The organism is Pseudomonas sp. o96-267, assembly GCF_003935465.1.
In the GTDB taxonomy this organism is placed as follows: Bacteria; Pseudomonadota; Gammaproteobacteria; order Pseudomonadales; family Pseudomonadaceae; genus Aquipseudomonas; species Aquipseudomonas sediminis.
This window is the reverse complement of sequence record NZ_RHQP01000002.1, coordinates 157,751-215,421: the sequence shown is the minus strand read 5'-3', so window position 1 is coordinate 215,421 and position 57,671 is coordinate 157,751. Positions and strand designations below refer to the sequence as shown.

The following is a 57,671-nucleotide window of genomic DNA, read 5'->3' as shown; positions in this document are numbered from 1 at the left end:
GATCTTCAAGACATCGATGGGGAACTGCTTGAGGTAGTTCAGCGACGAGTAGCCGGTGCCGAAGTCATCCACCGCAATGCACAGTCCCAAACGCTTGAGGTTGCCGAGCGTTTGCATGGCGCTGGCGACGTCACGCATCAGTATGCTTTCGGTCAGCTCCAGCTCCAGACAGGCCGGGGCCACGCCGGTTCTGTCCAGAATGGTGGCGATCCGTGCGCTCAGATCACCTTCGGCGAACTGACGGGCCGACAGGTTGACCGAGATCTTGGGGATACGTATCTGCTCTTCTTGCCATGCCTTGAACTGGCGGCAGGCTTCCTCCAGTACCCATTCGCCGACCTGGACTACCAGGCCGAGCTCTTCCAGCACCGGAATGAACTCGGTGGGTGATACCAGGCCGCGGCTCGGGTGGTTCCAGCGCAGCAGTGCTTCGGCCCCGGTCAGGCGACTGCCGTCGCCCGAGAACTGCGGCTGATAATGCAGGACGAACTGGCCCTGCTCCTGGGCATGGCGCAGATCGCTTTCCAGCTCCAGACGCTCCAGGGCGCTGGCGTTCATGTCGGCCTGGTAGAACTGGAAGTTGTTCTTGCCGCGCTCCTTGGCGTGATACATCGCGGTGTCGGCGTTCTTCATCAGTTGGCTCAGTTCGCTACCGTCCTGCGGGGCGAGGGCGATGCCGATACTGGCGGTGACGAAGAACTCGCGGCCTTCGAGCACGAAGGGGCGGGCCAGGCTGGAGAGAATCTGCTCGGCGACATGGATGGCGCGATTCAGTGCGCCCCCACGGGTGGCGCGCGGTTGCAACAACAGGGTGAATTCGTCGCCGCCCATGCGCGCCACGGTGTCGTCGCCATCGACGCAGGCCGACAGGCGCACGGCCACATCCTTGAGCATACGGTCGCCGGCAGCGTGGCCGAGCGAGTCGTTGATCGGCTTGAAGCGGTCGAGGTCGAGGAACATCAACACCACCCATTCATCATGCCGATCCGCATGTTGCAGGGCACTGTGCAGGCGATCCTGGAACAGGGTGCGGTTGGGCAGGTGGGTCAGGGCGTCGTAGTAGGCCAGGCGGTGGATGCGCTGTTCGCTGGCCTTGCGTTCGCTGATGTCGCTGAAGAAGCACACATAGCTGACCAGGTCACCTTCTTCGTCATGTACCGCGGTGATGCCGACCCAGGCAGGGAAGTTCTCGCCACCCTTGCGCTTGAGCCACACCTCGCCCTCCCAGCTGCCACGCTGGTTGAGTTGGCCGAGGATGTACTGCAGGTGTGCCGCCTGCTGGCGATCGGCGGTGAGCATGCCTGGAAGCTGGTCGAGCACTTGCCCGGCGGAATAACCACTGACGCGGCTGAAGGCCTTGTTGACTTGTACGATGTAACCGGCCGGGTCGGTCACCAGAATCGCTGCGGTGGAGTGTTCGAATACCGTGGCAGCCATGCGCAGGTCTTTTTCCGCGCGACGTTGCTGGCTGACGTCGCGGCCAACGCCGAGGATGCCCTCGAAGCGACCGTTCTCGTCCCACATCAATACCAGGCGCAGTTCCACCGGGATCTTGTGGCCATCGGCGCGCAGGCAGTCGAAGACGAACAGCTGGTCTGGCAGTTCATCGCGCAAGCGGTTGAGTCGATCCTGCTCGCCGAGTGAGTCGCGAATCCGCTCGAGCAGCAGGTAGAGGCTGGCGAGCTGCTGCGGGTTGGCCGCGAGGCCTTGCAGGCCGTTGGTTGTCACCCATTCGGCGTCGTAACCGAGCATGGCTTCGACCGACGGACTGACGTAGTTCAAGTTCAGGCTGTCGTCGGTGGAGACGATCACGTCGCTGATGCTTTCCGCCAGCAGACGGTAGCGTTGCTCGCTGTCACGCAGCGATTGGTTGCGCTCGATCTGCTCGGTAATGTCCTTGGCCACGCCGATCAGGCGGCTGACGCGCCCGCGATCATCGCGCGCCAGGGCCTGTTCGCGGATGCTGAACCAGCGCCACTGGCCGTCGCGGTGACGCCAGCGCAGCACTGATTCGAGCAGCAAACCGTTGCCGACCACTTTCTGTAGGTTGCGGATGCGCCAGTAGTATTCGCTGTCGTCCGGGTGCAGTACCTGCTCCCAGAAGTCCCTGCTCATCGCCTTGAGCTCGCTGATGCTATAGCCCAGCTGCAGTCCGAGGCTGTGGTTGCTGAACAGCACCTGCTTGTTCTGCATGTCATGCACGTAGAGCAAGTCGGGAACCGAGCGAACCACTTCGGACCAGAAACGCTCACGCTCAATCAGCGACAGCTCAATGCGCTTGCGGCTTGTGATGTCGCTGATGCTCAGGGTGACTGCCTGATAGTCCTGGAGCATTTCCGGCAGGCGCAGCACCAGCCAGACGTGACGCTGCAAGCCTTGTGCGGTGACCAGCTGGGTTTCCAGTTCCATCAGGTTGGGGCCTTCGAGTACGGCCACGGCCAGGCGGTAACACAGGTCGTCCGGCTGTACCGGGCCGTTGTCAATCAGCTGTTGCCAGGCCTGCTCGGTTGACTTCACCCCGAGCAGGTTGAGCGCCACCTGGTTGGCCTCGGTAATGCGCAACTGCTCGATCAGCAGTTGCTGATGCTCGGCATCGGCTTGCAACCAGCGTTGCAAACCCGCCGCATCGCGCAACTTGTGCTGCAGCAACAGGCTGCGCAGGCCGGAGAGATCGAGCACGCACAGAGCCACGCCGGTGCCATCGAAGATGTCCTGGTAGCGCCTGCGGGTTTCCTGCAGCACGCGCATGGCCTGCTGTTCATCGGTCACATCGCGCAGCACCCAGACGTAACCGGCATGGCGCCCGACCTCGCTGATATCGCTACGGGTCACGGCGAACAGGCGCTCGCGCCCCTCGCTTTCGACTCTGATCAGCTCCGCTCCCAGATCACTGCTCAGTTGTGGGCTGTTGAGCAGCAGGGGGTCGAGATCGGGCAGCAGATCAAGCAAATGGAGTTCCCTGGCCACGCCGCTAGGAACCCCGAACAACGCTTCGGCCTGCGGGTTCAGGTAGCGTACTTTGCCGTCGGCTTGAGTCACCAGAATGCGCTCTTCGACGGCGCCCAGGGCACTGGCGGCCTGGCGCAGCGAACGGCGTGTTTCGGTATTCAGGCGCTGCAGACTGCGTTGCTCGCGTTGCAGTCCGTACAGAACCAGTAGGGTAAGCAGGCTGCACAGTGCGAACAGCAAGAACTTGCCGGCCAGGGTCGGCATCAGCTCGTTGCCGGCGCGCTCTGCATCGAACAGGGCGCGAAGTTGCCAGTCACTGCCGGGCAGGGTGATCAGCTCCAGGCTCTGCGCCTGTTCTGCCGCGGTAACCGGGGCGATGATGCTGCCTGCCTGTTGCAGGTCGTCGGCGCGCGCTATCACGCGGTGGCTGAGCAGATCTTCAAGTAACCAGTTGTACTCGCTCTGGTGCTGCTCGCGCAGCCAGCCGCGCAGTGCACTGGTACGCATGCGCAATACTCGGTGACTGTCGTCAGGCTGACGCAGCAGCAAGTAGAGAGCGCCGCCGTCCAGTGCGCTAAACGCGAAGTGATAGGGCTCCGTACCGCTGCGTTGCTGCTGGTTGCGAATGAAACTGAGGTCGCGCGACTCACTGGCGCTGTCGGCCAGCAACTGCCCGTTGGCATCGAGCCAGGCCACGCTGTCGAGGGTCGGGAAAATGCTGCGCAATGAGGCGACCAGCGCGCTGCCGTCGCCAGCGCGTGCTGGGTTGCCTTGCAATATCGCCTGGCCCGCCTGCGCCTTGAGGCGCATGTTCAGGCTCAGGTGCTTGGCCAGTTGGATGCTGTAACCCTGGCTCAGCTGCTTCTGGCTATCAAGCAACTGGCGATATTCCTGGGTCAGTTGCCACGCCAGCAATCCCAGGATCGCCAGCACCAACACGACCAGTGCGCGCCTCAGCGCCATGCGACGCTTCGGTGCGCGCGACTCGCCCGGGGAGAAGGAAGGCAGGGATGAGGGAGTCGACACGTTCTGAGAACCTGCAGCCAGTGCTGGGCTATTTTAAGCGTTGGGACGCGCGAGCATGCCTGCGCTCGCGCGAGCCGGCTAGCATGCCTGCAAACGTGGCCAAGTGCCAGCTATGCCGACGAGCGTAGGTTTGCCCTGTCACGCACATTCCGGTAGTTTTGCGCCGCGCGCGTGAACTGTCCGCGCGGTACTTGGCGTTCGCCTCCGCAGGGGCTAAGGTCTCTGCACATTGCGTACACGTAGGTGGTGTGAAAACTGATGGCTAGCGCACGTTAACGACCCTGGCTTTTCGGTAGGAGCGGCTTCAGCCGCGAATTTCGCGGATAAATCCGCTCCTACAGGGTGTACAACAGCTAACGCGAACATAGCCCCTCAACGCATTCATCATGTTTTCACGCGACCTGCATGGCGCGCCGTTTCCAGTTCCCAATTCTCATCAGTCAGGTTCTCCATGGCTCAGTACGTCTACAGCATGCATCGGGTCAGCAAGGTCGTCCCGCCGAAGCGTGAAATTCTCAAGGACATCTCCCTGTCATTCTTCCCAGGTGCCAAGATCGGCGTGCTGGGCCTCAACGGTGCCGGTAAGTCCACGCTGCTGCGCATCATGGCCGGTGTCGATACCGAGATCGACGGTGAAGCCCGTCCGATGCCGGGTATCAAGGTCGGCTACCTGCCGCAGGAACCGCAGCTCGACCCGAGCAAGACGGTGCGCGACATCGTCGAAGAGGCCGTAGGCGAGATCAAGCAGGCCCAGGCCCGTCTCGACGAGGTCTACGCCGCCTATGCCGAGCCGGACGCCGACTTCGACGCCCTGGCTGCCGAGCAGGCCAAACTCGAAGCCATCCTGCAGGCGTCCGATGGCCACAACCTGGAGCGCCAGCTGGAAGTCGCCGCCGACGCTCTGCGTCTGCCGGCCTGGGACGCCAAGATCGAGCACCTGTCCGGTGGTGAGAAGCGCCGCGTGGCGCTGTGCCGCCTGCTGCTGTCGGCCCCCGACATGCTGTTGCTGGACGAGCCGACCAACCACCTGGACGCCGACTCGGTGGCCTGGCTGGAGCGCTTCCTGCACGACTTCCCCGGCACCGTGGTGGCCATCACCCACGACCGTTACTTCCTCGACAATGTCGCCGGCTGGATTCTCGAGCTCGACCGCGGCCACGGTATTCCCTACGAGGGCAATTACTCCGGCTGGCTGGAGTCCAAGGCCAACCGTCTGGCCCAGGAAGCCAAGGCCGAGGCGTCGCACGCCAAGGCGATGAAGGCCGAACTGGAATGGGTACGCCAGGGTGCCAAGGCGCGTCAGTCCAAGTCCAAGGCGCGCCTGCAGCGTTTCGAGGAAATGCAGTCGCAGGAATTCCAGAAACGCAGCGAGACCAACGAGATCTACATCCCGGCTGGTCCGCGACTGGGCGACAAGGTCATCGACTTCGTCAATGTCTCGAAGTCCTTCGGCGACCGTGTGCTGATCGATGGCCTGTCCTTCAGCATCCCCAAAGGCGCCATCGTCGGCGTGATCGGCGGTAACGGTGCGGGTAAGTCGACCCTGCTGCGCATGATCACCGGCAAGGAGCAACCGGACGCCGGCAGCATCGAAATCGGTGAAACCGTGCAGATCGCCAGCGTCGAGCAGAGCCGCGAGGCGCTTGAAGGCAACAAGACCGTGTGGGAGCAGATTTCCGACGGTTTCGACATGATCAAGGTCGGCAACTATGAAGTGCCGTCGCGCGGTTATGTCGGTCGCTTCAACTTCAAGGGCGCCGACCAGCAGAAGTTCGTCAAGGACCTCTCCGGTGGTGAGCGCGGTCGTCTGCACATGGCGCTGACCCTGAAGCAGGGCGGCAACGTGCTGCTGCTCGACGAACCGTCCAACGACCTCGACGTGGAAACCCTGCGTGCGCTGGAAGAGGCGCTGCTGGACTTCCCGGGCGCCGCGGTAGTGATTTCCCACGATCGCTGGTTCCTTGACCGTATTGCCACGCACATCCTCTCCTACGAGGACGACGGCAAGGTCAACTTCTTCGAAGGCAACTACACCGAGTTCGAAGCCGATCGCAAGAAACGTCTGGGCGATGCCGCCGCGCAGCCGCACCGTGTGCGTTACAAGAAGCTGGCGCAGTAAGTTCGCCAGATGAAAAAAACGGAGCCTTCGGGCTCCGTTTTTCGTTGTGCTGGCGCGCGGCTGGTTCAGAGCCTGGCCAGCAGGCTCTCCAGCGCTTTGGCCTGGTCCTCGGCCAGATCGATGATGTGAAAGCCCGCCCAGCAATGCTGGCCGTCGGCGCCGGGGCGGCTCCACAGGCAATCGGCGCCCAGATGTACTTCCTGTACCGCATCGCCACCTGTGGTGCACACCAGGCGGCATTCCAGCACCGCATCGGCGGTGTGGGGGGTGTCGCTGAACAGCATGAAGCCATCGGCAGACAGGTCGACGATGCGGCCCAGGCGCTGCCCGCTGTTCAGGTCGAAGACCTCCAGCTGCATCTCGGTGCCATGGCGGCTGTGTTGACGACGCTCTTCCATGGAAATTCCTCAGCGGGGTTCGGCCGTGCGCCCAGTGAAGCGCTGCAGCACACGGTAGATGGCAGTCAGCGCGCGATCGACCAGTGGCGTCGCGCGTTCGGGGGTCACGATACGGGCCAGGCCCTTTTCCATCTCACTGGCCAGCAGGGTTAGCGGCTTGATCGCCACGCGCTGGCCACTGTGGTCGACGAACATGTAGTTGTGCGTGGTCGGGCTGAACCAGGAAAGCTTGAGTACGCGGCTCTTGCTGCCCTCGACGAACTCGAACCAGGTGCCGAACTCGACGTTGGCCAGCTCCTTGGCCAGGGCTTGTGCGCGCGCCGAGAGCTTGCTGCGCGAAGGTGCCTGGCGAGCCAGGTCGGCATCCTCGCCGAGCATGGCGCCCAACGGACTTTCTGGCAGGGTGGGTTTGAGCTGGGCGGCCAACTGCGGTTGTTTGGCTTGCACCGCATGCTGGCAGGCCACCAGGTCCTGCAGCAGGCGACGGATGCCGTCTTCGTGATAGCCGCCGAGCAATTCCAGGCCCTTGCGCAGATCGCTCAGCATCGGCACACGCTGCTCCTGCAATTGCAGCGCCTCGGTCTCGTTCAGCGGGGTGCCGCTCCAGGCCAGCTGCTCGGCCACTTCGCAGGAGCGCTTCCACTCCATGCTCTGCTCGCCATGGCGCAGCAGGACGAAAACCAGCACATCGGCCCAGGTCAGCTCGAGGAAATTGCGGATGATTGTCGGTAGGTTGCGCTGCCCGACGCATCGCTGAACCACCTCAAGTGCCTGCTCGCGAGCTCCCAGTAGGCGATCACGGCCCTTGGCTGCCTCGACTGCGCGGCGTTCGCGCAGCTCGACCTTGTGGCGCAGGGTTTCGACGTATTCGTTGAATTCCTCGATCAGGCTGTCGAACAGCCCCAGGTCACCGCTGAAACCGTGAATCACCCGTTCGACCACCCACTGCATCTTGGCCAGCAGGCCGCGTTCGTCGCCTTCGTTGCCATACAGCACGCCGGCTTGGGCCATGGTGTTGAGCAGGCGCCGCGCTGGATGGTGGTGCTGGGTGAACAGCGCCTTGTCCTGCAGCGCGATTTTCAGATAGGGCGTATGCAGGTGCGACAGCGCTGTCTTGCAGGCGTCCGGCAGGTTCTCGTCATCGAGGATGAAGTCGAACAGCATGCCAACCAGGTCGATCACGTCGGCTTCCTGATCGGACACCTTGCTATCGCCGGGCAGGCTGCTGTGCGATTCCAGCTGCTGCTGCAGGTTGGCCTTGAGGCCTTCAACGGCCTGTGGTTGATGCAGGCGCTGGGCCAGTTCGTGGGCTGACTGCTGTTGCATGCGGTTGAGCGCAGCGAGCAACTCGCTGGCGCTGTAGGTGCGGCTGGCCTCGCGCGGAGAGAAGCTGATGATACTCCGTGTGCCCCCCAGTAGTGGGGCGTCAGGGTGGCTCTGGCGGTGCTCGCCAAGCAGGCTGGACAAGCCGCTGAACAACGCGCCCGGCTCACTGGGCGGCGGTGCGCTGAGGTCCAGGTCGAGCAGTGCCGGCTCTACGGGCGCAGGGTTTTTACCCGGTCTGCCCGGTGTTTGCTGTTGGGGCGTCGGGGCTTCTTTCGTTGGGGTGTCGGGGCGGCTGACGCTTTGAGTGATCTGTGCGCTGTACTTGAGGTTGGGCAGCACGCCGGCATCGATCAGGCGCTGGTTGAGCGCGCCATAGAGTGAATCGAGGCTTTGCATCACATGGCGATCGAAGAGCATGTAGAGGATGGTCTTGATCTGCAGCGGGAAGGGGCAGGGCGCCAGCGCATCGCGAAACGCCTGGGCAATGGCCTGTGGGCCGAAGGGGTTGCTGTCCTCGCCGAGCTTCTGACCGTTGTTGAGCAGCGCCAGGCGCTGCTCCAGGGCAAATAGTGGCTGGGTACAGCGTGCCTTGACCCGGCTGACCATATTGGTGACCTGCAGGGTTTCTTCGTAATCCTCGTTCTGCACCAGGGCCAATTGCTCGGGGTCGAGTGTGGCCGGTGCCTGGTCCTGCAACTTGCCGTCGAGAAAATCGGAAAAATTGTTGGCGATGGTCTGGTGGTAGCTGCGCTCGATCTGCGGGCGCTGGCGGCGTATCTCGCGCATGTTGTCGAAGAACAGCGTCTGCACCTTGTTGTTCTCGGCCTTTTCGGCGCATTCGAACAGGGTGTCATCGACTTGGCCGAATACACCACTCAGATGCTCCGCCAGGCGATTCATCACCAGCTTGCGGCAGGCTTGTACCAGATCGCTGAAGCGCGGCTGTATACCGCGGCTGGCGAGGCTGACCACCTTGGGATGAATGGGGGGCTTGTCCTGGTTGCTCATGGACTGTCCTGGCTGGCGTCTTCGGCTGGCGCGTCCTGCGTCGTGCCACAGTTCGATGAAACATATAGTAGTCCATGGCTTGCCTGCAAAGCATTGTCGTAAAAGCAGTTTGCAGGGGTTGACAGGGAAATTTTGCTACGTAAAATGGCGCGCCTCTGAAGCGGTAAAGCGAAAGCCAAAGCGCAGAAGAGCTGGAAGACCGAAGTTCCGCGATAGCTCAGTCGGTAGAGCAAATGACTGTTAATCATTGGGTCCCTGGTTCGAGTCCAGGTCGCGGAGCCAACTTCCTATCGGGGTATAGCGCAGTCCGGTAGCGCGCTTGCTTTGGGAGCAAGATGTCGGGAGTTCGAATCCCCCTACCCCGACCATTTTTGGGTCGTTAGCTCAGTTGGTAGAGCAGTTGGCTTTTAACCAATTGGTCGTAGGTTCGAATCCTACACGACCCACCATACAACGACGAAGCCCGCCAAGTGCGGGCTTCGTCGTTTCTGCGTTTCAGATTTCCACCTGAGTACCCAGTTCGATCACGCGGTTGAGCGGCAGGTTGAAAAAGCGCAGGCTGCTGTTGGCGTTCTTCAGCATGAAGGAGAAGATCATCTCGCGCCAACGGGCCATGCCAATGCGGCTGGTCGAAACCACCGATTCCCGGCTGATGAAGTAGGTGGTGTGCATCGGTTCGAAACTCAGCCCGGGAACCTGGCATTGGCTGAGCGCCAATGGCACGTCAGGACGTTCGCTGAAGCCGAAGTGCAGCAGAACGCGGTAGAAGCCTTCGCCATGCTCCTGAATTTGTACGCGCTTGCTGGCGGCAACGCGCGGGCTGTCCTCGCTGATCACCGTCAGCAACACCACATGCTCATGCAGCACCTGGTTGTGCAGCAGGTTGTGCAACAGCGCATGCGGCACGCTGTCTGTGCGTGCGGTCAGAAACACCGCAGTGCCTTTGACGCGATGTGGGGGTTGGCGGGCGATGCTTTCGTTGAACACCTCGAGTGGCAGGGCATTCTCGCCCAGGCGCTCGAAGACGATCTCCTTGCCGCGCTTCCAGGTGGTCATCAATACGAACAGGACGATCCCGGCGACCAGCGGGAAAGCGCCGCCGGCCAGGACTTTGGGCAGGTTGGCGATGAAGAACAGGCTGTCGACCAGCAGGAATCCACCGAGTATCGGCAGGGAAAGCCACTTGGGCAGGTTCCACAACAGCAGCATCACGGCAGCGGCCAGCAGCGTGGTGATCAGCATGGTGCCGGTCACCGCCACGCCATAGGCCGAGGCGAGGGCACTGGATGAGCCGAAACCGAGCACCAGCAGCACGACGCCGATCATCAGCATCCAGTTCACGGTGCCAATGTAGATCTGCCCCTGTTCGGTATCCGAGGTGTGTTGGATGAACATGCGCGGGATATAGCCCAGCTGGATGGCCTGGTGGGTCAGCGAGAACGCGCCGGAGATCACCGCCTGGGAGGCGATCACCGTGGCCAGGGTGGACAGTGCCACCATCGGTAGCAGCGCCCAGCTCGGTGTCAGCAGGAAGAACGGATTGTGTGCGGCGGCCGGGTTGGCGAGGATCAGCGCGCCCTGCCCCAGATAGTTGAGCAACAGACCCGGCAGTACCAGGAAAAACCAGGCGCGGGCGATGGGCTTTCGACCGAAGTGGCCCATGTCGGCATACAGCGCCTCGGCGCCGGTCAGTGCCAGCACCACGGCGCCAAGGATGGCCAGGCCGATGCCGGGGTGGACGATGAAGAAGTGAATGCACCAGTAAGGGTTCAGCGCCTTGAGCACTTCCGGGTACTGGCTGATGCCATGGACGCCCAGCACTGCAAGCACGCTGAACCAGAGCAGCATGACTGGCCCGAAAAGAATGCCAAGGCGCGCTGTACCGTGTTTCTGGATCAGGAACAGGCTGACCAGGATCACCAGCGCCAATGGCACGACCCAGCGCTCGATGCCGTCGAAGGCGACCTGCAGACCTTCGACCGCCGACAGCACCGAGATTGCCGGGGTGATCATGCTGTCGCCGAAGAACAGCGCGGCCCCGAATAAGCCAATCAACAGCAATACCTTGCGCAGGCGTGGGTAGTTGCGTGCAGCGCGTTGAGCCAGCGAGGTCAGGGCCATGACACCGCCTTCGCCGTCGTTGTCCGCGCGCAGAATGAACAGTACGTACTTGACCGATACTACCCAGATCAATGACCAGATGATCAGCGAGAGAATGCCCAGTACGCCCTCGTGATTGGGTGCTACGCCGTAATTGAACACTTCCTTCAGGGTGTACAGCGGGCTGGTGCCGATGTCGCCGTAGACCACGCCGGTAGCGGCGATCAGCAGTGCAATGGCCGAGGGTTTGGCGGCAGGCGTATTGCTTGGGTGCATCTGCGATGCTCCGTTGCAGGCGGATTCTGGAATGGGGATGTCAGGTAGTTGCCGAACCTGTGGCGCGGCTGAAGGCGGGGCGTTGCCGGGTCATTGCGTATTCATGCGCGATGCCTCGAATGGGCAGATGTTGGCGAGCAGGACGCTCGCCAACGACTGGGGCGTCCGTGCCCCAGTATAGACAGCTTCAGTGCAGCTTGAGGCGTGGCTCGGTACTGCGTCCGATGCGGTCGCTGAGCATCAGCAGCAGGGTACGTGGGACGCCATACAGAGCCATCTGGTGCATGCGGTAGAGCGACACGTAGAACACTCGCGCCAGCCAGCCTTCGAGCATGACGCTGCCGGTCAGGTTGCCCATCAGGTTGCCGACTGCAGAGAAACTCGACAGCGAGATCAGCGAGCCGTAGTCGCGATAGCGGTATTCCGGCAGTGGCTGGGCGCTGATCTTCAAACGTAGCGACTTGGCTAACAACGATGCCTGCTGGTGTGCGGCCTGGGCGCGGGGCGGCACGTTGCGGCCCTCCGTGCCCGGCTGCGGGCAGGCTGCGCAGTCGCCAAAGGCGAACACGTCGTCATCGAGCGTCGTTTGCAGAGTCGGACGCACCTGCAACTGATTGATACGGTTGCTCTCCAGGCCGTCGAGCTCCTTGAGAAAACCGGGGGCGCGAATGCCGGCCGCCCAGACTTTCAGGCTGGCCGGGATGAAGTTGCCGTCGGCGGTTTTCAGGCCATCGGCAGTCACTTCACTGACGGCGGCGCCGGTCAGTACGGTGACGCCGAGCTTCTCCAGGGTCTGGTGCACCGGGCGGGCGATGCGCTCGGGCAGGGCTGGCAGTACACGCGGCCCGGCTTCGATCAGGGTGATGCGCATGTCTTCGGGGCGAATGCGATTGAGGCCATAGGCAGCCAGCTGTTTGGCGGCATGGTGCAGTTCTGCAGCCAGCTCGACACCAGTGGCACCGGCACCCACGATGGCGATATCGATCTTCGAGCCGTCTTCGCTCTCGCTGGCATGCGCGCGCAGGTAGTGGCTGAGCATGCGCCGGTGGAAGCGTTCGGCCTGCGCGCGGGTGTCGAGGAAGATGCAGTGTTCGGCAGCACCGGCGGTGCCGAAATCGTTGGTGGTGCTGCCGACGGCGATCACCAGGCTGTCATAGCTGATGCGGCGCTCAGGCATCAGCACCTGGCCGTCATCATCCAGCGTGGGTGCTAGAGTGATGCTCTTGCTTGCACGATCGAGGCCGGACATGCGCCCGAGCTGGAACTCGAAATGGTTCCACTTGGCCTGGGCCACATAGTTCAGTTCGTCTTCCGAGGAATTCAGCGAGCCGGCGGCCACTTCGTGCAGCAGGGGCTTCCAGATGTGGGTGAGGTTGGCGTCGACCAGAATGATCCGGGCAGCGCCACTTTTGCCCAGTTTTCTACCAAGGCGGGTGGCCAGCTCCAAACCGCCGGCGCCGCCGCCGACAATCACGATGCGATGGGACATGGATATTGCTCACAAGGCTTTGAAAAATGCGGTGTGAGTGCGAAAGGGCGAGCGCAAGGCAGCTCATAGCACCAGTCGACTCAGAAGGCGGCTCAGCAGGCCCAGACCAATGGTCACGACCAGGACCACCGCCAGCAGCCGCCAAACGCGAAACGGTTGACGTTCGACCTGATGCTGCGGTGCGCTCAGGTATTGGTCGACTTTCTGCTGGTCTTCGGGGCTCAGGCGACTGGTCATGGGTGGGCCTCTGCTTGAATGCAACTATTCTAGGCGTGCCCGCCAGCCTTGGCGAGCGTCGTTGTCCTGCGGGTCAGATATCGTTTCGAGGGTTTCCACGTTTACCGCGTCTTCCAGGCGGATGATGCCGCCCTCGATCACGCGAGCGGTGATACCGCCATGGCCACGCATGGCCTGGAAGGTGCCGCGCCCTAGACGCTCTTCCAGGCGGGCGCAGGGTTGGCACCAGCCGGTGGTCTCCAGCAGTGCCTGGCCGATGCGAAAACGCCGACCCTTCAGGCTGAACAGATTGATGCCGGCAACCGCGATATTGCGGCGCAGCTCGCTGGGTAGCATGGGCGTATCGCGGCCGAGCAGGGCGGCAACCACGGCCAGGTGCTCCCATTGGATCAGCGTGACCTGGCGTGCATTGCGTGGCCCGGGTCGGCTGTGATCACCCGTCAGGCCGGCGTCGCGTCGGGCTTCCACGGCCTCAACTTCGAGCATCGCCTCGCGCGCCTTGGGGCGAACCCCTATCCAGCGTACCTGGCCGACCTGCGGCACCTCGGCGAGCAATTCCTGCAAGGGGCTCATAGGCCGATTCCGATGTCGAACAGCAGACTGCGCCCGAGGTTGTGCCGCAGAAAATCCGGCGCGTCCGGGTGAGCGAACAGCACGCGGGCGAAGCGCGGGCCAACCAGCGACAGCGAGCGCCAGCCCTGGCGCAGATATTCGGTGGGCGGCGGGAAGTGGCTGTTGCAGTCGAGCACAGCGCGCTTGAGGCTGACGAAGGCGACCAGATCGAGTTCGCCGAGGTCGATGCCACGCTCGCGATAGTTATGCGCCTTCTTGCGCAAGGTCGGCGCCAGCCTCGTCTGCATCTCGCTGGCTGGAATACGTTTGGGGCGCGCTTCGCGCCTGACCAGTTGGCTGAGGGAAAAGGCGCTGCGGCGACGCTCCAGCTCGGCGCGCCATTCGTCATTGAGGCGCCGACCTTCATCGAGCACGAAGAACACTTCGAAATTGGCATCGCGAAACAGGACGTCCGGTGGCTCCTGGCCACTGGGTGTAAAGTCGTCGCTGTGATGGCGTACATTCAAGGCCTGCAGCAGGCGCTGACAAACCCAGCGCTCACGCTCCCATTTCTTCGCGTTGGAGAGGAAGGCATTGGCCTGTTCGGCCTGGTGCGTGAGTAAGCGCAGGTAATCGGAATCGTCCATGACCAAAGCTTAGCCGTAGCGCTTACCCGCATGCCAGTGCTGCAACTCCAGTCGTTCCAGTGAGCGTGGAAATCCAGCAGGGTTTCGTTGGCTGTTGTCGATCAATGGCAGGGCAGCTGCTCTGCCGGCAAAATCAAATCTGAGTACCGGTGTAGACTGCCGGGCATGGCGATGAATGAAGGAGAGGGTGTGCGCGCATGATCGCTTCCAACCTGCTGGCGTTCTCCACCTTGTTGGTCGGCTGGCTGGTCTACGGGCTGACGCTGCTCTGGGCGGTGGCGCGGGCGCCCTGGGTCGAGCTGTTCAGTGATCTGCGCCGCCAGCATCTGCTGTTCGGCACCATGCTCGCGCTGTTCCTGCTGTGGCTGGTGCGTCGCGATTTCGACTCCGGGCTTTCCTATCACTTCATCGGTATGACTGCCGTGACCCTGCTACTCGACTGGCCACTTGCCGTGCTGGCGGGCCTGGCGGCGCAGCTTGGCCTGCTGGCTATCGGTCGTATGGATCTGGCCTCACTCGGCATCAACGGCGTGTTGCTGGTGCTGACCCCCATCCTGATCACCGAGTTGTGCGCGCTACGTGTGGAGCGCGCGCAGCCGCGCAACCTGTTCGTCTACATCTTCTTCTGCGGGTTCTTCCCGGCGGCATTGGCGACCCTGATGACCTTGCTCGGTGGTCTCGCCCTGTTGTGGATGGATGGGCTGTTCCCCATGCCGCCCTGGCTGGACGACTTTGCCGGCTACTTGTGGCTGGTGGCGTTCCCCGAAGCCTTCATCAACGGCACCATCGTCACCGCGTTGGTGGTGTTCTACCCGGACTGGTTGGAAACCTTCAACCGCAGCCGCTACCTGCAGGCGCCCTGGAAGGAGAGCGATCGCGGCGAGTGAATGGCGCCGTATTGGCCGATTGAATGCCGCCTAGAGGATTGATCCCCGTCAATATCCGAAACGGGCCTGCCGCCATGCTGTGAGAAACGCCTCCGAGGGACTCGATATGAGTGTTCACAGCTGGGCAAGAAACGCTGTTCAGGACGATTTGCATGACGCCGAAGTGCAGGGTCATGAGCCTATCGTGGCATTGCGTGCGCTGCTGTCGGAGGTCGTACAGCGGAGCAGAGCGCTGCGTGATCCCGAGGAGCTGGCGCACGAACTACAGTTTCTCGCCGACAACCTCGACGATGATCGCGACTACGCCTTCATGCGCCCCTGAGCCCCGTAGGGTGCGCCGTGCGCACCGCCCGCGCGCAGGATGCTGATGGCTTCCGTAGCTTATCCAGGCGCTACCGTAGGAGCGGCTTTAGCCGCGATTGCTCGTCAATGTGGCCGCGTCGGCAGATCGCCGCTGAACATCTCGTCTTCCAGATCATTGCCGGGAATCGCATGTTCCTCAGCGGCCCAGGCGCCCAGATCGATCAGCTTGCAACGCTCGCAGCAGAATGGACGATAGATGCTCTCGGTTTTCCACTCGACGGGCGCACCGCAGGTGGGGCATTGAACGGTCGTGGTCATGGTTGGCCTCCGCGCAGGGTCAGATAGAAGTTGTGCAGGCGCTCGACCTCCGCGTCCAGCCAAACCCTGTCTCGATCATTGACCAGTACGTCGTGGGCATGGCGCAGACGCTCTTCGCGGCTGGCCTGAGCCTGCATGATGGCGCGAACCTGTTCTTCCGAACTCTGGTCGCGTGCGATGGTGCGCTGCACCTGCAACTCGGCCGGCGTGTCGACGACCAATATACGTTGGGTCATCTGCCGTTGACCGGACTCGACCAGCAGTGGCGACACCAGAATCGCATAGGGCGATTCTGCGTGCGCCAACACCTGCACGATCTCCTGGCCGATCAGTGGGTGCAGCAGGCTTTCCAGCCAGCGGCGTTGCTCGGGGGCGGCAAATATCAGCTTACGCAGCGCGGCGCGGTCCAGCTCGCCGTTCGCTTGCAGTACACCTGCACCGAAGTGCTCGACAATCTTGGCCAGCGCTGGCCGGCCTGGCTCCACCACCCAGCGCGCTGCATGATCGGCGTCCACCACGTGTACGCCACGTTCAATAAAGCCTTGCGCCACTGCGCTCTTGCCGCTGCCAATGCCGCCAGTCAGGCCGAGTATCCAGGGTTTCATGACGCCAATGCAGCCTCGTTATTGCTCAAGGCCGCGATTGTAGGGGGGATTGCTGGATGATGCGACCCGCGTGTGCCGCGATCCGTCATCCCCGCGAAGGCGGGGACCCAGCTCGTGGAGTCAGGATAACTCCTGGACTCCCGCCTTCGCGGGAGTGACGAGTGTCGCTGGGTTAGCTCAAAACCCAGCGAACTTCAGATAACTGCCGGTAATCACATCGCCCCACAGCAGGGCGATCCACCCGGCAATCGCCAGATAAGGGCCGAAGGGAATCGGCGTGCCGGAGTCGCTGCCACGCATACGCAGCAGAATCACACCTAGCACCGCCCCGACCAGCGACGACAGCAGAATGGTCAACGGCAGAACCTGCCAGCCACCCCAGGCCCCGAGCATCGCCAGCAGCTTGAAGTCACCGTAACCCATGCCTTCCTTGCCGGTGATCAGCTTGAACAGCCAATACACCGACCATAGGCTCAGGTAACCGGCAATCGCTCCCCACAGAGCATCTTCCAGACTGGTGAACAACCCGAAGTGATTGACGATCAAGCCCAGCCAGAGCAACGGCAGCACCAGCACATCCGGCAGGATCTGGTGGTCGGCATCGATCAAGCTCATCGCCAGCAGCCCCCAAGCCAGCACCAGCATCGCCCCGGCTTGCCAGGTAAAACCGAAATGCCAGGCGACGTAAGCGGAAAGCAGCCCGCAGGCCAGTTCGACGATGGGGTAACGTTTGCTGATCGGGGTTTTGCAGTTCGAGCACTTGCCGCGCAGGAACAGATAGCTGATGACCGGGATGTTCTCCCAAGGACGAATCTCATGGCCGCACTGCGTGCAGCAGGAGTTGGGCAGGATAAGGTTGAAGGTCTGAGCGGTTGGTGCCGGCGGCAACTCCAGCACCTCGCGCGCTTGGCCCTGCCAGTCGCGCTGCAGCATCACGGGTAGGCGGTAAATCACTACATTGAGGAAGCTGCCGACCAACAGACCCAGCAGCAGAGCACACAAAACAATGGCCAGCACATGGCTGGCCAGAAAGTCGACTACGAGCATTTAAACGACGGCACCCAACTGGAAGATAGGCAGGTACATGGCGATGATCAGGCCGCCGACCAAAACGCCCAGCACGGACATGATAATGGGCTCCATCAGGCTGGTAAGGCCATCGACCATATTGTCCACTTCTGCCTCATAAAAGCTGGCCACCTTGTCGAGCATCTCATCCAGCGAACCCGATTCTTCGCCAATGGCGGTCATCTGCACAGCCATGGAGGGGAAGGTGCCGGTGGTGCGCATGGAGAAGTTAAGCTGCATGCCGGTAGATACATCGGCCTTGATCTTGTTGGTGGCGTTTTTGAAGACCACATTACCGGTAGCTCCGGATACCGAATCGAGCGCATCTACCAGTGGTACGCCAGCAGCGAAGGTAGTGGACAGGGTGCGAGCGAAGCGGGCGACTGCGGATTTATAAAGGATGTCACCAACAATAGGGAGCTTTAGGACGCCACGGTCGACGGAGTCACGAAGCTTTTGTGAGCGTTTCAAGGCTGCTTTTAAGGCAAAGGCCGCAGCAAATATCGCGATTAGAAAAATGAACCACCACTCTTGCATAACTTGGGAAATGCCTATCACCATTCGAGTGAAGGCTGGAAGTTCGGCGCCAAAATTCGCAAACACTTCTTCGAACTGCGGTACCACCTTGATCAGCAAGATAGCCGAAACGATGATGGCAACCACTACAACAGCGATAGGGTAGTTCATCGCCTTCTTGATCTTGGCTTTCAGCGCTTCGGTCTTTTCCTTGTAAGTGGCGATACGGTCCAGCAGGTTTTCCAGGGCGCCCGCCTGTTCACCGGACTCCACCAGGTTGCAGTACAGCTCATCAAAGTACTGCGGCTTTTTGCGCAGTGAGGCCGCAAAGCTGTTACCAGCGGCCACTTCTTGTTTCACTTCATCCACTAGCTTACGCATATTTGGGTTGTCGAAGCCTTCGGAAATGATATCGAAGGACTGCAACAACGGTACCCCGGCTTTCATCATGGTCGCCATCTGCCGAGTGAACAGGGCGATATCCATGGGCTTGATCTTTTTCCCCGACCCCCCGAGAGAAAAGCCTGACTTCTTGCGTACCTTGGTCGGGTTTATGCCCTGCTTGCGCAGGTGCGCCTTGACCAAGGATGGGTTCTGCCCGTTGAGCTCCCCCTTGACCACGGCGCCACTTTTGTTCTTACCTTCCCAGGTGAATACACTGGTTTTTAGAGCTTTTTCCGCCATGGTTAATCCTTGGTTACGCGGTTGACTTCCTCAAGGCTGGTGACCCCTTGCATGGCCTTAAGCAAAGCGGAGGTGCGTAAGTCATTAAAGCCGTCTTTACGCATCTGCGTGGCAATATCGATGGAGTTGCCTTCCTCCATGATAATCCGCTGCAGGTTGGGCGTGTTTTTAACCACTTCATAAATACCGACGCGGCCTTTGTAACCGCCTTTGCAATTTTCACAGCCTGCCGGGCCATAAATCTTGAAAGTCCCGATCTTGTCCTCGGGGAAGCCTTCGGCCAGCAGGGTTTCGCGCGGTACGTTCACTTCCTTCTTGCAGCTGTTGCATAGCTTGCGCGCCAGGCGCTGGGCGATGATCAGGTTGACCGAGGTGGCGATGTTGAAGGATGGCACGCCCATATTGCGCAGGCGGGTCAGGGTTTCCGCGGCGCTGTTGGTGTGCAGTGTGGACATCACCATATGCCCGGTTTGCGCGGCCTTGACGGCAATGGAGGCGGTGTCCAGGTCGCGGATCTCCCCCACCATGATGATGTCCGGGTCCTGGCGCAGAAAGGCGCGTAGCGCCTGGGTAAAGTCCATGCCCTGCTTGGGATTGACGTTTACTTGGTTGATACCCTCGAGGTTAATCTCCACCGGATCTTCTGCGGTGGAAATATTCACATCAGGCGTATTGAGAATATTCAGGCCAGTGTAGAGCGATACGGTTTTCCCCGAACCGGTGGGGCCGGTGACCAGAATCATGCCTTGAGGTTGCTTGAGGGCAGCCATATACAGCTCTTTCTGTTCCTCCTCGTAACCCAGCACATCGATCCCCATCTGCGCGCTGGTGGGGTCGAGAATCCGCATCACGATCTTCTCGCCCCAGAGTGTGGGCAGGGTATTGACGCGAAAGTCGATGGCTTTGCTCTTGGATATTTTCATCTTGATCCGGCCGTCCTGCGGCTTGCGCCGCTCGGAAATATCCAGGGCGGCCATGACCTTCAGGCGGGCGGAAATTCGTGGTGCCAGCTGGATGGGCGGGCGAGCGACCTCATGGAGGATGCCGTCGGTGCGGAAGCGGACTCGGTAGGCTTTTTCGTAAGGTTCGAAGTGCAGGTCCGATGAGCCGCCCTTGATGGCATCCAGCAGCATTTTGTTGACGAAGCGAACCACAGGTGCATCGTCGGCATCGGCGCCACCTTCACCCACGGGTTTGTCATCGTTAACCGCCTCGACGTCCAGACCGTCGAGGTCGACATCGGCCAGATCTTCCATACCACTGTTGGCTGAGTCGAAGAATTTGTCTATGGCATCGCCGAGTTTGTCGTCCTCGACCAGAATCGCTTCGGTGTTCAGGCCGGTGCTGAACTGTACGTCGGTGACGGCCTGGTGGTTGGAGGGGTCGGAGAGGCCGACGAACAGCTTATTGCCACGGCGCCAAAGTGGCAGCACGCGGTGCTGACGTACCAGCTTCTCGCTGATCAAATCGCGTGGCTGGCTTTCCTTGTCGAGGGTGTTGAGGTCGAGAAAGGAAACGCCGAACTGCTCCGAGGCCAGTTCGGCCAGAGCTCGGCTCTTTACCAGTTTGTTCTGCACTAGGTAAGTGACCAGCGATAGCTTGTTGCGCTGGGCCTGCTGTTGCGCCTGTTGTGCGGCTTTTTCATCCAGCAGTTCTGCCAGCACCATCTGCTTGGCCAAACCGGACAGGGATACGCTTTCGTTCATTAGAGACTCCACAAACTATGCCTGCCTTATAACCTAGTCGCCAATAGGCTGCCAAACGAGGTTGTCCGAGGTGACGAAAATTGGCAGTTAGTGCTTGGTTGCGGTTGTGGGTGGGGTGGGAAAAGATCTGTGTGTCTCAGATTGTGCTGGCTTGAGAGGTTGGCATGCAGGCTGCATAGTCATGTCTAGGTCGCTGGACCTATCTATTTCTAGGAGAGAATGCATGAAAGCTCAAATGCAAAAAGGTTTTACCCTGATCGAACTGATGATCGTGGTTGCGATCATCGGTATTCTGGCCGCCATCGCTCTGCCGGCTTATCAGGACTATACGGCTCGTGCGCGAGTTTCTGAAGTTATCCTTGCTGCATCCTCTTGCCGTACGACCATCACCGAGGCCTCTCAGACTGGTCTGCGCACTGCCCCCTCTGGCAATGACTTTGGATGCGGTGAAACCGCAACTGCACCTTCTGGTGGTATCAGCCAGTATGTGAATTCCATTACTACTACTTCTGCTGGTGTGATCACTGTGGTTGCTCAAAATATCTCGCAACTGGGTACTGGTGTTAACCTTGAGTTGGTTCCGTACACTGATGCAGATGCTCAAACAGCGGCTACAGCAGCTGACTTTACCCAAGGTACAGAGCAAGCTGTTGTCGCTTGGGTATGTCAGCCGGCAGCTAGTAACGGGATTGATGTTAAATATCTGCCGGCCAGCTGCCGTGGCTAATAAGTGTACTTAGGTACCTTTGCGCCCCCAGGCTGTCTATACGGCTGAACGTATCGACGCCCCGCCATTGTGCGGGGCGTTGTGCTGTTGTGGGACTCGCCTGTATCCATTGCGGCCTGCAATATTTTTTGTGCACACCGCGACCCAAGGCGAAAGCGGTTGAGTCGGCAGTCTGCCCCTAAAAGCTTCTCCCCCCCCCCCGAGGGGCTCCTACGGAGGGAACAATGATTGAGTACAGTGGGTTAAGCGTGCAGCTAATGAAGCTTATTACCTTGATGGTTTTTGAGTGGCCTGGAATTTTGGATTAATTGGGTTAGAGCCATTGAATCCGTTTTTCCCAAGGCTTTTTTGTTCGTCTAGTGTGTCTATGCCGCTACGTCTAAAAGCATTTCTTCTGCATCTGGGTCTGTCCGGCATTATTGCTCTGCTGGCAATGTGGGTGGTGTTCAAGCTCTGGTATCCAGCTCCGCTGCATACTGCGGTGGGCGTGACTCATATTTTCTTATTGCTGTTATTGGTCGATGTGATTCTCGGGCCGCTGTTGACCCTGCTGGTGTACAAGGAAGGTAAAAAAACACTGGTGTTCGATCTGAGCGTGATCGCCGCGTTGCAGTTGTCGGCTCTTGGCTACGGGTTGTGGGCGGTTGCTGAAGGGCGGCCAGCCTGGCTGGTGTTCAATACTGATCGTTTCGATCTGGTGCGGGTGTTGGATGTCGACACGCGTAAGCTGGATCAGGCAGCCCCCGAGTTCCGTCAGCCTTCCTGGCTTGGCCCGCGCTGGGTGGCCGCAGCGCCACCAAGTGATAGTGCCGCGCACAATGAGCTGATATTCGAGTCCGTGCAGGGGGGTAGTGACTTGCCGCAGCGTCCTGACCTTTATCGGCCGATAGCCGATAGTGTCGAGCGGATAACGGAGCGGTCGTCCCCTTTATCTGAATTGCAGAAGTTCAACTCGGCGGACGAGGTGCAGTCAGCTATCAGTCAATGGCCTGAAGCCGACGCATGGCTGCCCTTGATGGCGGGTACACCGATGGTGGTGTTGTTGCGTAAGGAGACTGCCGAGGTCGTTGCGGTGGTGGACTTGCGACCGTGGCTGTAGCCGCGGCCGTCACTCTGGAATAGGAAACTACTGGAGCGGGTTGGTCTGCCGATGTGGTTTGGCAAGTTTGCCAGGCAAGTAGAATACCTCTCGGGTTTTGTCTGTCGGACCCTGCTGAAAACTGGGAGGAAGCGAGCTCTTGGTGGTGGGCGTCGCTTTCACAAGTAGCGCTCGATCTCAAATGACGACTATATGAGTGTGGGCGAAGTTGAATGTTCGCACCGACAACCTCGGTTTATCCATTGTGGCCTTGGTTTTCACGCAAGTATTGCGGCACTCCGAGCTCGTCCGAACTTATGCTGTTTGCAGTCTGTCGGTCACAACGCCAACCGCATCGACAAGTCCACCGCCTTCACATCCTTGGTCAGCGTCCCTAGTGAGATGTAGTCCACGCCCGTCTCTGCAATCACGCGCAACGTGCTGTCGTTGATACCGCCTGAGGCTTCGAGTTTGGCGCGGCCGGCGGTGAGTCTTACGGCTTCGCGCATGTCTTCCAGTGACAGTTCGTCGAGCATGACGATATCGGCGCCGGCTTCCAGGGCTTCACGCAGTTCTTCCAGGCTTTCCACTTCCACTTCAACCGGTTTGCCCGGGGCGATCTGATGGGCTGCGGAAATTGCCTGGGCGATGCCGCCGCAGGCGGCGATGTGGTTTTCCTTTATAAGGAAGGCATCGTACAAACCGATACGGTGGTTGTGGCAGCCGCCGCAGGTTACGGCGTACTTCTGCGCCAGGCGCAGACCGGGCAGGGTCTTGCGGGTATCCAGCAGTTTTACCTGGGTGCCTTCAACCAGGTCGGCATAGTGGCGGCAGCGGGTGGCGACGGCAGACAGAGTCTGCAGAAAGTTCAGTGCGCTGCGCTCGCCGCTGAGCAGGGCGCGAGCCGGGCCTTCTAAGCGGAACAGGGTCTGGTCGGCGCTGACCTTGTCGCCATCCTTTACCTGCCAATGCACCGCGACACGCGGGTCGAGTTGGCGAAATACCGCATCGACCCATGCCGTGCCGCAGATAACCGCCGCCTCGCGGGTGATGATCCGGGCGCTGGCCAGGCGCTCGGCCGGAATCAGCTGGGCCGTGATGTCGCCGCTGCCAATGTCTTCGGCCAGGGCGCGGCGGACGTTGGCTTCGATTTCACTGCTGAGGTCGGCGAGGGTCAGGTTGGGCATGGTCGGCTCCGGTGTAGTCGAGCCGCGATTATAGAGGCAGGTGGTTGCAGGGCAATGCTCCATCGCGGCGCTGGGCCTTTTGTCGTTCTGCAGAATTGATCAGGCACTTTTATATGTTGCCGCTGCTCTTAATGACGAGAGTGCCCCCTTGGCCCGACTATCGGTGCAGCGCCGAAGGCCTGTCAGAGTTAGGCTGTGGGGGTGCGAATGTGGTGTATTGGTCGTCGTCCGAAGATGGCGTGTGGCTATCTGTGATCTGGGTCATGTCTGTGGGAAAAATTGGCTTGGTATGGCGCGCAGCCTCCCTATAATGGCTTTACTTTTTTCATTATTGACGCCAGGCCTTTGACGTTAGGGACGACGCTCGGTTGACGCTGTGCAGACCAGGAAGCTCGGGTTCGAGCAGTCTGCGGGAGACTAGAATGAAGACCGACGCGAACGTGGTGCACCTGAACAAGGCCACCGCAGAGCAATCGCCAACTTCGCCGGTAGGAAGACTGCCCGTGGCGCTGATTCAGGTGCGTGACAAAGCGGCGCAACAGCTCAAGCAGAACCTGCAGAGCCTGTTCGACAATGCTGACGATACCCTCTTCGAGATGGCGGATCGGGCGACCAGCAATGCCGAGCAGAATGCTTTCTTCGAAGCCATGCGCGACTTGCGGCTCAAGCGCAAGAACATCGAGCGCGGCTTTCTGCAGAAGGTGTTCGAGTCGTTCGCCAATCTCAACCAGTACGAAATTGGCAAGCCTCAACCCGCCTTGGATGCCGTGTCGTTCGATAGCCTGAGCCTGGTGCAGAACGACGAACTGGAAGAAACCGTGGCGCTGGACGCCATGGTGGCCAAGGTGATGAGCCGAGACGCTGTTGCGTTGGGCCATCTCACCACACGCCTCAATGCGGTGATCAGCAAGAAGTTGGACGACAAGAGCAACCCGCTCGGCCCAACCCTGCTCAGTGAATACTTCCTCGACGCCTGCAGCAGCCTGGGCGTGGAGATCAAGGTCAAGCTGATCATCCTCAAGCTGTTCGAAAAATACGTGCTCGGCAGTTGCGACATGCTTTACGCCGAGGCCAATCAGGCGCTGGTCAGCGCGGGCGTGTTGCCTGAGTTGAAGTCCGCACCGCCGCGCCGTCAGCAGCGCCCGGTAGCTTCCGCTTATGTTCAGTCGTCCGGCGAGGAAGGCATGCCCTTGCTCGAAGGCGCCGATCAGGGCGTGCAGGAAGTGTTCGGTGCGCTGCAGGATCTGCTCTCGCAAGTGCGCGGCACGGCGATGCCACGCCGGGCTCAGACAGCCGATGCAATGCCGATCACCAGCAACGACCTGATGCGCCTGCTATCGCACATGCAGCAGCGTGCTCCGGCACAGGTCAACGTCGAAGATTTCGATCTCCGTGACCAGCTCGAGCGATTGCTCGAACGTGCCAGCGCCAAGAGTGGCAAGGCGCGAGTGGTGGGTGAGGTCGATGAAGATGTGATCAATCTGGTGTCGATGCTGTTCGAGTTCATTCTCGACGATCGCACCCTGCCGGATTCGCTCAAGGCACTGATTGGCCGTCTGCAGATTCCGATGCTCAAGGTTGCGGTGCTGGACAAGACCTTCTTCAGCCGTGGCAGCCATCCGGCGCGCCGCTTGCTCAACGAAATTGCGTCTGCCGCGTTGGGTTGGGTCGATCAGGACGATGCCCAGCGTGACAGCCTCTATCAGAAGATCGAACAGGTGGTTCAGCGTTTGCTGAACGATTTCGTCGATGATCCGGCGATCTTCTCCGAACTGCTGGCCGAGTTCATGGCGTTCACGGGTGATGAGCGCCGTCGCAGCGAGTTGCTTGAACAGCGTACCCGCGATGCCGAGGAAGGCAGTGCCAAGGCCGAGCTGGCCCGTCGTCAGGTCGAGCAGGCACTGAATGAGCGTTTGCTCGGCAAGACGCTGCCGGAAGTGGTGGTGCGGCTGCTGCAGGAAGCCTGGAGCAAGGTGCTGATGCTGACCTGCCTCAAGCACGGCGTGGATTCGGACGAGTGGCAGGCTGCGCTGCAGACCATGGATGATCTGGTCTGGAGCGTCGCCCCGCATGAAGGTCCAGAGGCGCGTCTGCGTTTGCTGGAACTGGTGCCCGGCTTGCTCAAGGCGTTGCGCGAAGGTATGGCCAGTGCGGCGTTCGATCCGTTCTCTACCAGCGAATTCTTCAGCCAATTGGAAGTGCTGCACGTGCAAGCCTTCCAGCGCTTCAAGCGCGCTGCCCCTGAAGCCGAAACGGCCGTGCCCGAGGATGTTACGCACACCGATCTGAGCGAAGCGGGCGTCGAGTTGCCGCTGCTGGAGCTGCCGGCGGCCGAAGCAGAGGTCGAGGATGCCCCGGCGATGGTCGAGGTGGTCGAAGAGATCATTCTGCTGGCGCCAGGTCAGACCCGTCCGCAGGAGCCGGACGTGGTGCTCCCGGACGACGACGAAGCGCTGCTGCAGGTAGACAGCCTGCGTGTGGGTAGCTGGGTGGAAATTCAGGAAGATGAAGAGCACAAGCTGCGCTGCAAGCTGGCAGCCATCATCAAGCCCACTGGCAAGTACGTGTTCGTCAATCGCACCGGCATGAAGGTGCTGGAGAAGACGCGCAACGCGCTGGCGGTGGAGTTCCGCCGCAACGCTGTGCGCCTGCTCGACGATGCGTTGCTGTTCGACCGCGCCCTGGAGTCGGTCATCGGTAACTTGCGCAAGCTCAAGCACAGCTGATTCATTGCCAGGAGCGTTCGCCCCTGGCAACGGCTTGATTTTTAGGAGCCCCGCCCCGGGGCGAAGCTTTTTGATCCTGCGGCGTGCTCGATATCGATTCGCCGCGAGGCGCGACTCCTACAGTCGTGATCCTCGATTTTCCCGCCTTTGCACATCCTGTTGCGGCCTCGCGCTTGGCCGCCGTAGCCCCCTGCTCTAGAGTGGTGGCTCGTTCAGGAGCCTTCCATGCAGCTCGACCCCTCAACCGGCTGGTTTCAGGGCATCCCTCACTGCCCGTCGCCGAATTTCAATGTTCGCCCCAGTGGTGAAATCTCCCTGTTGGTGGTGCACAACATCAGCCTGCCACCTGGGCAGTTCGGTACTGGCAAGGTGCAGGCGTTCTTTCAGAACCGCTTGCCGGTGGACGAACATCCTTTCTTCGCCGAGATCGCGTCCTTGCAGGTTTCCGCGCATTTTTTCATCGAGCGTGATGGCGGGGTGACGCAGTTCGTCTCCTGTCTGGATCGTGCCTGGCACGCCGGGGTTTCCTGGTTCGAGGGGCGCGACAACTGCAACGATTTTTCGCTGGGTGTGGAGCTGGAGGGGACGGATGATCTGCCTTATACCGATGCTCAATACGCCAGGTTGGCCGAGCTGACGCGGCAGTTGCTGGACGCTTACCCGTCGCTGTCGACGCAGCGCATCCGCGGCCACAATGATATCGCGCCTGGGCGCAAGACTGATCCGGGGGCCGCGTTCGACTGGACGCGTCTGCACGCCGAATTGAAGGAGAGGTAGCAATGAGTTTTCTGGTGATTCTGCTGGTGCTGTGGGTCGAGAAGTTTTCCGCCTGGCGCCTGCGCATCCAGCAGGACGGCCCCTGGTTGGCGCAACTACAGCGCCTGCAGCAAGGCGGCCTGCAGCAGGCTCCGTGGCTGTGCCTGGCCGTTCTGGTGCTGTTGCCGGTGTTGGCGTTGGGCCTGGTGCTGCTGCTCCTCAAACCGCTGGCTTACGGCTGGCTGGCTTTGCCGGTGCATTTGCTGGTGCTGATTTACAGCCTGGGGCGTGGTGATCTGCTCGCGGCGCTGGGGCCGTTTCGCGACGCCTGGCGGCGCGGTGATGGTCAGGCCGCTTACCACGTAGCCGAACGTGACCTTTCGTTGCAGCCGGAGGAGGGCACCGAGCTGCTGCAACAGGTGCAGGGGCATCTGCTGTGGCAGGCCTATCAGAGCTTCTTTGCGGTGATCTTCTGGTATCTGCTGTTGGGCCCCATGGCCGCTCTGGCCTATCGCCTGTTGGCGATGAGCGCAGAGCATGCGCAGCAACCTGCTCTGCGTGAGCGCGCCGTGCAACTGCGCCACGCCTTCGATTGGCTGCCGGCGCGGGTGCTGGCTTCCAGTTTCGCCTTGGTCGGCAACTTCGTCGCTGTCAGCCGCGCCTTGCTGCATGAGCTGCTGAGCTGGGACATTTCTGCCGCGCAACTGGTGGTCAAGGCTGGGCGAGCCGCTGGTGAGATGCCGCCGCCAGTGATGGGTGAGGAGGGTGTCGATACCCTGGATCAGCTGTGGCAACTGCTGATCCGCGCTGCGGTGGTCTGGTATACCGGTTACGCGGTTTGGGTGTTATTCATCTAGAGATCGTACCCAGGCGGTTTACAGGGCGGGGGCAACCTGCTGTCACGCACAGTGGCGGGTTGCTCCCGCCCTTTGTCCTTATGTAATTCCAGTGACGAACTACGCTTACTCTTGAGAGGGAGTGAAGGGTGCTGCGCGCGTTTAACCTTAAGTTACAGAGACGCGTGTCGATAAGGCGTATAAGGAGGCGGTAGTCGACCCTGTTTGGTGATTTTCGTCACATTTGTCTGCCTGTCTTTGCCGCATAGCTCGGCGAACCCAGGTCGGTCGACACAGGGCGCCGTGATCAGTCCGTAAGAGGCTCGGCGGCGATCCAAGCAATACCTATAACAATAATGGCAACTGGAGACGTCTAGTGAAGACCGTGTTGTATCCGGCCATCGCGCTGATGAATCGCCTCAGCTTCGGTATGAAGTTCAGCCTGATCAGCGTTCTATTCTTCCTGCCCATGCTCGTCACCAACTTCTACCTGGTGCGCGACTCCTATCGACAGTTCGTTGGTACCCAGACCGCCCTGGAAAGCCTCGAGCTACTTGGCAGCAGCTTGCAGCTGCGGCGTGATCTTGAAAGCCTCAATGATCTGGTCCAGATCAACTCGATGATTGGTCAGTCCGGTCAGGCGGGGGATCTGGAGGGGCGTATAGATCAACTGCAGCAGTCGCTTAGTGCCGGCCTGCAAGGACTGCAGCCAGTGACCAGCGATGCCGAGCAGGAAGCGGAGTTCATCGCCAAGCGAGACGAATTGCTGGCCGAGCTGAAGAGCGCAGAGGCCGAGACTTCTTTGCAGAGCAAGACGGTCATCGTCGAGAAGCTGCTGGGCTCGTCCCAAGTCTTCATCAAGCTGGTGGCCAGCCAGGCGGGACTAAGCCAGGACCCGCAGCGTCAGGTGCGGCAGATTACCGAGCTGATCACCAACGTCACCCCGCAGATCACCGATGTGCTCAGTCAAGGCCGTGCTATCGGCGCCTATTCCCTGGGGCAGGGGTTTCTCAACTCGGCAGCCAGCACCAAGTTCGATGACCTGCTGTTGCAACTGGAGAAGCTACACGCCGAGTACGGCTTGAGCCTGCAGGAGGCATTGGCCGGTAACGTCGCCGCGCAGAACGGCCTGGGTGGCCTTGCCGAAGCCAGTCGCCAGAGTCTGAAGGACAGTGGCGTGCTGTTCGAGGATCAGGTGATCATTGCCGACAGCCTGGATACGCCTTGGGCGCAGTTCTACGATCAGGTCAGCCAGGAAATGGCCAAGACCTACGCCTTCAACGACGGCCTGCTGGCCTTCCTCGATAGCCAGCTGAGCGAGCGGCTGACCGAGAACCGTGCGCAGATGGTGTTGTTGGTGGTGGCGCTGGTAGTGGTGTTTCTGCTGATCGTCTACCTCTACAGCGGCTTCTACGTGTCCACTCGCGCGACCCTGAAAACCTTGGGTCAGGTGATGGACAGGGTTGCCGCAGGCGATATGACGGTCAACTTCCAGGCGCAGAGCCGAGACGAGCTGGGCGAATTGGGGCAGGTGTTCAACCAGACCGTGGTGCGTATCCATGACCTGATCGAGCGCGTTGGGCAGACGGTGGGCGAGGTCGGTGGTCAGGCGGATCGTGTCGAGCTGGTTTCGGGCGAGAGCAATCAGGCGGTGGCCGGGCAGCGTGCACAGATCGAGCAGGTGGCAACGGCGATGAACCAGATGTCTGCCACTGCCCAGGAGGTGGCGCGTAGTGCGGCCGCTGCGGTGGGTAGCGCGCAGAGCGTGAATCAGGAAACGGTCAGTGGCCGGGCGTTGGTCGAGCAGCAGGTCGGCGCAATCCAGCGTCTTGCCGGCGAAATCGACCAGTCGGTGGCGGTAATCAACCAGCTGGCCAGTGACAGCGCCGCGATCAGCCAGGTACTCGATGTGATCAAGGGCATCGCCGAGCAGACCAACCTGCTGGCGCTCAATGCCGCCATCGAGGCGGCGCGGGCCGGCGAGCAGGGGCGTGGTTTCGCCGTGGTTGCTGATGAGGTGCGCAATCTGGCCAAGCGTACGCAGCAGTCCACCGAAGAGATCGAAGCGATGATCGCCAAGCTGCAAGGTGGCGTGGGGGCGGCGGTGAAGGCGATGAACGCCAGTCACCAGATGGCCGATGGCACGGTCAGTCAGTCGGCCAAGGTGCAGCAGGCGCTAGAGAACATCCTCGGCGCGGTGGGCATGATCGTCGATCAGAACCAGCAGATCGCCGCGGCGGCCGAGCAGCAGACGGCGGTGGCGCACGATATCGACCAGAATATCGTCGAGATCAACTATGCGGGGGAGCGTACCGCTGCCGGGGCTAGCCAGACCGAGCAGGCCAGCCGCGAGCTGAGCGAGCTGGTTACGCGTCTCAAGCAGTTGATCGGCGCGTTTCGCGTCTGATCGCTCCGTGGGAAGCGCTTCAGCGGCGGTGCTTTTGCAGTGATCGCAGCTGAAGCCACTCCCACAGCGGCTACCTGGCTTTAGTTCCAGCCGAACAACTCATCCGCATTACGGCTGCTGGCCGCCGCCAGTTCCTCGGCCGTCATACCGCGCAACGCTGCCAGCTCGGCACAGATTTCAGCCAGATATTCCGGGCTGTTGCGCTGATTCGCGTGCATGGCCGGTGCCATGTCCGGCGAGTCGGTTTCCAGCACGATGGCCTCCAGTGGCAGCTCTGCCACCACTTTGCGCAGTCTATTGGCTTGCGGCCAGGTAGCGGCGCCGCCAAGACCGAGGCGAAAACCCAGCTTGATGTACTCGCGCGCTTCCTCGTAGCTACCCGCGAAGGCGTGGATGATGCCGCCGCGTGCCAGACGAAAGCGCTTGAGGGTGGCGATGGTCGCGGCATGAGCGCGACGCACGTGCAGCAGCGCCGGCAGTTCGAAGTCCGCAGCAAGTTGCAGCTGCGCTTCAAACAGCGCCTGCTGGCGCTGTCGATCCAACTGTTCCAGGTAATAGTCCAGACCGAACTCACCAACGGCGCACAACTTGTGGTGCCCAGCCAGTTTGCTCAGCCAGTTGCGCAGCTCAAGAAGATCCTGCGGACGATGTTCGTCCAGATAGACCGGATGCAGGCCGAAAGCTGCGTACAGGCTTTCATCTTCCTCGACCAGCTGCCATAGCCGCTGCCAGTTGGTCTGGTAGACGCCGAGCACCACCAGGCGCTGCACGCCCAGTGCGCGGCTGCGTGTGAGCACTTCGTCGCGATCTGCGTCGAAGTCGGGGAAGTCGAGGTGGGTGTGGGTGTCGATCAGGCGCATCGGTCAGCTCACGATTGGGCGTTCAGAGTCGGCTATTTTTCCCTTTCCTGCCAGAGCGAGGGAGCGTTGGCTAATCTTTTCAGTCGTATGGATATGGACGAGTTTCACTCGGGCGGTGAAATAAGGAGGTCGCTGGGTGCACCAGTTACGCAAGCTATTGGGCGCTTTGCTCGCCGTTTTTCTGCTATTGGTGGCGGCACTGATGCTGTTTCTGGTGTTGTTCGACTGGAACCGGGCGCGGCCGCTGATCAACGAACAGGTTTCTGCGGCCTTGAACCGGCCGTTCGCCATCGAGGGTGACCTGCGTGTGGTTTGGCAGCGTGAGGCCGGACAGCAGGGCGTGAGGGCCTGGGTGCCCTGGCCGCATTTTTCTGCCGAGCAGCTACGCCTGGGTAACCCCGATTGGGCGCAGGGCGATACCTTCGTCAGCCTCGATAGCGTGCGCTTTCGCCTGTCTCCGCTACCGCTTCTATGGAAGACGGTGAACATTCCCAGTATCGAACTTGGCGCGCCGGTCGCCGATCTGCAGCGCCTGGCCGATGGCCGCGCCAACTGGGTGTTCGACCTGGGTAAGGAGGAGGCAGACGATACTGATCAGCCCAGCCCCTGGACGTTGGATATCGGCACCATCGGCTTTGACCGGGGGCTGGTGAAGCTCGACGACAAGGTCAGCAATACACGACTGGAGGCGATTATCCAGCCGCTGGGCGAGCCTGTTCCATTTGCCGATATCGTCGGCAAGAGCACAGCCGAGCGTCTGGCTGAGAACAATGGCAATGCCCAGGATTACGCATTCGCCTGGCAGACCAAGGGCAGTTTCCGTGGTCTGCCACTGACCGGCAACGGCAAGGTGGGTGGCCTGCTGGCGCTGCATGACGCGTCGCAACCTTTCCCGCTGCAAGCCGACCTGCGCATTGGCGCGACTCGCATCGTACTAGCCGGCAGCCTGACCGACCCGCAGAATCTGGGCGCTCTGGACCTGCGTTTGCGTCTGTCTGGCGCCAGCCTCGGTCACCTGTATCCACTGACCGGCGTTACCTTGCCGGATACTCCGCCGTACAGCACTGACGGTCGTTTGCAGGCCAATCTGCACGATGCCGACGGTGCGATCTTTCGCTACCTCGGTTTCAATGGCCAGATCGGTGACAGCGATATTCACGGTGATCTGACATTCGTGGCTCGCGAGCCGCGGCCGAAACTGTCCGGCCGGCTGACCTCCAACCAACTGCTGTTCAGTGACCTTGCACCGCTGATCGGCGCTGATTCCAGCGAGGACAAGCGCGAACGGGGCGAGCGGGACGTGCAGCCGGCGAACAAGGCGTTACCGGTTTCCGAGTTTCGTACCGACCGCTGGCGCGCGATGGACGCCGATGTGCGGTTCGTCGGCAAGCGCATCGTGCACAGCGAACAGTTGCCGATCACCGATCTCGACACCCATGTGGTGCTCAATGATGGCGCGCTGAGTCTGGAGCCACTGCGTTTCGGCATGGCCGGCGGTGTGCTCGATTCGCAGATCCGCCTGAATGGCGCGACCACGCCGCTGCAGGGCCAGATGCGTCTGCGTGCGCGAGATCTTAAGCTCAAGCAGTTGTTCCCCACCTTCGCGCCGATGCAGACCAGTTTCGGCGAGCTCAACGGCGATGCGCGCATCAGTGGCCGTGGCAACTCGGTGGCGGCGTTACTCGGCAGCGCCGACGGCGAGCTGAAGATGCTGATCAACGATGGCGTGGTAAGTCGCGGGCTGATGGAAATCGCTGGTCTGAACGTCGGCAACTACCTGGTGGGCAGGCTGTTCGGCGACGAGGATGTGAAGATCCACTGTGCGGCGGCCGACCTCGGCATCAAGCAGGGGCTGATGAGCACGCGGCTGTTCGTCGTCGATACCGACAATGCGGTGATCAAGGTCGACGGCAGTGCCAACTTCGCCAGCGAGCAGCTGGATTTCACCATCACGCCGTCGACCAAGGGCTTTCGTGTTTTTTCCTTGCGTTCGCCGCTTTATGTGCGCGGCACGTTCAAGGACCCGTCGCCAGGCGTGCAGGCCACGCCGCTGGCGCTGCGTGGCGTTGGCCTGGTGGCGCTGGGCGTCGCGGTGGCACCGGCGGCAGGGTTGTTGGCGCTGATAGCGCCTAGCTCGGGTGACGAGCCTAGCCAGTGTGAGCCGCTGCTGCAGAAGATTCAGGGCGGTTAGCAGGCGGTATCAGAGCCAGAGGTAGGGTGCGCCGCGGGCACCGGTCTTTTCCGACAGTCGTTGCGCATGGCGCACCCTACTATCAGGTTCGGGCCTTGAAGCTGCGGCCGATGGCCTCGATACCGGGCTGATAGTCGTTGTGTTCCACCGCCCGTAGCGTCCAGGCCAGCACGCGCTCGGCGATGCGTTCGTGTTGTTGGCTCATGGCATTGACCCGCAGTGGCAGAAAATCCAGCAACTGAGTATCACCGAAGGTGGCCAGGCGCACCGTGGGCCATTGCTCGCTGCCCTGTTCACGCAGGGCATCGAACACCCCTTCGAGCAATACGTAGGCAGTGGTCAGCAGGGCATCCGGCAGGCCAACTTCATCCATCAGCGTTTTCATTTGCCGGTAGCCGCAGGCGCGGCTGAACAGCTCGCCGTGGTAGACGCTGATGTGCCCGTCGAAACCCTTCAGTGCCGAATGAAAGCCGCGTTCGCGCGCCTGGCTGATGACCAGTTCTGCGCGGGCACCGAGCAGGGCGATGTGCCTGGGTTTGGGCGTCAGCAGGCTTTCGGTCAGGGTACGCCCGGCCTGCTCGTCATCGCTGACCACCGAGCGGATGTGGGTGGGCGATAGCGCTCGGTCCACGGCCACCACAGGTAGGCCAGCGGCGACGATGGTTGGATACAGCGGGTCGTCTGGTGGCAGGCAACTGGCGACGATCAGCGCCTCGCAGCGGCGTGAACGGAACAGCTCGAGCAACTGCCGCTCGCTGTTTGGGTCGTCGTCGGAGCTGGCGATCAGCAACTGACAGCCGGCGGCGCGGGCCTTCTGTTCGAGCAGCTTGGCCAGGCGCGCATAACTGGGGTTTTCCAGGTCCGGCAGGATGAAACCCAGGCAGCGGCTTTGACCGCGGCGCAGGCTGGCTGCCTGCTGGTCCGGGCGATAGCCATGCTCCTCGACAACGGCCAGCACCCTGGCCACGGTCGCAGGGCTGATGCGCCGACGTTCGGCCTGACCATTGATCACGTAGCTGGCGGTGGTCACCGAGACCTGAGCCAGGCGGGCGATGTCGCTGAGTTTCACGGGCGCAGCACCATACAGGTAAAGGATGTCGAGCGTGCAAGCGCGGCGAGTCTACACCGACTCGACGACGGCCGGGCTTCAAGGATTACCCATTATCGGATAAGGTGCCAGTGTTTGATGAAACGTTTCAGCAATGCGATTCATCAGCTAATCTTGAGGGTGTTGGGGGGGCGTAAGTTAGCGCCGAGCCCGTGAGCACCCTTCTCAATCAAAACAAGAATCCAAGCCGGAGGCACCCATGCTCGAACTCGATGCCAGCCAAATCCAGATGGGCCGGGCAGCGGCGGACAAGGGCGAAGCCCTGGCCATGCTTGGCGATGCGCTGGCCAGTGCCGGCCTGGCTACTGCGGCTTACCTCGAAGGCCTGCAGGCGCGCGAGGCGCAGGGTTCGACCTACCTCGGCCAAGGCATCGCCATCCCCCATGGCACGCCACAGACCCGCGATCAGGTACTGCGCACCGGCGTCAGCCTGATCCAGTTTCCTGCTGGAGTGGATTGGGGCAACGGCCAGCAGGTGTACCTGGCCATCGCCATTGCCGCCCAATCCGACGAACACCTGCACCTGCTGCAACTGCTGACCCGCGCCCTGGGTGAGGGCGATCTGAGCCAGGCGCTGCGTGAAGCCCGCGAGCCGGCGCAGATACTCGAGCTGCTGCAGGGCGCACCGCAGGCGCTGGCACTGGACGGCCAACTGGTGGCGCTGGCGCAGCCTGCCGAAGACTTCGATGAATTGCTCTGGCAGGGCGCGCGCTTGCTGCGTAAGGCCGGTTGCGCACGCAGCGGTTTCGCCCTCGGGCTGGCGCGTGGCGAGCCGCTACCGCTGGGCGATGGCCTGTGGTGGCTGCACAGCGAGGCCAGCGTCGAGCGGCCCGGGCTGGCCTTCGTCACCCCGGCACAACCGCTGACTTTTCGCGGTGAGGCGTTACGCGGCCTGTTCTGCCTGGCCAGCCAGGGCGAGGCGCATCGTCAGGCGCTGGAGCGTCTATGCGATGTGCTGATCGGTGGCCGCGCGGCGGCGTTCAGTGAAGCCAGCGACAGCCGCCAGGTGATCGAGGCGTTGGGCGGTGAAGTGCCGCCGGACTGGCCCAGCCTCAGCGTGCCGCTGCTCAATGCCCATGGCCTGCATGCACGACCGGCCAAGGCGCTGAGCGAGCTGGCGCAGGGTTTTGCTGGAGATATCCGCGTGCGTCTGCTTGGCGACTCGGGCGCTGGGGTTTCGGCCAAGAGCCTCAGCCGCCTGCTGGCGCTGGGTGCGCGGCGTGGTCAGATGCTCGAATTCAGCGCTGAACCGGCGATTGCCGACAGTGCGCTGCCGGCCATTCGCGCTGCACTGGAAAGTGGTCTGGGGGAAACGGTCGAGCCGTTGAGCGAAGCGCTGCCCGAAGTGGCGGCGCAGCTTGAACCGGTTGAGGCTGTCGCCCCTGTCGCCGGAAGCCGTCTGCTGGCAGTCGGCGCTTCGCCCGGCATCGCCATAGGCCCGGCGCTGGTGCGCACGCCGCCGACCTTTGATTTCGCCGAACAGGGCCAGGGCGTCGAACAGGAGCGCGGGCGACTGGATTCAGCTCTGGCGACTGTCTCTGCGCAGATTCAGCGCCTGGTCGATGGCGCCGGCGTGGCGAGCATTCGGGAGATCTTCAGTGCCCACCTGGCGATGCTCGCTGATCCTGCGCTACGCGAGGATGTCGACGCCCACCTGGGCAAGGGCGCGAGCGCCGAAGCGGCCTGGCAGGTCGAGGTCGAGGCGGCGGCCAAGCGTCAGGAAGCTCTGCATGATGTCCTGCTGGCCGAGCGCGCAGCGGATCTGCGTGATATTGGCAACCGTGTGCTGGCGCATCTGTGCGGCATTGAGCTGCCCAGCGAGCCTAATGAACCCTACATATTGGTGATGGCCGAAGTCGTGCCGTCGGACGTCGCTGGCCTCGACCGTCAGCGCGTCGCAGGCATCCTGACTGCGCGTGGTGGCGCTACCGCGCACAGTGCGATCATCGCTCGTGCCCTGGGAATTCCCGCCGTGGTCGGTGCCGGCGATGGTGTGCTGGCGTTGGCGCAAGGCACGCCGCTGCTGCTCGATGGCGACAGCGGCCTGCTGCGCATTGCCCCGGATGCGGCAGAGCGCGACCAGGCGCTGCATGAGCGCGAGGCCGCGCAGCAGCGTCGCGAGCAGGCGCATGCCGCCCGCTTTGATGGCGCGCAGACCCAGGACGGCGTGCGCGTGGAAGTGGCGGCCAATATTGGCGCCAGCGGTGAAAGCGCCGATGCGGTGGAGTTGGGCGCGGAAGCGGTGGGCCTGCTGCGCACCGAACTGGTGTTCATGGAGCATGCCCAGGCGCCGGAGCACGCCGCGCAGGAGCGCGAGTACCGGCGCGTGCTCGATGCGCTGGCCGGTCGCCCGCTGGTGGTGCGCACGTTGGATGTCGGCGGTGATAAACCGCTGCCGTACTGGCCGATGCCGGCCGAGGAAAACCCCTTCCTCGGTGTGCGCGGCATTCGCCTGAGCTTGCAGCGGCCGGAGATTCTGGAAACCCAGCTGCGCGCCTTGCTCGCCTCGGCCGATGGCCGCCCGCTGCGCATCATGTTCCCCATGGTCGGCTCGGTGGAGGAATGGCGCGCGGCGCGCGATATGGTGCAGCGCCTGCGCGAAGAGATCGACGTGCGCGACCTGCAGATCGGCATCATGATCGAAGTGCCCTCGGCCGCGCTGCTGGCGCCGGTACTGGCGCGCGAGGTGGACTTCTTCAGCATCGGCACCAATGACCTGACTCAGTACTGCCTGGCCATCGACCGTGGCCATCCGCAGCTGTCGGCGCAGGCTGATGGCCTGCATCCGGCGGTGTTGCGCCTGATCGAGATGACCGTGACCGCAGCCCATGCTCAAGGCAAGTGGGTAGGTGTCTGTGGTGAGCTGGCCAGCGACCGCCTGGCCGTGCCGCTATTGGTCGGTCTGGGCGTGGACGAGCTGAGCGTGACGCCGCGTTCGATTGCCCTGGTCAAGGCGCGCGTGCGTGAGTTGGACAGCCGCCAGGCACGAACCCTGGCCGACCGCGCCCTGACCCTGGACAGTGCCAGCGCCGTGCGTGCGCTGGTGGCGGAGATGCACTGATGGCCCGAATCCTGACCCTGACCCTGAACCCGGCGCTGGACCTGACTCTGCGTCTCGACCGCTTGCAGCCCGGCGCGATCAACCGCTGTCATGAGCTGCGCAGCCACGCCGCCGGCAAGGGCCTGAACGTCGCCCAGGTGCTGGCCGACCTTGGCCACAGCCTGAGCGTCGGCGGTTTTCTTGGCCGCGCCAATGCCGCGCCGTTCGAGAGCCTGATGCACAAGCGCGGTTTTCACGACCTGTTCGTCCGCGTGCCGGGCGAGACGCGCAGCAATATCAAGCTGGCCGAAGCCGATGGTTGCATCACCGACCTCAACGGCCCCGGCCCGCAGGTCGAGGCTGAGCACCTGGAGCGCCTGGAAGATGAGCTGGAGCCGTTGCTGGCCGGGTATGACGCCGTGGTGGTGGCCGGCAGCCTGCCGCGTGGCGTGACGCCTGAGTGGTTCGCCAGCCTGCTGCGGCGGATCAAGGCCAGCGGAGTGCCGCTGGCGGTCGATAGCAGTGGCGCGGCTTTGCAGGCGGCCCTGGGCGTCGCGCCCTGGCTGATCAAACCCAATGAAGAAGAGTTGGCCGAGGTTTGCGGCAGCGACCTGTCCGTCGCGGTGCAGACGCTGCGTGCGCAGGGTATCGAGCACGTGCTGTTGTCACGTGGCGCAGACGGCGTCGACTGGCACGGCCCGGACATTGCCCTGCGCGCCACGCCGCCGCGTGTCGAGGTCGCCAGCACGGTCGGCGCCGGTGACTCGCTGCTGGCGGCCAGCCTGCACGGCCTGCTCGAAGGCTGGCCGGCCGAGCGCACCTTGCGCCTGGCCACGGCGGTGGCGGCGCAAGCGGTCACCCAGATCGGCTTCGGTATCCATGATCGCGAGCAACTGGCCCGCTTCGATGCGGCCGTGCAATTGCACCCTTTAGAAAAATAAGAGGCACCCACCATGAATGTGCTGATCGTCACCGCCTGCCCCAATGGTCAGGTCACCAGCGTGCTGTGTTCGCGCCTGCTGCAGGCCGCTGCCGAGCGCCTGGGCTGGCAAACCCGTGTCGAGGTGCATGACGCGCGCGCGATTGGCTCGCCGTTGAGCGAGGCCGAGATCGCCGCTGCCGACTGGGTGCTGGTGGTCAAGACCGGTGAGCTGCCGCTGAGCCGCTTTGCCGGCAAACGCTTGCTGCAGGCCACGCCAGCCGAGGCGCTGGCCGACCCGCAGCGTTTCCTGCAGGACGCCGCCGAGCGCGCCCAGCCCCATGCTGAAAGCCCCGAGGTGGCGTCCAGCGGCCGTCGTCGGCTGGTCGCGGTCACCGCCTGCCCGACCGGGGTGGCGCACACCTTCATGGCTGCCGAAGCGCTACAGCAGGCAGCGCTGCGTATGGGCCTTGACCTGCAGGTGGAAACCCGCGGTTCGGTCGGTGCGCGCAACCTGCTCGATGATGCCGTCATCGCGGCTGCCGATGCTGTGCTGCTGGCCACCGATATCGAGGTGGATACCAGCCGCTTTGCCGGTAAGAAGGTTTATCGCTGTGGCACCGGGGTGGCGCTAAAGCAACCGCAGCAGACGCTGGAAAAGGCCTTGAACGAAGCTCGTCCGCTGAGCGAAGCCGCGCCTGCCGAAGGCAATGCTGCCAGCGGCGAGAAATCTGGCCCTTACAAGCACTTGCTCACAGGTGTTTCCTACATGCTGCCGATGGTGGTGGCGGGCGGCTTGCTGATCGCCCTGTCGTTCGTCTTCGGCATCAAGGCGTATGAGCAGGAGGGCACATTCGCCGCCGCGCTGATGCAGATCGGTGGCGACGCCGCATTCAAGCTGATGGTGCCGGTGCTGGCCGGCTATATCGCCTATTCCATTGCCGACCGTCCGGGGTTGGCGCCAGGGATGATCGGTGGGTTGCTCGCCAGCTCGCTGGGCGCCGGTTTTATCGGCGGTATCGTCGCTGGCTTCATCGCCGGCTATTCGGCCAAGGCCATTGCCCGCTGGGTGCGCTTGCCTGACAGCCTGGAGGCGCTCAAGCCGATCCTGATCATCCCGCTGTTGGCCAGCCTGATCACCGGCCTGGCGATGATCTATATCGTCGGCAGTCCTGTGGCTGATGTGTTGCAGTCGCTCACCCAGTTCCTCGACAGCATGGGCAGTACCAATGCCATCCTCCTTGGCGCATTGCTCGGCGGCATGATGTGCGTGGATCTCGGCGGGCCGATCAACAAGGCGGCCTATGCTTTCTCGGTCGGTCTGTTGGCGTCGAGCAGCTATGCGCCGATGGCTGCGACCATGGCCGGTGGCATGGTGCCGCCGATCGCCATGGCCATCGCCACCGTGCTGGCACGACGCAAGTTCGCCCAGAGCGAGCGCCAGGCCGGCAAGGCGGCCGGGGTGCTGGGGCTGTGCTTCATCTCCGAGGGGGCTATTCCGTTCGCCGCGAAGGACCCGCTGAGGGTGATCCCGGCCAGCATTGCCGGCGGTGCGCTGACCGGCGCACTGTCGATGTACTTCGGCTGCAAGCTGATGGCGCCGCACGGCGGGCTGTTCGTGCTGCTGATTCCCAACGCCATCAACCATGCGCTGCTGTACCTGCTGGCCATCGTCGCCGGCAGCCTGCTCACCGGCGTGCTCTATGCGCTGATCAAGCAGCCCGAGGCGCAGCCGCTGGCGGTTGGCGCGCAATAAGCGCATGGCGCTGCGCCTCGGTTACACTGAGTTGAACGGCGCCGGGGAAGTAGGAGTCTGTTGAATGGTCCGTGCGCCGATGCGCAGCGACGGATCTCGCTGGCTTCGTGGCGCAGTCGCCCTCATAAAGAAAGGATCTTTTGTCGATGACCCAAGCTCTCGCGCATCGCTGGCGCTTCTTCCGTGCCGGCGGCTTCGATCAGGTGCAACTTGAAACCCCGGCGGATCTCGCCGCCCTGCGCGGCCTGGACCAGAAACTCTGGGCCAGCCTGGCCTGCCCGGTGAACAACCTGGAACTGGACCGGCGCATGCTGCAATACATCGACCTGAACAAGGACGGTCGTATCCGTGCTCCGGAAATTCTCGATGTGGTGGATTGGACGCTGGCACGCCTGCGTGATCCGGCCGTGCTGTTCCAGGAGGGACCGCTGCAGTTGTCGTCGCTCACTGACGACGCCGTAGGCACACGCCTGGGGCTGGCGGCGCGGCGCCTGCTGGGCGTGCTCGGGCGACCCGATGCCGAGAGCCTGACGCCGGCTGATACCGCTGATCTGGCGAAGTTGTTCCCGCCGCACGAATCCAATGGCGATGGCCTGGTGCCGGCCAGCATGACCGACGATGCCGAGCTCAAGGCCGCCATCACCGACATCATCGCCTGCCTGGGGGCGAAGACCGATCGCAGTGGCGAGCCCGCTATCGGCGTCGAGCAGATCACCTCTTTCTTCGATCAGGCGCGTCAGATGCATGCCTGGCATGCGCGCGCCGCCGAACAGGGGCTGGATGCTTTCGGTGAAGGCACGGTGGCGGCAGTCGAAGCGTTGAGCGCCGTGCGCGCCAAGATCGACGATTACTTCACCCGCGTGGCCATGGCCGAGTTCGATCCGCGCGCCGCCGCCTTGATGAATGCCAAGGAAGAGGAGCTGGTGCGTTTGGCATCGCTGTCGCTGGCAGATGCTGGCGAGGTCGCGGGTCTGCCCCTGGCAACGGTGCAGCACGGTGACGAGCTGCCGCTGAGCAAGGGGCTCAACCCGGCCTGGCAGCATGCCGTCGATGAATTCCGCCAACGTGTGGTGGTGCCGGTGTATGGCGAGCAGGACAGCCTGTCGCGCGAGCAGTGGCAGCATCTGGTCGCATTGTGCGGCAACTACCTGGCTTGGCGCGCCGAGACGCCGAAAGTGGCAATTGCCGAGGTGCTCGAACGCGGCCGTATTCTCGAGCTGGTGGAGCAGGGCGCCGAAGCGCGCCTGCTGGCGCTGGTGGAAGAGGACAAGACCGTGGCCGAAGCGGCGGACGGGTTGGTCGAGCTGGACAAGCTGATTCGCCTGCGTCATGGCCTGGTCACACTGCTGCGCAACTTCGTGTCCTTCCAGACGTTCTATTCGCGTCACGAGAAGGCCGTTTTCCAGGCCGGGGTTCTGTATATCGACGGCAAGAGCTGCGAGTTGGTGGTGGAGGTCGAGAATGTCGAAGCCCACGCCAAGGTGGCAGCGGCCAGTGATTGCTTCCTGCTCTACTGCGCCTGCACCCGTCGCGGTGAGCCGGTGCGCGGCAAGGAAAGCCTGAATATCGTGGTGGCGGTGACTGCCGGCAGCGAGGGTGATTTGCAGGCGGGGCGCCATGGACTGTTCTACGACCGCGACGGTAACGACTGGGATGCCACGGTGGTCAAGGTGGTACAGCATGCGATCAGTATTCGCGAGGCGTTCTGGTCGCCGTATCGGCGTATTTCCAAGCTGGTTTCCGATCAGGTGCAGAAGCTTGCGGCCAGTCGTGACGCCGACATGGTCAGCAAGACCGCCGCCAAGGTCGGTGAAACCGGTGCAGCGCCAGCCGCCACGCCTACCCCGGCATTCGATATCGCCAAGTTCGCCGGTATCTTCGCGGCCATCGGCCTGGCGGTCGGTGCCCTGGGCACGGCGCTGGCGGCAGTGGTCACGGGGATTCTGTCGCTGGTCTGGTGGCAGGTTCCATTGCTGTTTATCTGTGTGCTGCTGGCCATCTCCGGGCCGGCCATGCTGCTGGCCTGGTTCAAGCTGCGTCGCCGCAGTCTGGGGCCGATCCTCGATGGTAACGGCTGGGCGGTGAATGCCCAGGCACGCATCAGCATTCCCTTCGGTACCGCGCTCACGCAGATGGCGGAACTGCCCAAGGGCAGTGACCGCGCACTGCGCGATCCCTATGCCAACAAACCGCTGGTGTGGCCCTGGATCATCGCGCTGTTGCTGGCGCTGGGTGTGGGGTATTACGCCTGGAGCAATGGGGTGTTCAGCCCGGAGCCGCAGGTGCCGGCCGAAGCGGCGGCACCCGTTGACGCCTCTGCACAGTAGGTGCTCGTCTCCCCTCTCCCGCGTGCGGGAGAGGGGGCGGGGGGGAGGGGCATCCGGCAACGCCGAGTCGTCTGTATCCCCCTCTCCCTATCCCTCTCCCATGAATGGGAGAGGGGGCCGCTCGTGCCAAGGCGTGGCTAGTCGGTTGCCTGCCAACACGCGCCAGTCACGCCGCTCAACCCGCCAACAGCTCCGCCACCCAGCGGGGCAATTGCTCGGTGGCCGGGCCATAGCGTTTCTCGGTGAACAGCGAATGGCCCTGGCTCGGCTCCAGATTGATCTCCAGCGTATGCGCGCCCGCGCGACGCGCCTGTTCGACGAAGCCCGCCGCCGGGTAGACATGGCCAGAGGTGCCGATGCTGACGAACAGCTCGCACTGCTCCAGCGCGTCGTAGATGCGCTCCATGTGATAGGGCATCTCGCCGAACCAGACGATATCAGGGCGCAAGGTGCCGACCAGGCCGCAGCAGGTGCATGCCTGCGTGACCGGCATGTCGTCCAGCAGCGGAAAACGCTGCTGGCTATTGCTGCACAGCATCGACTGCAACTCACCGTGCATGTGCAGCAGGCGTTTGGAGCCGGCGCGTTCGTGCAGGTTGTCGACGTTCTGCGTGACCAGCAGAAACTCGCCCTGCCAGGCAGCCTCCAGTTCCGCCAGGGCCAGGTGCCCGGCATTCGGTGCGATGGCCGGGTCGCGCAACTGCGCGCGGCGCATGTCGTAGAAGCGCTGTACCAGTGCCGGATCGCGGGCAAAGCCTTCGGGCGTGGCCACCTCTTCGATGCGGTGGTCTTCCCAGAGGCCGTCAGCGGCGCGGAAGGTGCGGATGCCGCTCTCGGCGGAGATACCGGCGCCGGTGAGAATGACGATATTGGGATGGGGCATGGCGGCTCCGAAGACAGGTGCATTGCTGCAACTCTAAGCCAAATTGCCAATCCGTAGGGTGCGCCGTGCGCACCAGCGCCTTTGTCCAGGAGCGCACGGCGCATCCTACGGGCGTTCACTTATCCGGTAGGGCGGGTGAAACCCGCCGGCGCGGCAATGGCGGGTTGCACCCGCCTTACGCGGAGATCATCCCCGCTCGCTCATCGCTGCCAGCGCCACCGAGGCGGCGGCGGTGCGGGTTTCCACGCCGAGCTTCACGTAGACGTGCTCGAGGTGCTTGTTCACCGTGCGCGGGCTGAGGCCGAGGATGTCGCCGATATCGCGGTTGGTCTTGCCGCAGGCGACCCAGCGCAGCACCTGCACCTCGCGCTCGGTGAGTTGGAAGCGCGCCGATAGCTTGGCATGCGCCGGGGCGTCGTCGAGGCTGAGGCTGAGGGGTTTCGACGCAGCACGTGCGGCTTGCAGAATGCGCGCGGTGCGCAGGTGCGAGGCGACGCGTGCGAGCACCTCCTCTGGGTTGATCGGCTTGGTCACGTAGTCGATGCCGCCGGCCTCGAAGCCCTGCACCACGTGCTCGCTGTCGGTCAGGGCGGTCATGAACAGCACGGGGATATCGGCGCTGCTCGGCTCGGCCTTGATCCGTTGGCAGGTCTCGAAACCGTCCAGCCCCGGCATCATCGCGTCGAGCAGAATCAGGTCTGGCCTGCGCCGCTGGATACGCCCCAGCGCGCTGGCGCCGTCCAGCGCGACCAGTACCATGTAGCCGGCATCGTCGAGAGCGTCGGAGAGCAGCGCGAGGTTGTCCGGCGTGTCGTCGACAATGAGGATGATGCCGCGCTCGGCTGACAGGCTGACGGGCGAGCACGACTCAGACTGGTGGAGCGGCGCATTCATGTTCGGCCTCCTTCAGTTGGCGGTTGAATTCATCGAGCTGGAAGTTCTTCACCAGCAGACGCAGGGTGGCGGTGAAGCTGGCGCAGGCCGGGTCGCGCTGGTCGATGTCGTCCAGGCGTTGCTGGATGCCGCGCACATAGCCCAGGGCGCCCAGTTCACGCAGTGCCTGCAGGTCGTCGCTGCCCGGCAATGTCATGGCCTCGGGCGGCGGCAACTGCTCCTGGGTGCGGCGCAGCCAGGTCAGGCTGAGCTGATGCTGGATGCGTTCGAGCAACTGTGGGGTGTACACCGGTTTGGCCAGGTAGTCGTCGCAGGCCGCGGCGATGCTGCGTTCGCGGTCGTCGGTGAAGGCGTTGGCGGAGATGACGATGATTGGCGCCTGGCACTGCGTGTTACGGCGAATAAGGCGACTGGTTTCCCAACCGTCCATCTGCGGCATGGACAGGTCCATCAGGATCAGTGCCGGGTTATGCAGCGCTACCTGGCGAATCGCCTCCTGGCCGCTGGCGGCCTGAATCACCTCGAAGCCCAGCGGCTCGAGCATGCCGGCGAGCACGCGGCGATGTTCGAGGTGATCGTCCACCACCAGAATCAGACGGCGCTCGCCCTGGTAGCCGGTGATGTCGTGTTCGACGTGCACCACCGCCTGCGGTACGCGCACCTCGGAAAGGAACAGGCGCACCTGAAAGCGCGTGCCCTGACCGGGTTCGCTGTGCACCGAGAGCTCGCCGCCCATCAGCGAGGTGAGCATGCGGGTGATGGTCAGGCCGAGGCCGACGCCGTTGTCCTGGCGCATCAGGTCGCCGCGTTCGAAGGGCTGGAAGATCCGTTCGATCTGCTCCGCAGCGATGCCTATACCGGTGTCGATGATCTCGAAGGTGGCTGTCTCGCGCATGTAGCCGACGCGCAGGCATACATCGCCGCGCTCGGTGAAACGCACTGCATTACCCAGCAGGTTGATCAGGATCTGCCGCACGCGTTTCTCGTCGCCACGCACCACCGCTGGCATGCGGCCGATGCATTCGAGGCGAAAGCGCAGGCCTTTCTCGGCCGCCTGTGGGGTGAACATGCGTTCTAGCTGGTCGATGAATTCCGGGAAGGGAATTTCTGCCAGTTCCAGGTGCAGCTTGCCGGCTTCGATCTTGGCCACGTCGAGCAGGCCATCGATCAGCGACAGCAGGTGCGAGCCGCTGCGCAGGATGGTCGCCAGGGCATCCTTGTGTCGGTCCGGCATGGCCGCGTCGCGCTGCAGTATCTGGGTGTAGCCGAGGATGCTGTTGAGCGGCGTGCGCAACTCGTGGGACAGCCCGGTGACGTAGCGGCTCTTCGCCGCATTGGCCGATTCGGCGGCTTCCTTGGCCTGCTGCAGGGCTTCGTCGGTCTTGCGGTGGGCTTCGATTTCCTGCATCAGCAGCAGGGTTTGCCGATCCGATTCCTCTTGCGCAACGCGCCGACTTTCGCGGGTCAGTACCAGCCACCAGGCGAGCATGGCGGCGAATAGCGAGAGGGTCAGGAAGGCTTTGAGGAAGGCCTGGAACAGCGTCTGACGCATTTCCGGTTCCTGCGTCGGCAGGCCCAGCGAGACCTGGCTGTAGATCAGCGCCAACGCGCCGAACAGCATCAGCACCAGCAGGCCCAGCAACCCCAGGTACTGCGCCAGGCGGCTGTGCAGGCGCGGGATGGACGCACGCGGGAACAGCCAGCCGATGAAGTCATCGAGCTGATCTCTCAGGCGGGCTCTGGGTTTGCAGCGATCCTCGCAGCGCGCGTCGAGCGAGCAGCACAGCGAACAGATTGGTGCGCCGTAGGCGGGGCAGTGCGCGGTGTCCGGCTCCTCGAAGCGGTTGTTGCACAGGCAGCATTGCACCTGGCCGGCTTCGGTGTAGGGGTAGAGCAGGTGTGGCTGGCGCTCGCGAGCGATGTAGTAGCGCCCGCCAGTGAACCAGGCCAGCAGCGGCGCCAGCAGAAATGCCGAACCCAGCGCCACGGCCGGCGAGGCTGCCTGCGCCAGGGCGCCGAACAGGCCGCCGTGGGCGAGCACCGAGAGCAGCGAGGCGATCAGCATGGCGCCGACGCCCACCGGGTTGATGTCGTAGAGGTGTGCGCGCTTGAACTCGATGTACTTCGGCGACAGGCCCAGCGGCTTGTTGATCACCAGGTCGGCCACCAGCGCGCCGATCCAGGCGATGGCGATATTGGCGTAGAGACCGAGCACTTCCTCGATCGCCTCGAACACGCCCAGCTCCATCAGCATCAGGGCGATGGCCACATTGAACACCAGCCACACCACGCGGCCAGGGTGGCTGTGGGTGATGCGGGCGAAGAAGTTCGACCAGGCCAGCGAGCCGGCGTAGGCGTTGGTGACGTTGATCTTCACCTGGCTGACGATGACGAACAGCACCATGGCCGCCAATGCCCATTGCGACGAGGCGAACACGTAGTTGAATGCCACCAGGTACATCTGCGTCGGCTCGGCGGCGCGCTCCATGGGGATTTCATGCTGCAGGGCGAGAAAAGCGAGGAAGGCGCCGGCGAGCATCTTCAGCGCGCCGGGGATGATCCAGCCGGGGCCGGCCAGCAGCAGTGCGGTCCACCAGCGTACGCGGTTGGCGCGGGTTTTCTCGGGCAAAAAACGTAGGTAGTCGACCTGCTCGCCGATCTGTGTGATCAGGGCCAGGGCGACGGTGCAGGCGGCGCCGAAGTGCAGCAGGTTGAAGCTGCCGGGGTCGCCCTCGCGGCCAGCGAAGCTGGTCCAGTCCGATAGTGCTTCGGGGTTCTTGGCGATGACGAACACGTAGGGCAGCACCAGCAGGAACAGCCACACGGGCTGCGTCCACATCTGCAGGCGGTTGATCAGGGTGATGCCGTAGGCCACCAGCGGAATGATGATGATTGAGCAGATCACATAGGCCAGGGCCAACGGGATGTTGAAGTACAGCTCCAGGGCCAGCGCCATGATCGCCGCTTCGAGGGCGAAGAACAGGAAAGTGAAGCTGGCGTAGATCAGCGAGGTGATGGTCGAGCCGATGTAGCCGAAACCGGCACCACGGGTCAGCAGGTCCATGTCCAGGCCGGAGCGGGCGGCGTAGTAGCTGATCGGCAGGCCGGTGAGGAAGATCACCAGGCTGACCGCGAGGATCGCCCACAGGGTGTTGGTGAAGCCGTAGGACAGCGCCAGTGCGCCGCCGATGGCCTCCAGGGCGAGGAACGACACGGCTCCAAGCGCGGTGTTGGCGATGCGCAGCTCCGACCACTTGCGGAACGACCTGGGCGTGAAGCGCAGGGCGTAATCCTCCATGGTCTCGTCGGCGACCCAGGCGTTGTAGTCGCGGCGAATCTTGATGATGCGCTGGGTGCCGGTTGGTTGCACGGGCGAAGTCCTGCTGGCGTTATCGGGTAAGACCGTCCCTGTCGCGCGTCCCTGTAGGAGCCGGCTTGCCGGCGATCAGCAGGGCTGAAAGGGGCGAGTCGCCCGCAAGCGGGCTCCTACGGCACGTTGAAATAGCAACTTCCATGCCCCGGCTCGGCGAGGCCTCTGCCGCGCGCGCGAGCTTCTGTCTGCCTGGTTTTTCTGCGCCCAGCTTGCACCAGGCTGGAGCAGGGCGCTGTACGTCAGATGACGTATGCCCTTACGTCATGCTGCGTATACCCCGCTCGGTGGGGGCAAACGCATCCTAGCTGCGAAGCCGGCGTGGTTCGGCACGAATAACCAGCACAGGAGCACGACCATGGACTCTCAACCGATTCGACTTCTTCCCCGCCGGCTGGCGGTGGGGGCCGCAGCGCTCTCGCTGCTGGCCGCCAGCCTGTTCAGCCATGTGGCCAGCGCCGAGGTGAACACCACCGGCCTGGCGGTGACCGACAGCGAGGTCACGGTCGGCATTCTGCATTCGGCCACCGGCACCATGGCCATTTCCGAAACTGGTTCGATCCAGGCCGAACGTCTGGCTATCGAGCAGATCAACGCCAGTGGCGGTGTGCTCGGCCGGCAGATCAAGGTCATTCAGGAAGATGGGGCTTCCGACTGGCCGACCTTCGCCGAGAAGGCGCGCAAACTGCTGGTCGGTGACAAGGGCGCCACCGTGTTCGGCTGCTGGACGTCGGCCTCGCGCAAGGCGGTGCTGCCGGTGTTCGAAAAGGAAAACGGCCTGCTCTACTACCCGACCTTTTACGAAGGCCTGGAGCAGTCGAAGAACGTCATCTACACCGGCCAGGAAGCGACCCAGCAAATCCTCGCGGGCCTGGACTGGGTCGCCAAGGAGAAGGGCGCCAAGACCTTCTACCTGCTCGGCTCTGACTACATCTGGCCGCGTACCTCGATGAAGATCGCCCGCAAGCACATCGAGAACGTGCTCGGCGGCAAGGTGGTCGGCGAAGAGTACTACCCGCTGGGCAACACCCAGTTCGGCTCGCTGATCAACAAGATCAAGCTGCGCAAGCCTGACGTGGTCTTCGCTGCCGTGGTCGGTGGCTCCAACGTCGCCTTCTACAAGCAGATGAAAGCCGCCGGTGTCACCGCCGACAAGCAGACCCTGCTGACCCTGTCGGTCACCGAAGACGAGCTGCTCGGCATCGGCGGCGAGAACATGGCTGGCTTCTACGCCTCGATGAAGTACTTCCAGAGCCTGGACAACCCGAACAACGCCGCCTTCGTCGAAGCCTTCAAGGCCAAGTATGGTAAGGACGCGGTGATCGGTGACGTGACCCAGGCTGCCTACCTCGGCCCATGGCTGTGGAAAGCCGCGGTGGAGAAAGCCGGCAGCTTCGACATCGACAAGGTGGTCGCCGCTTCTCCGGGCATCGAGCTGGACACCGCGCCGGAAGGCTACGTCAAGGTGCACGACAACCATCACCTGTGGAGCAAGACCCGCATCGGTGAAGTGCAGAAAGACGGTCAGTTCAAGGTGGTATTCGAGTCCGATCTGATCGAGCCGAACCCCTTCCCGGAAGGCTACCAGTAAGCAACACCCTCTCGTAGGAGCCAGCTTGCTGGCGATCAATGAATCGCCGGCAAGCCGGCTCCTACCGGCTTTTCTCTTTTCTTCTGGAGACCATCGACATGGAATGGCTATCGGAATTCGGCGCCATCGCAGCCATGCAGGGGTTCAACGGCTTGTCCGTGTTCTGCGTACTGCTGCTGATGGCTCTGGGGCTGGCGATCATCTTCGGGCAGATGGGCGTGATCAACATGGCCCATGGCGAGTTTCTCACCATCGGCGCCTACACCACCTTCGTGGTGTCCTCGCTGACGTCTAGCTACGCACCGGCCTTCGGGCCTTACTACTTCTTCCTCGCGATCATCCTCTCGTTCTTCATCGCCGGCGCCATTGGCTGGCTGGTGGAGTGGGCGATGATCAGCAAGCTCTACCAGCGTCCGTTGGATACCCTGTTGGCCACCTGGGGTCTGTCCCTGGTGATGCAGCAGGGCTTTCGCTCGATCTTCGGCGCGCGTGAAGTCAGCGCCACGCTGCCGGACTGGCTGATGGGTTCGTGGAACCCGACCGAGGCCATCGACATCCCGCGCAACGGCCTGTTCGTCATGGGCCTGACCCTGCTGCTCACCGCGCTGCTGTTCCTGATGATCTATCGCTCGCGCTGGGGCCTACAGGTGCGTGCGACCATGCAGAATCGGGTGATGGCACGCTCCGTGGGCATCAACACCAAGCGCGTCGACCGTATGACCTTCGCCCTCGGCTGCGGTGTTGCCGGCGTTGCGGGCGCGGCCTTCACCACCATCGGTTCGACCGGGCCGACAGCAGGTTCGCTTTACATCGTCGACACCTTCCTGGTGGTGGTGTTCGGCGGTGCCTCCAGCCTGCTCGGCACCATCGCCTCGGCCTTCAGCATCGCCCAGGCGCAATCGCTGCTGGAGTTCTTCACCAGCGGTTCGATGGCCAAGGTGTTCACCCTGTCCGCCGTGGTGCTGATCCTGATGCTGCGCCCGCAGGGGCTGTTCTCGGCCAAGGTGCGCAAATGAAAAATTACGTACCGCTCCGGCAAGCGGCGCAGGTGATTCGTAGGAGCCCGCGTGCGGGCGATGACCAAGCGAAAGATCGCCCACAAGCGGGCTCCTACAGTGAATTGAGGAGGCGGACATGAACAATACACTCGATAAACTGCTCGGCGGCAAGCAGGGCGCCATCGGCCTGGCGCTGCTCGCCGCGCTGATTCTGGTGGTGTTTCCGCTGGCGCTGGATGCCTTCCGCCTGAACATGGTGGGCAAGTACCTGACTTACGCCTTCGTCGCCGTTGGCCTGGTGCTGTGCTGGGGCTATGGCGGCATCCTGAGTCTGGGCCAGGGCATCTTCTTTGGCCTGGGCGGCTACTGCATGGCGATGTTCCTCAAGCTCGAGGCATCCGACCCGGAGAGCACCAAGATCCAGTCCACACCTGGCATTCCAGACTTCATGGACTGGAACCAGATCACCGAACTGCCGTTGTTCTGGGAGCCCTTCCACAGCCTGAGCTTCACCCTGATCGCGGTGGTGGCGGTGCCGGTGTTGCTGGCCTTGGTGATCGGTATCGCGATGTTCAAGCGCCGCGTCGGTGACGTGTACTTCTCCATCGTCACCCAGGCCATCGCGCTGATCCTCACCGTGCTGATCATCGGCCAGCAGGGGCTGACCGGTGGCGTCAACGGCATCACCGATCTGCGCACGCTCAAGGGCTGGGACATCCGCAGTAACGAGGCCAAGTTGATTCTCTACTTCGTCAGTGCGGCGCTGCTGATCGGCTGCATTCTCATCGCCCGTTTCATCATCGCTTCCAAGCTCGGTCGCCTGCTGCTGGCGATGCGCGACAAGGAAGAGCGGGTGCGTTTCTCCGGTTACGACGTGGCCAGCTTCAAGATCTTCGTGTTCTGCGTCGGCGCGGCATTCGCCGGTATCGGTGGGGCGATGTTCACCCTGCAGGTGGGCTTCATGTCGCCGAGCTTCGTCGGCATCGTACCGTCGATCGAGATGGTCATCTTCGCCGCAGTCGGCGGGCGCCTGTCGCTGCTCGGCGCGGTGTATGGCGCGCTGCTGGTCAACTTCGGCAAGACCTACTTCTCCGAGAGCTTCCCCGAGTTGTGGCTGTACCTGATGGGCGGCCTGTTCATCGTCGTGGTTATGTACTTCCCCAATGGCTTGGCGGGGCTGTGGGACAGCCACGGCAAGCGTTGGCTGGCCCGCTTGCAGCGCAAGCCACAGGTGGCCGCTGCGCCAAAGCCCGTTGCCGTTGCCCCCAGCAAGCGCCCAACCCCTGAACTGGAGACCACGCCATGAACAGCCCCGCAGGCTTCCAGGCCGCCAAGCCGGTACTGGCTATCGAGGGGCTGACCGTGTCCTTCGACGGCTTCAAGGCGGTCAACGACCTCAACCTCTACGTCGACCGCAACGAAGTGCATGTGGTGATCGGCCCTAACGGCGCCGGCAAGACCACGGTGCTAGACCTGATCTGTGGCAAGACCCGCGCCACCGCCGGCAGCATCGATTTCGATGGCCGTGAGCTGACCAAGATGCGCGAGTTCGACATCGTTCGTGCCGGCGTCGGGCGCAAGTTCCAGAACCCGTCGATCTACGAAAACCTGACGGTGTTCGAGAACCTGGAAATGTCCTACCCGGCCGGGCGCAAGGTGTTCGGCGCGCTGTTCTTCAAGCGCACGCATGAGGTGATCGAGCGGGTCGAGCAGGTGGCGCAGGAAATCATGCTCGGCGATCACCTGCACCGTCAGGCGGATCTGCTCTCGCATGGGCAGAAGCAGTGGCTGGAGATCGGCATGCTGCTGATGCAGGACCCGCAACTGCTGATGCTCGACGAGCCAGTGGCCGGCATGAGCGTCAGCGAGCGAGTAGCCACGGCCGATCTGCTCAACCGCATCAGCCAGGGCCGCTCGGTGCTGGTCATCGAGCACGACATGGAGTTCGTGAAAAGCATCGCCCACCGCGTCACCGTGCTGCACCAGGGCAAGGTGCTGGCCGAGGGCAGCATGGAGGCGGTGCAGAGCAACCCGAAGGTGATCGAGGTGTACCTGGGGCATTGATGGCCATGGCTACGAAACGGTGCGCGCGGCGCACCCTACACCCGGGTATCAGACCCTAGGGTGCGCCGTGCGCACCGTCTATGTTGGAGTGACAAGCATGTTCCAGATCAGCAACCTCGCTTCTGGCTACGGCCAGAGCCAGATCCTCCACGAGCTCAACCTCGACGTGGCGAAGAAAGAAATCGTCGCGGTGATGGGCCGCAACGGCATGGGCAAGACCACCTTGTTCAAGAGCCTGATGGGCATCCTGCCGCAGTGGGGCGGGCAGGTTCGCGTGGACGGCAAGGACGTGTCGAAACTGGAAACCCATCAGCGGGTGGAAAGCGGCATCGCCTACGTGCCGCAGGGGCGGATGATTTTCTCGCACATGACCGTGCTGGAAAATATCCAGGCCGGACTCCCGGCCTCCGCCGGGGGCAAGGTGCCGGACGATCTCTATGCGTTGTTCCCGGTGCTGCTCGAGATGCGCCACCGCAAGGGTGGCAACCTTTCCGGTGGGCAGCAGCAACAGTTGGCTATCGCCCGTGCGTTAGCTACCAACCCCAAGGTGCTGCTGCTCGATGAGCCGACCGAGGGCATCCAGCCGTCGATCATCAAGGACATCGCCCGCAGCCTGAAGGAGATCCGCAACATGCGCGACCTGACCATCGTGGTGTCCGAGCAGGTGCTGTCGTTCACCATGGAAATCGCCGACCGTTTCCTGGTCATCGAGAAGGGCAAGTTCGTCGTCGAGGAAACCCGCGACAAGGTCGATGAGGCGAGCATCAGCCGTTATTTGTCGGTGTGAGACTTTGCCCTCTCCCTAACCCTCTCCCGCAAGCGGGAGAGGGGACTGTTCTGCGCATAAGTCATGTTTCACCGCGCTTTGCCCCCCTCTCCCATTTATTGGGGGCACGCCTAGTGGAGAAGGGCCGGGGGAGAGGGCATGAATTCCCGCTTTACGGCCGCTGTGTTCTCCATGCAGCGGCCGCTTTTTCGTGTCCGCGAAAAAGGCCGAAGGCCCCGTGGAATCTGGTGCCTGGGCATACGTCATCCAACGTATTGGCCGATTCCCCCGCACGTTCGAGACTGGCTCCGTACCCCGGCACAGGCCGGCATTCCTCACAGGTCTTATGGAGCTCAGTCATGACCGATACCCTGATCAAGGTCGACCTCAACCAGGCTGCTACCGATAACGAACAGGTGCATAACCGCTGGCACCCGGACATTCCCATGGCCTGCTGGGTCAACCCGGGCGATGACTTCATTCTCGAGACCTACGACTGGACCGGCGGTGCGATCAAGAACAATGACGACGCCAGCGATGTGCGTGACGTCGACCTGTCCACCGTGCATTACCTGTCCGGCCCGGTAGGCGTGAAAGGCGCTCAGCCGGGCGACCTGCTGATCGTAGAGCTGCTCGATATCGGCGCCAAGCAGGACATGCTCTGGGGCTTCAACGGCTTCTTCTCGAAGAACAACGGCGGTGGTTTTCTCACCGACCATTTCCCCTCGGCGCAGAAGTCGATCTGGGACTTCGAGGGCATGTTCACCAAGAGCCGGCACATTCCCGGCGTGCGTTTCGCCGGCCTGATCCACCCGGGGCTGATCGGCTGCCTGCCGGATCACAAGATGCTCGCCGACTGGAACAAGCGCGAGCAGGCGCTGATCGACACCAACCCGACCCGCGTACCGCCGCTGGCCAACCCGCCGTTCGCCAGCACTGCGCACATGGGCAAGATGAAGGGCGAGGCGCGCGACCTGGCGGCCGCTACCGGCGCGCGCACCGTGCCGCCGCGTGAGCATGGCGGCAACTGCGACATCAAGGATCTGTCGCGCGGCTCGAAGATCTTCTTCCCGGTCTATGTCGACGGCGCCGGCCTGTCGGTGGGCGACCTGCACTTCAGTCAGGGCGACGGCGAGATCACCTTCTGCGGCGCCATCGAGATGGCCGGCTGGGTGCACATGAAGGTCGAGCTGATCAAGGGCGGCATGGCCAAGTACGGCATCAAGAACCCGATCTTCAAGCCCAGCCCGATCGTGCCCACCTACAACAACTACCTGATCTTCGAAGGCATCTCGGTCGACGACGACGGCAAGCAGCACTACCTGGACGTCAACCTGGCCTACAAACAGGCCTGCCTCAACGCCATCAACTACCTGACCAAGTTCGGCTACTCGCCGGCCCAGGGCTATTCGCTGCTCGGCTCGGCGCCGGTACAGGGGCATATCAGCGGTGTGGTCGACATCCCCAACGCCTGCGCCACGTTGTGGCTGCCGACCGATATCTTCGAGTTCGACATCAACCCCAGCGCCAGCGGCCCGACCAGGTTCCTCGACGGCAGCATCGACCTGCCCATCGCCTACGACAAGTGATGCTCGCGCGCACGGCCACCGTAGGGTGCGCCGTGCGCACCGAATTTATCGAGGTATTGCCATGCCCATCTACGAATACGACTGCCCGAGCTGTGGCGATTTCACCGTGCTGCGGCCGATGGCCGAGCGCGACGCCGCCTGCGTCTGCCCGTACTGCGACACGCCGAGCGAGCGGGTGATCCTCAGCGCGCCGGGTCTGGCCAGCATGGCCGGCAGCCAGCGCCGCGCCCATGAAACCAACGAGCGCAGCGCCCACGCGCCGCAAAGCCTCGAAGAGTACAAGGCCAACCGCAAGCACCCGGCTGGCTGCAGTTGCTGCGGCCCGAGCAAACCGGTCGAGCGCACCAAGGCCAACCCCCACGGCCTCAAGGCCAGCCCGTCGGCACGGCCGTGGATGATCAGCCATTGAGGCCGTGTTCTGGGTCCCCGCCTGCGCGGGGATGACGTGGGTTTTCACCGTCATTCCCGCGAAGGCGGGAATCCAACCCGCAGAACGTTCCTGTAGGAGCGGCTGGGCGGCATTCCGTTTTAGCCGCGATAAACGGCGACACATAGAGAGTTTCGCGGCTGAAGCCGCTCCTACGCCATACATCGCAAACGGAGGTTTTCCATGCGCCACGGCGATATTTCCAGCAGCCCTGATACCGTCGGCGTTGCCGTCGTCAATTACAAGATGCCGCGCCTGCATACCAAGGCCGAAGTGCTCGATAACGCGCGCAAGATCGCCGAGATGATCAAGGGCATGAAGCTCGGCCTGCCCGGCATGGATCTGGTGGTGTTCCCCGAGTACAGCACCATGGGCATCATGTACGACAAGGACGAGATGATGGCCACCGCCGCGACCATCCCAGGCGATGAAACGGCGATCTTCTCCGCCGCCTGCCGCGAGGCCAAGACCTGGGGCATCTTCTCGCTCACTGGCGAACGCCATGAAGAGCACCCGCACAAGGCACCGTACAACACGCTCATCCTGATCAACGACCAGGGCGAGATCGTCCAGCGCTACCGCAAGTGCATTCCCTGGTGTCCCATCGAGGGCTGGTATCCGGGCGACCGTACCTACGTCTCCGAAGGTCCCAAGGGTATGAAGATCAGCCTGATCATCTGCGACGACGGCAACTACCCGGAAATCTGGCGCGACTGCGCGATGAAGGGCGCCGAGCTGATCGTGCGCTGCCAGGGCTACATGTACCCGGCCAAGGATCAGCAGGTGCTGATGGCCAAGACCATGGCCTGGGCCAACAACTGCTATGTGGCGGTGGCCAACGCCACCGGCTTCGACGGCGTGTACAGCTACTTCGGCCACTCGGCGCTGATCGGCTTCGATGGCCGCACCCTGGGCGAGTGTGGCGAGGAAGAAATGGGCATCCAGTACGCCCAGCTGTCGGTGTCGCAGATTCGTGATGCACGGGCCAACGACCAATCGCAGAACCACCTGTTCAAGCTGCTCCATCGCGGTTACACCGGCGTCTACAACTCCGGTGATGGCGACAAGGGCGTGGCCGATTGCCCGTTCGAGTTCTACCGCACCTGGGTGCTGGATGCGCAGAAGGCCCAGGAGGACGTGGAGAAACTTACCCGCTCGACCATCGGCGTGGCTGACTGCCCGGTGGGTGAGTTGCCGCATCCTGGCAAGGAACGCACGGCTGGATGAATACCGTGGGAGGGGGCTTTAGCCGCGACTGTCTCTTTCGCGGCTAAAGCCCCTCCTACGTAATTTCAGCAGCCCCGTTATCAAATCGAGGCGCTCTATGCCCTTCGCCAACGACCTGATCGACAGCAACCGCGAGCGCCTGGAGCAGCAGGGCGTTACCCGGCTGCAATCACGCTTCCTCTTCGAGCCCGTTGCCGTGATGGCCCTGCTGCGTTCGCGGATCATCGGCCAGGACGCAGTGCTGGCGCAGGTCGAGGCCATGCTCAAGGTGGTCAAGGCCGATATCGGCGAGCGCGAGCGGCCACTGGCGGTCAACCTGTTCATGGGCCCGACGGGTGTCGGCAAGACCGAGATCGTGCGCCTGCTGGCGCAGGCCATCCATGGCCGTGCCGATGCCCTGTGCCGCATTGATATGCACACCCTGGCCCAGGAACACTACGCCGCTGCCCTGACCGGTGCGCCGCCCGGTTACGTTGGCAGCAAGGAAGGCACCACGCTATTCGATGTCGAAGCCATCGCTGGCAGTTTCGGCAGGCCCGGCATCGTGCTGTTCGACGAGCTGGAGAAGGCCAGCCCGGAAGTGCTGCGCAGCCTGCTCGGCATTCTCGAGCATGGCCGCCTGACGTTGACTGCCGGCAGCCGTACCCTGGATTTCCGCAACAGCCTGATCTTCATGACCAGCAACGTCGGCGCGCAGCAGGCGCAGCGCTACCGCGAGCGTTTCTCCCGCGGTTGGCGGCGCTGGTTGGGGCTGGCACCGAAGGGCGAGGGTGCATTGCTGGAGCAGGTGCTGCACGAGCGTTTCGAGCCGGAATGGCTCAATCGCCTCGACCGCATTCTGGTGTTCGAGCGTGTCGACGAGCAGTGGTTGGATGCCTTGCTGAATATTGAGCTGGACAAGCTCAATCAGCGCCTGGGCCGTCAGGGCCGCTCACTACAGGTGGAGCAGAGTGCTCGCGCCTGGCTGTGTCGCGAACATGACGTGCGTTTCGGCGCTCGCGCGCTGGCGCGTCGTATCCGCACCGAGTTGGAGCCGGCAATTGCCGAACGGCTATTGGCGCAACCGGATCTGCTCCGCTTGTCCTGCACAGCTAAAGATGGCCACCTGTTGATCAATTAGCAGCCGGTTTTTCTACACTCTTTAGAGCGTTGGGTGGCGACATGTCCAGCATACGGCTTTGCAAGTGCAGCCTTACTCGCAGAATCGCTGAACTCTCTCCCTCACTTCGCATCCACAGATCACGGCCCCGATCTCCGGGGGGCAGCGTTTCGGGGAGCGAGCAATGACTGACAACAACAAGGCGCAGCTCCTGCGCATCAAGCTTACGGTTTGGGCGACAGTCGTTCTGGGCGCGCTGCTGGCGCTCGGTGGCGCTTATCTGCTGTGGCTGGGCGGTTCCTGGTACTACCTGCTGGCCGGCCTCGGCCTGCTGTTGGTGGGCGTGCTGATTCATCGCCGTCAGCGCGCGGCGCTATGGCTGTATGCCCTGGTGTTGCTGGCGAGCCTGGCCTGGACAGTTTTCGAGGTGCGTTTCGATTGGTGGCAGATGGCGCCGCGCATCGACCTGTGGTGCGTGCTCGGCCTGTGGCTACTGCTGCCCTGGATCAACCGGCATATCGCGCCTGGGCAACCCTGGCGTGACGGTGCCAGCGTGATGCTGGGTATCGGCCTGCTGCTGGGAGCGGGCATGGCGGGCTATTCGTTGACGCAGGACTATCATCGCTTGCCC

Annotated in this window: 43 protein-coding genes, 3 tRNA genes and 1 pseudogene (2 of these 47 running past the window's edge); 28 read left to right on the top strand and 19 right to left on the bottom strand. The window is 62.5% G+C overall.

Features of this window, described 5'->3' with window-relative positions; translation table 11 throughout:
• Positions 1-3,975: the 5' portion of an EAL domain-containing protein gene (locus EGJ86_RS02375; protein ID WP_177432740.1), read on the bottom strand. 246 nt of this gene lie to the left of the window's left edge; the window shows 3,975 of its 4,221 coding nt (coding positions 1-3,975); it begins with the start codon at positions 3,973-3,975; the stop codon falls past the left edge of the window.
• A gap of 451 nt (positions 3,976-4,426) precedes the next feature.
• Between EGJ86_RS02375 and ettA the strand changes: the two genes are divergently transcribed.
• Complete coding sequence (gene ettA, locus EGJ86_RS02370) at positions 4,427-6,094, top strand: energy-dependent translational throttle protein EttA (protein ID WP_099522581.1); 1,668 nt, start codon at positions 4,427-4,429, stop codon at positions 6,092-6,094.
• A 65-nt stretch (positions 6,095-6,159) separates the two neighbouring features.
• Here ettA and EGJ86_RS02365 read toward each other — a convergent pair whose 3' ends face one another.
• Together EGJ86_RS02365 and EGJ86_RS02360 are read right to left on the bottom strand one after the other, a co-directional pair.
• Entirely contained in the window at positions 6,160-6,492 is a 333-nt protein-coding gene (locus EGJ86_RS02365; RefSeq protein WP_125833859.1) for a PilZ domain-containing protein, read from the bottom strand.
• Between the two features lie 9 nt (positions 6,493-6,501).
• Complete coding sequence (locus EGJ86_RS02360) at positions 6,502-8,826, bottom strand: DUF1631 domain-containing protein (RefSeq protein ID WP_125833857.1); 2,325 nt, start codon at positions 8,824-8,826, stop codon at positions 6,502-6,504.
• Between the two features lie 206 nt (positions 8,827-9,032).
• Here EGJ86_RS02360 and EGJ86_RS02355 point away from each other — a divergent pair.
• The 3 genes from EGJ86_RS02355 (at position 9,033) to EGJ86_RS02345 (ending at position 9,275) form a co-directional block, all read left to right on the top strand.
• Positions 9,033-9,108: transfer RNA gene (locus EGJ86_RS02355), tRNA-Asn, on the top strand.
• Between the two features lie 9 nt (positions 9,109-9,117).
• A tRNA-Pro gene (locus EGJ86_RS02350) sits at positions 9,118-9,194 on the top strand.
• 5 nt (positions 9,195-9,199) lie between these two features.
• Positions 9,200-9,275, top strand: a tRNA-Lys gene (locus EGJ86_RS02345).
• Positions 9,276-9,321: 46 nt separating this feature from the next.
• Here EGJ86_RS02345 and EGJ86_RS02340 read toward each other — a convergent pair.
• The 5 genes from EGJ86_RS02340 to EGJ86_RS02320 form a co-directional block, all read right to left on the bottom strand.
• Positions 9,322-11,202, bottom strand: a complete 1,881-nt coding sequence (locus tag EGJ86_RS02340; protein ID WP_125833855.1) for a potassium transporter Kup — start codon at positions 11,200-11,202, stop codon at positions 9,322-9,324.
• 187 nt (positions 11,203-11,389) lie between these two features.
• Positions 11,390-12,691 carry an NAD(P)/FAD-dependent oxidoreductase gene (locus EGJ86_RS02335; RefSeq protein ID WP_125833853.1) on the bottom strand — a complete coding sequence of 434 codons (1,302 nt, stop codon included), beginning with the start codon at positions 12,689-12,691 and terminating at the stop codon, positions 11,390-11,392.
• 63 nt (positions 12,692-12,754) lie between these two features.
• Positions 12,755-12,928, bottom strand: a complete 174-nt coding sequence (locus EGJ86_RS02330) for a DUF3094 family protein (RefSeq protein WP_099522576.1) — start codon at positions 12,926-12,928, stop codon at positions 12,755-12,757.
• 24 nt (positions 12,929-12,952) lie between these two features.
• The gene (locus EGJ86_RS02325; RefSeq protein WP_125833851.1) at positions 12,953-13,501 is read right to left on the bottom strand and encodes an MOSC domain-containing protein; all 549 of its coding nucleotides are present in this window, start codon (positions 13,499-13,501) and stop codon (positions 12,953-12,955) included.
• The gene (locus EGJ86_RS02320; RefSeq protein WP_125833849.1) at positions 13,498-14,127 is read right to left on the bottom strand and encodes a DUF1780 domain-containing protein; all 630 of its coding nucleotides are present in this window, start codon (positions 14,125-14,127) and stop codon (positions 13,498-13,500) included. Before EGJ86_RS02320 ends, EGJ86_RS02325 begins: the two co-directional genes overlap by 4 nt.
• Positions 14,128-14,324: 197 nt before the next feature.
• On the opposite strand from EGJ86_RS02320, the gene EGJ86_RS02315 reads away from it, so the two are divergent.
• Positions 14,325-15,014: an energy-coupling factor ABC transporter permease gene (locus EGJ86_RS02315; RefSeq protein ID WP_125833847.1), complete on the top strand. Its 690-nt coding sequence runs from the start codon at positions 14,325-14,327 to the stop codon at positions 15,012-15,014.
• Between the two features lie 106 nt (positions 15,015-15,120).
• A complete protein-coding gene (locus EGJ86_RS02310; protein ID WP_125833845.1) occupies positions 15,121-15,336 on the top strand; it encodes a hypothetical protein in 216 nt (71 codons plus the stop codon).
• 104 nt (positions 15,337-15,440) lie between these two features.
• Here the strand turns inward: EGJ86_RS02310 and yacG are convergent, their stop codons facing one another.
• From yacG to pilB, 5 genes are all read right to left on the bottom strand, one after another.
• Positions 15,441-15,635: a DNA gyrase inhibitor YacG gene (gene yacG, locus EGJ86_RS02305; protein ID WP_099522571.1), complete on the bottom strand. Its 195-nt coding sequence runs from the start codon at positions 15,633-15,635 to the stop codon at positions 15,441-15,443.
• Entirely contained in the window at positions 15,632-16,240 is a 609-nt protein-coding gene (coaE, locus tag EGJ86_RS02300) for a dephospho-CoA kinase (protein WP_125833844.1), read from the bottom strand. Before coaE ends, yacG begins: the two co-directional genes overlap by 4 nt.
• Positions 16,241-16,417: 177 nt before the next feature.
• Positions 16,418-17,287 carry an A24 family peptidase gene (locus EGJ86_RS02295; RefSeq protein ID WP_125833842.1) on the bottom strand — a complete coding sequence of 290 codons (870 nt, stop codon included), beginning with the start codon at positions 17,285-17,287 and terminating at the stop codon, positions 16,418-16,420.
• Positions 17,288-18,508: a type II secretion system F family protein gene (locus EGJ86_RS02290; protein ID WP_125833840.1), complete on the bottom strand. Its 1,221-nt coding sequence runs from the start codon at positions 18,506-18,508 to the stop codon at positions 17,288-17,290.
• Positions 18,509-18,510: 2 nt separating this feature from the next.
• On the bottom strand, positions 18,511-20,214 hold the full coding sequence (gene pilB, locus EGJ86_RS02285; protein ID WP_125833839.1) for a type IV-A pilus assembly ATPase PilB: 1,704 nt from the start codon (positions 20,212-20,214) through the stop codon (positions 18,511-18,513).
• Positions 20,215-20,437: 223 nt separating this feature from the next.
• Between pilB and EGJ86_RS02280 the strand changes: the two genes are divergently transcribed.
• Both EGJ86_RS02280 and tfpZ read left to right on the top strand, forming a co-directional pair.
• Positions 20,438-20,941, top strand: coding sequence for a pilin (locus tag EGJ86_RS02280; protein ID WP_125833837.1), 504 nt, complete (start codon positions 20,438-20,440; stop codon positions 20,939-20,941).
• 367 nt (positions 20,942-21,308) lie between these two features.
• Positions 21,309-22,040 carry a TfpX/TfpZ family type IV pilin accessory protein gene (gene tfpZ / locus EGJ86_RS02275; protein ID WP_125833836.1) on the top strand — a complete coding sequence of 244 codons (732 nt, stop codon included), beginning with the start codon at positions 21,309-21,311 and terminating at the stop codon, positions 22,038-22,040.
• 317 nt (positions 22,041-22,357) lie between these two features.
• Here tfpZ and nadC read toward each other — a convergent pair whose 3' ends face one another.
• Positions 22,358-23,206, bottom strand: a complete 849-nt coding sequence (gene nadC / locus EGJ86_RS02270) for a carboxylating nicotinate-nucleotide diphosphorylase (protein WP_125833834.1) — start codon at positions 23,204-23,206, stop codon at positions 22,358-22,360.
• 422 nt (positions 23,207-23,628) lie between these two features.
• Between nadC and EGJ86_RS02265 the strand changes: the two genes are divergently transcribed.
• From EGJ86_RS02265 to EGJ86_RS25525, 5 genes and pseudogenes are all read left to right on the top strand, one after another.
• Complete coding sequence (locus EGJ86_RS02265) at positions 23,629-25,932, top strand: DUF1631 domain-containing protein (RefSeq protein WP_125833833.1); 2,304 nt, start codon at positions 23,629-23,631, stop codon at positions 25,930-25,932.
• 225 nt (positions 25,933-26,157) lie between these two features.
• Entirely contained in the window at positions 26,158-26,709 is a 552-nt protein-coding gene (gene ampD / locus EGJ86_RS02260; RefSeq protein WP_125833831.1) for a 1,6-anhydro-N-acetylmuramyl-L-alanine amidase AmpD, read from the top strand.
• 2 nt (positions 26,710-26,711) lie between these two features.
• Positions 26,712-27,545, top strand: coding sequence for a regulatory signaling modulator protein AmpE (ampE, locus tag EGJ86_RS02255; protein ID WP_125833829.1), 834 nt, complete (start codon positions 26,712-26,714; stop codon positions 27,543-27,545).
• Between the two features lie 388 nt (positions 27,546-27,933).
• Positions 27,934-29,076, top strand: a pseudogene (locus EGJ86_RS25530) (HAMP domain-containing protein); the annotation flags it as partial.
• 141 nt (positions 29,077-29,217) lie between these two features.
• Positions 29,218-29,931 carry a methyl-accepting chemotaxis protein gene (locus tag EGJ86_RS25525; protein WP_372237955.1) on the top strand — a complete coding sequence of 238 codons (714 nt, stop codon included), beginning with the start codon at positions 29,218-29,220 and terminating at the stop codon, positions 29,929-29,931.
• Positions 29,932-30,011: 80 nt separating this feature from the next.
• Here EGJ86_RS25525 and EGJ86_RS02245 read toward each other — a convergent pair whose 3' ends face one another.
• Positions 30,012-30,791, bottom strand: coding sequence for a TatD family hydrolase (locus EGJ86_RS02245; RefSeq protein WP_125833826.1), 780 nt, complete (start codon positions 30,789-30,791; stop codon positions 30,012-30,014).
• A gap of 136 nt (positions 30,792-30,927) precedes the next feature.
• Here EGJ86_RS02245 and EGJ86_RS02240 point away from each other — a divergent pair, with 136 nt between their 5' ends.
• Positions 30,928-32,982 carry an AsmA family protein gene (locus EGJ86_RS02240; protein WP_125833824.1) on the top strand — a complete coding sequence of 685 codons (2,055 nt, stop codon included), beginning with the start codon at positions 30,928-30,930 and terminating at the stop codon, positions 32,980-32,982.
• Positions 32,983-33,064: 82 nt separating this feature from the next.
• Here the strand turns inward: EGJ86_RS02240 and cra are convergent, their stop codons facing one another.
• Positions 33,065-34,051: a catabolite repressor/activator gene (gene cra / locus EGJ86_RS02235; RefSeq protein WP_125833822.1), complete on the bottom strand. Its 987-nt coding sequence runs from the start codon at positions 34,049-34,051 to the stop codon at positions 33,065-33,067.
• A gap of 238 nt (positions 34,052-34,289) precedes the next feature.
• On the opposite strand from cra, the gene ptsP reads away from it, so the two are divergent.
• The 4 genes from ptsP to EGJ86_RS02215 all read left to right on the top strand — a co-directional run bounded on the left by ptsP (position 34,290) and on the right by EGJ86_RS02215 (position 42,132).
• A complete protein-coding gene (gene ptsP / locus EGJ86_RS02230) occupies positions 34,290-37,151 on the top strand; it encodes a phosphoenolpyruvate--protein phosphotransferase (protein ID WP_125833820.1) in 2,862 nt (953 codons plus the stop codon).
• A complete protein-coding gene (gene pfkB, locus EGJ86_RS02225) occupies positions 37,151-38,071 on the top strand; it encodes a 1-phosphofructokinase (RefSeq protein WP_125833819.1) in 921 nt (306 codons plus the stop codon). The genes ptsP and pfkB overlap by 1 nt, the downstream gene beginning before the upstream one ends.
• A gap of 12 nt (positions 38,072-38,083) precedes the next feature.
• Positions 38,084-39,805 (top strand): fructose-specific PTS transporter subunit EIIC, encoded by a 1,722-nt coding sequence (locus tag EGJ86_RS02220; RefSeq protein ID WP_125833817.1) that lies wholly within the window; start codon positions 38,084-38,086, stop codon positions 39,803-39,805.
• A 146-nt stretch (positions 39,806-39,951) separates the two neighbouring features.
• Entirely contained in the window at positions 39,952-42,132 is a 2,181-nt protein-coding gene (locus EGJ86_RS02215; RefSeq protein ID WP_125833815.1) for a hypothetical protein, read from the top strand.
• A gap of 175 nt (positions 42,133-42,307) precedes the next feature.
• Here EGJ86_RS02215 and cobB read toward each other — a convergent pair whose 3' ends face one another.
• The 3 genes from cobB to EGJ86_RS02200 all read right to left on the bottom strand — a co-directional run bounded on the left by cobB (position 42,308) and on the right by EGJ86_RS02200 (position 47,279).
• Positions 42,308-43,015, bottom strand: coding sequence for a Sir2 family NAD+-dependent deacetylase (gene cobB / locus EGJ86_RS02210; protein ID WP_125833813.1), 708 nt, complete (start codon positions 43,013-43,015; stop codon positions 42,308-42,310).
• Positions 43,016-43,201: 186 nt separating this feature from the next.
• Complete coding sequence (locus EGJ86_RS02205; protein WP_125833812.1) at positions 43,202-43,909, bottom strand: response regulator; 708 nt, start codon at positions 43,907-43,909, stop codon at positions 43,202-43,204.
• Entirely contained in the window at positions 43,884-47,279 is a 3,396-nt protein-coding gene (locus EGJ86_RS02200) for an ATP-binding protein (protein WP_125833810.1), read from the bottom strand. Before EGJ86_RS02200 ends, EGJ86_RS02205 begins: the two co-directional genes overlap by 26 nt.
• A 358-nt stretch (positions 47,280-47,637) precedes the next feature.
• On the opposite strand from EGJ86_RS02200, the gene urtA reads away from it, so the two are divergent.
• The 10 genes from urtA to EGJ86_RS02150 all read left to right on the top strand — a co-directional run.
• On the top strand, positions 47,638-48,870 hold the full coding sequence (urtA, locus tag EGJ86_RS02195; protein WP_125833808.1) for an urea ABC transporter substrate-binding protein: 1,233 nt from the start codon (positions 47,638-47,640) through the stop codon (positions 48,868-48,870).
• 98 nt (positions 48,871-48,968) lie between these two features.
• A complete protein-coding gene (gene urtB, locus EGJ86_RS02190) occupies positions 48,969-49,886 on the top strand; it encodes an urea ABC transporter permease subunit UrtB (protein WP_021488012.1) in 918 nt (305 codons plus the stop codon).
• Positions 49,887-50,004: 118 nt separating this feature from the next.
• A complete protein-coding gene (urtC, locus tag EGJ86_RS02185; protein WP_125833807.1) occupies positions 50,005-51,174 on the top strand; it encodes an urea ABC transporter permease subunit UrtC in 1,170 nt (389 codons plus the stop codon).
• The gene (gene urtD / locus EGJ86_RS02180; RefSeq protein ID WP_125833805.1) at positions 51,171-51,932 is read left to right on the top strand and encodes an urea ABC transporter ATP-binding protein UrtD; all 762 of its coding nucleotides are present in this window, start codon (positions 51,171-51,173) and stop codon (positions 51,930-51,932) included. Before urtC ends, urtD begins: the two co-directional genes overlap by 4 nt.
• Positions 51,933-52,029: 97 nt before the next feature.
• Positions 52,030-52,719, top strand: a complete 690-nt coding sequence (gene urtE, locus EGJ86_RS02175; protein ID WP_125833804.1) for an urea ABC transporter ATP-binding subunit UrtE — start codon at positions 52,030-52,032, stop codon at positions 52,717-52,719.
• A 338-nt stretch (positions 52,720-53,057) separates the two neighbouring features.
• A complete protein-coding gene (fmdA, locus tag EGJ86_RS02170; protein ID WP_125833802.1) occupies positions 53,058-54,287 on the top strand; it encodes a formamidase in 1,230 nt (409 codons plus the stop codon).
• Positions 54,288-54,348: 61 nt separating this feature from the next.
• The gene (locus EGJ86_RS02165; RefSeq protein WP_125833800.1) at positions 54,349-54,696 is read left to right on the top strand and encodes a zinc ribbon domain-containing protein; all 348 of its coding nucleotides are present in this window, start codon (positions 54,349-54,351) and stop codon (positions 54,694-54,696) included.
• Positions 54,697-54,897: 201 nt separating this feature from the next.
• Positions 54,898-55,941 carry an aliphatic amidase gene (locus tag EGJ86_RS02160; protein WP_125833798.1) on the top strand — a complete coding sequence of 348 codons (1,044 nt, stop codon included), beginning with the start codon at positions 54,898-54,900 and terminating at the stop codon, positions 55,939-55,941.
• 97 nt (positions 55,942-56,038) lie between these two features.
• A complete protein-coding gene (locus EGJ86_RS02155; protein WP_125833796.1) occupies positions 56,039-57,061 on the top strand; it encodes an AAA family ATPase in 1,023 nt (340 codons plus the stop codon).
• 163 nt (positions 57,062-57,224) lie between these two features.
• Positions 57,225-57,671: the start of a membrane-bound PQQ-dependent dehydrogenase, glucose/quinate/shikimate family gene (locus EGJ86_RS02150; RefSeq protein ID WP_125833794.1), read on the top strand. The gene runs 1,971 nt beyond the window's last position; 447 of the gene's 2,418 nt are visible here — the first part of the coding sequence; its start codon is at positions 57,225-57,227; its stop codon lies beyond the right edge, outside the window.

What these genes read in the sequence shown, in the direction of transcription:
- ettA (WP_099522581.1), top strand. Translation starts at nt 4,427, where the DNA reads ATGGCTCAGTACGTCTACAGCATGCATCGGGTCAGCAAGGTCGTCCCG.
- EGJ86_RS02365 (WP_125833859.1), bottom strand. Translation starts at nt 6,492, where the DNA reads ATGGAAGAGCGTCGTCAACACAGCCGCCATGGCACCGAGATGCAGCTG.
- EGJ86_RS02360 (WP_125833857.1), bottom strand. Translation starts at nt 8,826, where the DNA reads ATGAGCAACCAGGACAAGCCCCCCATTCATCCCAAGGTGGTCAGCCTC.
- EGJ86_RS02340 (WP_125833855.1), bottom strand. Translation starts at nt 11,202, where the DNA reads ATGCACCCAAGCAATACGCCTGCCGCCAAACCCTCGGCCATTGCACTG.
- EGJ86_RS02335 (WP_125833853.1), bottom strand. Translation starts at nt 12,691, where the DNA reads ATGTCCCATCGCATCGTGATTGTCGGCGGCGGCGCCGGCGGTTTGGAG.
- EGJ86_RS02330 (WP_099522576.1), bottom strand. Translation starts at nt 12,928, where the DNA reads ATGACCAGTCGCCTGAGCCCCGAAGACCAGCAGAAAGTCGACCAATAC.
- EGJ86_RS02325 (WP_125833851.1), bottom strand. Translation starts at nt 13,501, where the DNA reads ATGAGCCCCTTGCAGGAATTGCTCGCCGAGGTGCCGCAGGTCGGCCAG.
- EGJ86_RS02320 (WP_125833849.1), bottom strand. Translation starts at nt 14,127, where the DNA reads ATGGACGATTCCGATTACCTGCGCTTACTCACGCACCAGGCCGAACAG.
- EGJ86_RS02315 (WP_125833847.1), top strand. Translation starts at nt 14,325, where the DNA reads ATGATCGCTTCCAACCTGCTGGCGTTCTCCACCTTGTTGGTCGGCTGG.
- EGJ86_RS02310 (WP_125833845.1), top strand. Translation starts at nt 15,121, where the DNA reads ATGAGTGTTCACAGCTGGGCAAGAAACGCTGTTCAGGACGATTTGCAT.
- yacG (WP_099522571.1), bottom strand. Translation starts at nt 15,635, where the DNA reads ATGACCACGACCGTTCAATGCCCCACCTGCGGTGCGCCCGTCGAGTGG.
- coaE (WP_125833844.1), bottom strand. Translation starts at nt 16,240, where the DNA reads ATGAAACCCTGGATACTCGGCCTGACTGGCGGCATTGGCAGCGGCAAG.
- EGJ86_RS02295 (WP_125833842.1), bottom strand. Translation starts at nt 17,287, where the DNA reads ATGCTCGTAGTCGACTTTCTGGCCAGCCATGTGCTGGCCATTGTTTTG.
- EGJ86_RS02290 (WP_125833840.1), bottom strand. Translation starts at nt 18,508, where the DNA reads ATGGCGGAAAAAGCTCTAAAAACCAGTGTATTCACCTGGGAAGGTAAG.
- pilB (WP_125833839.1), bottom strand. Translation starts at nt 20,214, where the DNA reads ATGAACGAAAGCGTATCCCTGTCCGGTTTGGCCAAGCAGATGGTGCTG.
- EGJ86_RS02280 (WP_125833837.1), top strand. Translation starts at nt 20,438, where the DNA reads ATGAAAGCTCAAATGCAAAAAGGTTTTACCCTGATCGAACTGATGATC.
- tfpZ (WP_125833836.1), top strand. Translation starts at nt 21,309, where the DNA reads ATGCCGCTACGTCTAAAAGCATTTCTTCTGCATCTGGGTCTGTCCGGC.
- nadC (WP_125833834.1), bottom strand. Translation starts at nt 23,206, where the DNA reads ATGCCCAACCTGACCCTCGCCGACCTCAGCAGTGAAATCGAAGCCAAC.
- EGJ86_RS02265 (WP_125833833.1), top strand. Translation starts at nt 23,629, where the DNA reads ATGAAGACCGACGCGAACGTGGTGCACCTGAACAAGGCCACCGCAGAG.
- ampD (WP_125833831.1), top strand. Translation starts at nt 26,158, where the DNA reads ATGCAGCTCGACCCCTCAACCGGCTGGTTTCAGGGCATCCCTCACTGC.
- ampE (WP_125833829.1), top strand. Translation starts at nt 26,712, where the DNA reads ATGAGTTTTCTGGTGATTCTGCTGGTGCTGTGGGTCGAGAAGTTTTCC.
- EGJ86_RS25525 (WP_372237955.1), top strand. Translation starts at nt 29,218, where the DNA reads ATGAACCAGATGTCTGCCACTGCCCAGGAGGTGGCGCGTAGTGCGGCC.
- EGJ86_RS02245 (WP_125833826.1), bottom strand. Translation starts at nt 30,791, where the DNA reads ATGCGCCTGATCGACACCCACACCCACCTCGACTTCCCCGACTTCGAC.
- ptsP (WP_125833820.1), top strand. Translation starts at nt 34,290, where the DNA reads ATGCTCGAACTCGATGCCAGCCAAATCCAGATGGGCCGGGCAGCGGCG.
- pfkB (WP_125833819.1), top strand. Translation starts at nt 37,151, where the DNA reads ATGGCCCGAATCCTGACCCTGACCCTGAACCCGGCGCTGGACCTGACT.
- EGJ86_RS02220 (WP_125833817.1), top strand. Translation starts at nt 38,084, where the DNA reads ATGAATGTGCTGATCGTCACCGCCTGCCCCAATGGTCAGGTCACCAGC.
- EGJ86_RS02215 (WP_125833815.1), top strand. Translation starts at nt 39,952, where the DNA reads ATGACCCAAGCTCTCGCGCATCGCTGGCGCTTCTTCCGTGCCGGCGGC.
- cobB (WP_125833813.1), bottom strand. Translation starts at nt 43,015, where the DNA reads ATGCCCCATCCCAATATCGTCATTCTCACCGGCGCCGGTATCTCCGCC.
- EGJ86_RS02205 (WP_125833812.1), bottom strand. Translation starts at nt 43,909, where the DNA reads ATGAATGCGCCGCTCCACCAGTCTGAGTCGTGCTCGCCCGTCAGCCTG.
- urtA (WP_125833808.1), top strand. Translation starts at nt 47,638, where the DNA reads ATGGACTCTCAACCGATTCGACTTCTTCCCCGCCGGCTGGCGGTGGGG.
- urtB (WP_021488012.1), top strand. Translation starts at nt 48,969, where the DNA reads ATGGAATGGCTATCGGAATTCGGCGCCATCGCAGCCATGCAGGGGTTC.
- urtC (WP_125833807.1), top strand. Translation starts at nt 50,005, where the DNA reads ATGAACAATACACTCGATAAACTGCTCGGCGGCAAGCAGGGCGCCATC.
- urtD (WP_125833805.1), top strand. Translation starts at nt 51,171, where the DNA reads ATGAACAGCCCCGCAGGCTTCCAGGCCGCCAAGCCGGTACTGGCTATC.
- urtE (WP_125833804.1), top strand. Translation starts at nt 52,030, where the DNA reads ATGTTCCAGATCAGCAACCTCGCTTCTGGCTACGGCCAGAGCCAGATC.
- fmdA (WP_125833802.1), top strand. Translation starts at nt 53,058, where the DNA reads ATGACCGATACCCTGATCAAGGTCGACCTCAACCAGGCTGCTACCGAT.
- EGJ86_RS02165 (WP_125833800.1), top strand. Translation starts at nt 54,349, where the DNA reads ATGCCCATCTACGAATACGACTGCCCGAGCTGTGGCGATTTCACCGTG.
- EGJ86_RS02160 (WP_125833798.1), top strand. Translation starts at nt 54,898, where the DNA reads ATGCGCCACGGCGATATTTCCAGCAGCCCTGATACCGTCGGCGTTGCC.
- EGJ86_RS02155 (WP_125833796.1), top strand. Translation starts at nt 56,039, where the DNA reads ATGCCCTTCGCCAACGACCTGATCGACAGCAACCGCGAGCGCCTGGAG.